The sequence below is a fragment of the Pseudomonas sp. WC2 genome, assembly GCF_050586545.1.
GTDB lineage: Bacteria > Pseudomonadota > Gammaproteobacteria > Pseudomonadales > Pseudomonadaceae > Aquipseudomonas.
Genome location: NZ_JBOBDR010000015.1, coordinates 54,744 through 111,832, shown reverse-complemented (window position 1 = coordinate 111,832; position 57,089 = coordinate 54,744). Strand labels below are relative to the sequence as shown.

Below are 57,089 nucleotides of genomic sequence, written 5' to 3'. Positions count from 1 at the left end.
CAGTTGATCGAGCAACTGCTGCACGTCAGAGTCGAGGTGCGCCGTTACGCCTCGCGCGGCGATCTGCTGGCGGCGCTGAAAAATGGCGAGATTGATATGGTCGGCACCGCCAACGGCTTCGAGGCGGCGGACAGCGAGCTGGCGATTTCCCAAGCGTACGCCGACGATAACCCGACCCTGGTGACCCGCATCGACGAAGGTCACACGATGCCGGAGGACCTGGCGGGCAAACGGGTGGCGATGCTCTATCACTATCTGCCGCCGGAGTTGGTCAAGGCGTTTTACCCTGACGCCAATGTGCAACTGTACCCCTCGACTCTGACGGCCATCGGCGCAGTGGCGTTCGGTCAGGCCGATGTCTATTTGGGCGACTTGCTCAGTTCCAATTACCTTATCAAGAAGAACTACCTCAACAACGTCCAGCTCAGCGATTTTTCGCGGATGGAAACCCAGCCTTTCAGCTTCGCCGTCCTGCGCACAAACGCTCAGCTGTTGCGCATCCTCGATGCCGCGCTGCAAGTCATTCCCGGCGAAGAACGCATGAGCATCCGTCGGCGCTGGAGCGTCGGCGGCGTGGCCATTCCGGGCCAGCACATGCTCCATTTCAGCATCAAGGAGCAGCGTTGGCTGGATAAGCATCCGCGGATCAAAGTCGCGATCAACGAAAACTTTTTGCCGCTGACCTTCGTCGACGATGCGGGCAATTTCCGTGGCATCAGTGCCGACGTGCTGGCCAAGATCAGCCTGCGCACCGGTTTGCAATTCGATATGCAACGCGTCGACTCGGTGGGCGATCTGGTCAGTGAGGTCACCAGCGGCCGGGCCGACATGCTCGCAGCGTTTACGCCGAGCAGCGAACGCGAAGGCGAGCTGCGGTTCACCCGGCCGTATCTGATCAACCCGTTCGTGCTGGTCACCCGCCGCGACAGTGAGCCGAAAACCCTCGACCAAATGTCCGGCAAGCGCCTGGCGTTGATCAGTGGCAACGTCTTGCGTGAGTACCTCATCGAGCAATATCCCTCCGTGCAATTGATTCCTGCGCGCAACGCCGCCGATGCCATGGACATGCTGGCGCTGGGCAAGGTGGATGGCGCGATCAATTCGCTGGTCAGCGCGCGCTACATGATCTCGCGCCAGTACCGCGACAAACTGCAGGTGACCAGCACCGTCGGCACCCAGCCAGCGCGGATAGCGCTGGCGACCAACCGCGGGGCGCTGGAGCTGTACTCGATTCTCGACAAGGCCTTGTTGAGCATCAGCCCGGAAGAAATGGATGAGCTGACCAACCGCTGGCGCAGCGCCGTGGTGGTCGATGACAGTTATTGGTTGCGCAATCGCGGCATGATCATTCAAGGCTTCGTGATCGCCGGCGTGTTGTTGTTGGTGGCGCTGAGCTGGATTGCTTACCTGCGCATGTTGATGCGCAAGCGGCGGCAGGCGGAGATCGCCCTCAACGATCAGATGGAATTCATGCGCGTGCTCATCGACGGCACGCCACATCCGATTTACGTGCGCGACCGTGAAGGCCGGCTGGTGATTTGCAACAGCGGTTACCTGCAAGTGTTCGGCGCCGAACGTGAAGCGGTGATTGGCAAAACCGTCACCCAAGGCGTGCTGAGCGACCCGTTGCAGGCGCAGGGTTTTCACGATGATTACCTGCAAGTGATGGAAAGAGGGCAGCCGAGTATTCAGGATCGCAGCCTGACGCTGGCGGACGGTCGCAACCTGACCATCTACCACTGGATGCTGCCTTACCGTGGCAGTGATGGTGCCGTCACGGGGATGATCGCCGGATGGATCGATGTCAGTGAACGCCAGCACTTGTTGCAGGAACTGCAAATTGCCAAGGACGTGGCCGATGATGCCAACCGCGCCAAGACCACATTCCTCGCGTCGATGAGCCACGAAATTCGCACGCCGATGAACGCCATCATCGGCATGCTGGAGCTGGCCCTGAAAAAAGCCGATCAAGGCATCACCGATCGTTTCGCGGTCGAGGTCGCTTCGGGCGCGGCGCGCGGTTTGCTGGATCTGATCGGTGACATCCTCGACATCGCCCGTATCGAGTCCGGGCGTTTGTCCCTGGCGCCGCAGCGCGCCAATCTGCGTGAACTGGTCGAGTCGGTGGCGCGGATCTTCGAAGGGCTGGCACGGCAGAAACAGCTGCGCCTGCAACTGGATCTGGATGCCTTGAGTCACGTCGATGTACTGATTGATCCGCTGCGATTCAAGCAAGTGCTGTCGAATCTGTTGAGCAATGCCATCAAGTTCACCGACGCGGGGCAGGTGGTGCTGAGCGTGCAGGTGGCGCCTGACGGTGATGAGCGATTGAACCTGTGCCTGCGGGTCAAGGACAGCGGTCGCGGGATTTCCCGTGAGGATCAGGCGCAGTTGTTCAGCCCGTTCTCGCAAGCGGCCAACCATGGTCAGTCGGCACGCAGTGGTTCCGGACTGGGTCTGGTGATCAGTCGCACGCTTTGCGAAATGATGGGCGGCAGTCTGACATTGTCCAGCGAGTTGGGGCAGGGCACGCAGATTGAAGTGCGCCTGAGTCTGCCGACGCTCGAGCCGCTGGTGGCTGCGCCGGTCGAGGACGTAGCGCTAGTGCGTAGCCAGCACAGCCTGAATATTCTGGTGATCGACGATTACCCGGCCAACCGCTTGTTGTTGTCGCAACAGCTGAGCTACCTGGGCCATCGCGTGACTGACGCCGAAGACGGTGCCCATGGACTGCGCGCCTGGCGCCAGCAAGCATTCGATGTAGTCATCACCGATTGCAACATGCCGATCATGAATGGCTACCAACTGGCTCGCGCGATCCGCGATGAAGAAGCGGCGCGAGGGCTGCCGCGCAGCCTGGTGCTGGGTTTCACCGCCAACGCCCTGGCCGAAGAGAAGGAGCGTTGCGCCGAGGCCGGAATGGACGATTGCCTGTTCAAGCCGATCAGCCTCAAGGATCTGAATCTGCGTCTGGCCAGCGTTGTTGCGCAGCCGCGTCCAGCGATCGAGGAACTGCCGCTGGCAGCGGGTGACATCGATCTGGGCAGTCTTGAACAACTGACCCGTGGCGACCGCGACTCGATCAAAAGTCTGCTGACCGATCTCGCCACCAGCAATGCCCAGGACATGGCCAAACTGATGCGTCTGTTTAGCCAGCATGACGTCCCGGGGCTCGCCGATCTCGCCCACCGGGTCAAGGGCGGTGCGCGGATCATCAAGGCGCAAACGTTGATCCAGGCCTGTGAAGCGCTGGAGCTCGCCAGTGAAGGGTTGGACACCCAAGTGCTGACCGAAGCGGTGGACCAGCTCCAGCAATCGATGGAGCAACTGGCCGCGCAACTGGATGAGCATCTGGCGTAACTTTTTATTTCCGATTTCCAGTCCTTTCTTGCGAATTTTCCTACATTCGCTACTCGACCTCTATCGCTAACGTGCAGTGGTCTCGGCGTGACGCCGAGCTCACTTCACTAGTTAACGTTTGGAGCTGTTGATGACCCTTCCACGTATGTCTTCCCGTGTGCGCCTGGCCGTCAGTGGACTGGCCGTCGCGGCGGCCTTGAGTGCCTGCGCCAGTGCACCGATCCCCGAGCAGCAGATCAGTCTGTCGCGCGATGCGGTCAACCGTGCGGTCTCGGCGGAAGCGACGCAATACGCACCGCTGGAAATGAAAGCGGCGCAGGACAAGATGTTCCAGATGGAACGCGCCCTCGGCGAGAAAAACTACCCGCAGGCCAAAGTGCTTGCCGAGCAGATCGAAGCCGATGCCAACCTCGCTGAACGCACGGCACGAGCAGTGAAATGGCAGAAACAATTGACCGATGCCCGCAGCGGCATCCAAGTGCTCAAGCAGGAAATGCTGCAAGACCCGGTCACCGGTTTCAACCCGCCAGCCAACGCTCAATAAGGAAACGTCGATGACCCACTTCAAATTGTTGCCTGTCGCTTCGCTGTGCGCGTTGATGCTCGCCGGTTGCGCGACCCCGCCGGAAAACCCGCAACTGCTGCAGGCGCGCGGACAGTTTGCTGCGTTGCAACAAAAGCCCGAATCGAACACCCTGGCTGCCCTCGAAACCAAGGATGCATTCACTGCGCTGAACAAGGCGGATCAGGCATCGCTCAAGGATCGCCAGGCTGCGGACATCGATCAATTAGCGTATCTGGCCCAGCAGAAAATCGCCCTCGCCGAGCAGACCATCCTCGGTCGCGAGGCCGAAGCCGGGCTGAAGAAAATCGATGCCGAGCGCACTCAGGTGCAACTCGACGTGCGCACCCAGCAACTGAAAGCGCTGCAAGCGCTGAAGGCGCAGAAAACCCAGCGCGGCGAAGTCGTGACCTTCGGTGACGTGCTGTTCGATACGGGTAAGGCCGATCTGAAGTACGGCAGCCAGCGCAACTTCGAGCAACTGGCGCAATACCTGACGGCCAACCCGGAACGCAAGGTGCGTATCGAGGGTTTCACCGATGATGTGGGCGGCGATGATTTCAATCAGCGTCTATCGGAGCGGCGTGCCGATGCGGTGGCGTTCGCGCTGAAGCAGATGGGCATCAGCGCTGATCGGCTGATCACCCAAGGCTACGGCAAGCAATTTCCGATTGCCGATAACGCGAATGCGCGCTCCCGTCAGCTCAACCGGCGGGTCGAGGTGATTATCTCCTACGGCTCGTCCGTAGTGGGTTCGCGTCACTGATGATGAAGACGGCGGGCCTGCAACGGGCCCGCTGTTCTGCTTTAAAGAGTCGGTCAAGACCGAACAGTGCTCTTCGGAAATTTCCTACGCAGGTAAAGGAAAAATCCTACTCAGAAAGTCTCGCTGCTTCTCTAAATTGCCGGTTCTTCGAGTGCGAACCGGTTGTGTCACGGGTTCGAACTCAGCCGATTTACGTCGTTGCCCGAAAGGGCTCCCGTGAGGATCCGTTGATGAAAACCTGTTCCCCCTTGTTCAAACTCAGCCCTGTTGCCGTGGCCGTGGCCCTGCTGATGCCATTGCAGGCGAACGCCTACACACCGTCGGTCAATGGGGGGGCCGTGGTCTATGACGAAAGTGTCACCACCGGCCTTCAATCGATTGGTACCGATGGCACGGCGCATCGCACGACGGTTAGCGGCAGCGGCGCACAGAGCGTGTTCCAGTACGGTGTGAGCTACGACACTCTGGTCGAGGGCGCAACGCAGAATGTCTCCAGCGGGGTCAGCTACGGCACCGTGCTCAATGACGGCGGCCTGCAAGCTGTCAACAGCACCGGCGTCGCCAATGACACCGTGCTCAATGCCAGTCAGCAGACCGTCAACAATTCCACGGTCAACCGCACCGTGATCAACGCCGGCAGTGTGCAGACGCTGGATGTCCTGGCTATCGCCAATGACACCCGGGTCGGCAGTGGTGGCGTGCAGAACCTCAGCAACAGGGCCACGGCTAACGGCAGTGTGATCGCCACCGGCGGTGAGCAGACGATTCGTCGCGGCATGATCGGCGGGGCAGTGGCCAACGACACTCGGGTCGAAGGCGGCATCCAAAGTATCTACGACAGCGGCACGGCCAACCGCAGCACAGTCAGCGCTGGCGGACAGGTCAATCTGTACAGCGGCGCTCAGGCCAACGGGCTGGTGGCGGAGGCGGATGGCACGGTGAATGTCATGGAGAGCGGCGTGAACACCGTGGATTCGCTGACCCTCAACGGCGGTCGTCTGGCCTTTGCGCCAAGCACCGACGGCAGCTTCAAGACCTTCACCGTGAACGCCCTGTCCGGTAACGGCAGTGTGTTGATGAATACCGATATTGCCAGCGAACAGCACGATTTGCTGGTAGTGCAAGGCGCCGGGTTGGCCAGCGGTGACCATACGCTGATTGTCGGCGATTCCGGTCATGAACCGACCACGTCAGAGGGTCGCTTGCTGCTGGTCGATACCAATGGCGGCAGCGCGAAATTCGGCCTGTACGGCGGCCATGTCGACGCCGGCGCGTTCCGCTACACCTTGCAGCAGCAAGGCGATGACTGGGTGTTGAGCAGCGCGGGGGCCACACCGGTTGATCCCGTCGATCCCGTGAAGCCGATCGATCCCGTTGACCCGGTAACGCCCGTTGACCCTGTAACGCCGCCGCGTCCGGTTGACCCAGCGCCAGAGCATCTGTCCAAAGGCGCCAACGCCGCGATTGCGGCGCACACGGCCGGCGCGACGCTTTGGGGCGCGCAGATGAACGCGCTGGTCAAGCGCCTTGGCGAGTTGCGCATGGGCAAGGATGACGGGGGCATCTGGACCCGCGCCATTGGCAAGCGTTTCGATGTCAGCGAACGCTCCAGCCGCGCCTACAGCCAGGACATCACTGGCCTGGAAGTCGGCGCCGATAAAGCCATTGCTCTCGACAGCGGCAAGGTATACGTCGGTGGCGTGCTCGGTTCGGCACGTTCCGACCTGGATTTCGGTGAAGGGGCGACCGGTGATATCGACAGCCGCATGTTCGGTATTTACGCCACCTACCTCAACGACAGTGGCGTGTACGTCGACAGCGTTTTGAAGTACAGCCGTTTCGACACGGACATCAAGACACCAACCAATCTGGGGCAAGCGGTAAAAGGTTCCTACAGCACCAACGGCATCGGCGCCGACATCGAGGTCGGCAAGCGTATCCAGCTTAAGGCCGGCTGGTTTGTCGAGCCACAACTGGAAATTACCGCCACCCGCACCCAAGGCGCGAGCTACACCGCCAGCAACGGCCTGCGGGTCAAGTCCGATGATCTGGACTCGCTGCAAAGTCGGGTCGGTTCGCTGTTCGGTCGCAGCCTGGAACTGAGCAACGGCATGAAGGCGCAGCCCTACGTCAAAGCCTCCTACATCACCGAGCATGCCGGTAATAGCAAGGTGCGGGTCAATGGCAATCGCTTCGACGCAGAGTTGCCGGGCAACCGCGTGGAGCTAGGTTTCGGTGGCGTCCTGCAGGTCAGCGAAAAAAGCAAAATCTCGCTGGATGCCGAGTACGCCAAGGGCAATGACATTGAACAACTGTTTGGCGTGAGCCTGGGTTATCGCTACCTCTGGTAAGGAAAGGCCGCGACGGAGCGATTCGTCGTGGGCTTCTTCTGAGATTTTGAGAGTTTTACTTTCGTCTTTTAAGAATAGTCCTACATAGGTGGGCGGCGGTTTTGGTTAGCGTGTTCTCCATCGCACGTTTGCTTTGACCTTTTCCTCTACTGTCGAGAACCAATGTCCTACAAATGCTGGCGAATTGTCGTCGCCGAAGTGCAACACAGCCGCTATCACCAAATCGAAAAATCCCTCAAGGAACTGGGCTATCGCGCATCGACGCGGGTGCATTCCTTACGTGAATTGCTGGGCGTGACCCATTACGCCCACGATCCGTTCGAGCACTTCGATCTGATGATCATCAACGGTGAGCTTCTGGCGACGGCCGGGCTCGACCCCGTGCGTTTCTTCCAGCGCAATCCGCAGATCCGCCACGGCGTGATCCATGATGTCCGGCGCGGCCAGCCGCAGGCCGAGACGATCTACGCCACCCAACGACGCCAGTTGTGCCTGATCCACTCAGCGGATCGGCTCAGCCTCGGCCCTTTGCTGGAGCAACTCGATGTTTAGGCGATTTCCTTCCGTTTTTCGGACATTTCCCAAGGACTCAAGCATGGGATCGGCTCAGACTGGCGGCGGATTGTCGATCAGCGAGCCATCTTCCATGCCCGATTTGCCGCTTCGTGTATTAGTGCTGGAAGACCATGCGTTCCAGCGTTCGGTGGCGGTGAATATGCTGCGTACCCTCGGCTGCCGCGAAGTCTTTGAGGCCAGTGACGGCGCTCAGGCGTTGGCGCTGCTGCAAACCGTTGGCACCGTCGACGTCGCGCTGTGCGATTTGCAGATGGACGGGATGGACGGCCTGGAGTTTCTGCAGCGGGTTGGAGCCACGGGGCAAGTGAAGTCAGTGATCATCAGCAGTTCGCTGTCGGCGGACCTGCGCCGGGCCGTGCATCAAATGGTCGCGTTGCTGGGCCTTGAATTGCTCGGTGATGTCGGCAAGCCGCTGCATGTTCAGGTGCTGGCCGATTTGCTCGATAAAGCCGTCAACCGCCCGGCCATGTCTCAACCACCTGCCGCCGCCATCACGCTGGCCGACGAAGCCGCTGTGCGTCAGGCGCTCGCTGAGCAGCAATTGCAGGCTTGGTATCAACCCAAGTTCAATCTGCACACCGGTGAAGCGTGTGGCGTCGAAGTGTTGTGCCGCTGGTTGCACCCGACGCAAGGGGTGATCTCGCCGGCGTTGTTCATGCCAGTGCTGGAACGCTGTGGTTTGCTCGATGAACTGCTGTTTGTCCAGCTTGAGCAGGCCTTGTCGGTGCAGCGTCGAGCCCGCGAGCAGGGCTTTGCCTTGAACGTCGCGTTCAACCTGCAAGCGGTGCAGTTGGCCAGCGGTGAACTGACCTCGACATTGCGCAACCTGCTGGCGCGCCATGCCACTTCAGGCGCGAGCCTGACCTTTGAACTGACCGAAAGCGGACTGCTCGAAGCCCCGGCCACCAGCCTTGAAACACTGGTTCGCCTGCGCATGATGGGCTGTCGTCTGTCGATTGATGACTTCGGTGCAGGCTTCTCCTCATTGCAGCGGCTCTGCCAATTACCGTTCAACGAAATCAAGCTCGATGCCGATTTCATTCGCAACCTGCAACACGAACCACGCTGCCGGGCCGCGATCAGCAGCACGCTGGCGCTGGGCGAAACCCTGGGTATGAGCGTGGTGATCGAAGGGATCGAGACCGACGCGCAACGCCGCGAACTGCTCGCGTTGGGCTGCACGCTGGGACAAGGCTATTGGTACGCGCGACCGATGCCCGGCGAGGATCTGCTGAGTTGGCTGCAGCAACGCAGCGATCAACACACCTCGGATGAATGACCGGTTTTTTCGGAATCGTCCTACAGAACCATCTGGTGGGCTTGCGTACTCTTGCGCCCTCCAAACACCTGACCACCGGGAGATTGAGCATGATCAATAAAGCCCTGCGCATTCTGATCGCCGACCCAGAGCATTTTCACCGGATGAAAATCGAGCGTCTGTTCAACAGTCTGGATTATTACCGTGTTGCCCCGGTGCAGGACCTCGCCGAGCTGTTGACCCTGGTTGACTATGGCTGCGAACCGTTCGACGCGGTGGTGATCAATGCCGCACTGGCGGGGGACTCGCTGGATCTGCTGGGGTTTTTCCTCGATAACCCGCAGGTTCGCCAGGTCTTGATCTACAACGAACCCTCGGCGCCCATGAATACGGCGCTCGGCTTCGCTCAGGACAACGTGCAGATCAGTCACGCCGCGTTGCCAAGTGCCCAGCTTGTCCGGCACCTGATGGCTGTGGTCGATGCTCCCCGGTGGAAGCAGGACTCGTCCTTGCCGCAACGTGCGTATGCATAGAATTTCGTACGGCGCAACTGTCAGGTCTGACAGGTGAATCAAAGCCCGTTCCGTGCAACAGTCTTTGCGCAGCCACTGCGTCAGAAACCATCGACAGCCGTGGCGTCATCGTCAGGTCTTGCACTGGGAGTGCTCATGAAGTCAGCGCTGATCGTCGACGATCATCCGGTGGTGCGCGCCGCCGTGAGGATCGTGCTGCAAACCGAAGGCTTCAAGGATATTCACGAAGTCTCCAATGGCAGCGAGGTGGTGTCGCTGATTCGCGAGTTCAAACCCCAACTGGTCGTTCTCGATCTGCGTTTGCCAGCGCTCGACGGGCTGGATGTACTGGCCCGAATCAAAGCCAATGACCTGGATTGCCGCGTTCTGATCTTCAGCTCGCACGACCCCTTGTACTATCAGGAGCGCTGTCTGCGAGCCGGAGCGATGGCGTATGTGACCAAGAGCAATCAACTGCAGCAATTGCACAAAGCTATTCAGGCGGTCATGTCGGGGTACACCTATTTCACCTCGCTGCCTGACAGCGTCAATACGCTGAACACCGTGCAGCTCACCGAAAAACAAATGATCGATCAGCTGTCAGATCGCGAGTTGAGCATTTTCCAGCAATTGGCCCAGGGCAAGCCCAACAAAACCATTGCCGAAGACATGCTCCTGAGCCACAAAACGATCAGCACCTATAAAACCCGGCTGATGAAAAAACTCGGGTTGAATTCGGTCGTGCACTTGCGCGGTTTCGCCAAACGCAACCAGTTGATCTGAGCCGTTCTGCATGAGCGCGGTGTACCGGATCTGCCTGCTCTATCTGAGCTATATCGCGATCTGCGGGGCGAGTGAAACGCCGCAGGTCCTCGACGTGCTGACGCGTTCGGTTCTGGAAAACGTGCAGCTACGACTGGATGAGCAGGACCGCCAATGGCTGCGCGAACATCCCGTACTGCGCATGGGTGTTTCCGGGCCGGACTATCCGCCGTTCGAAATCACCCGTAATCAGCATGAGCTGGAGGGTCTGACGGCCGATTACGCCGATCTGCTGGGGCAATTGCTCGGCGTCAGGATCGAAGTCCGACGCTTCAGCAACCGGCAAGTCTTGATCACGGCACTCAAGGATGGCGAGTTGGATCTCTTGGGGACGTCCAACCAATTTGAAACTGCCGACCCGGAGATCGTTCTGTCCAGGGCCTACGCGGAAGATCAGCCGATGCTGGTGACCCGGGTCGATGATCCGCAGCCGGCGGAACTCGTTGGCAAACGCATCGCCGTGGTCGAGGACTACTTGCCATTGTCGAGCGTGCAGCGGGTTTATCCCGGGGCAGACGTGCAACGCTATCCTTCAGCGATGGATGCGCTCGGTGCCGTGGCATTCGGTGCGGATGACGTTTATCTGGGCGATTTCATCAGCGCCAATTACCTGATCAACACCAATTATCGCAATGACCTGCAACTGGCCGGGCCAGCGGGGCTGGATGCCAACCCCTTCGGTTTTGCCTTGCTGCGCCGTGATGCGCGTCTCAAGCCTATCGTCGACAAGGCGCTGGCGGCGATTCCCATGGAGCGCCGTCAACGTATCGAGCAGCGCTGGAGCGCCGGTCACGCGGAAATGGCCGAGCAGTCGCAGGTGCAACTCAGTGCCAGCGAGCAGGCGTGGCTTGATGAACATCCGCGTGTGCGGGTCGGGGTTATCGAAGATTTTGCGCCGCTGACGTTTTTCGACGCTGATGGCCGTTTCAGCGGGCTGTCGGCGCAACTGCTCAGCCTGATCAGCCAGCGCAGCGGGCTGACTGTCGAGATCGTGCGCGGGACTTCACTGGATCGCCAGATCGAGCAACTCAAGGCCGGCGAGATTGATGTATTGCCGGTGGTGACCCCCAGCAGCGAGCGAGAAGCGGAGCTGCATTTCACCCGCGCCTACCTGAATAACCCGTTTGTGCTGGTCGGGGCGGCCACGGCGCAAAGACCGCTCACGCTCGGCGATCTGCAAGGCAAACGCCTGGCGATTTATCGCGGGCATCCATTGCGCGCCTATTTGTCGGCAAACGCACCGGGAATCCGTCTGGTTGAGGTCACCAGCCCGGCGGCCGGTATGGCGCTGATCGCCAAAGGGCAGGTCGATGCGACGGTGAGTTCATTGCTGGTGGCGCGTTATCTGATCGCTCGCCATTACCGCGATCGTTTACGTATCTACGGCACGGTGGGCGATCAACCGGCGCGTATTGCCTTGGCCACATCGCCACAGGCCACCGCTCTGCACTCGATACTGAACAAGGCACTGCTGAGCATTGCGCCACAGCAAATGGACGAGTTGGTCGAGCGCTGGAGCCATGATGTCGTCGTCGAAGACAGCTATTGGCTGCGTCATCGCCGCGAAATTCTGCTGGGTTTTGCCGGTGCCGCCAGTCTGTTGGTGTTGGCGCTGGTGTGGATTGGTTTTCAGCGCCGGCAGATTCGCCAGCGTCAGCAATGGTTGCACCAGTTGCAGCAAGCCAAGGATGTCGCCGATGACGCCAATCGGGCCAAGAGCACATTTTTGGCAACCATGAGCCATGAAATCCGCACACCCATGAATGCGCTGATCGGCATGCTGGAACTGGCCTTGAAACGCGCCGAAGAGGGCGTGACTGATCGTTTGGCCATTCAGGTGGCCTCCAATGCCGGGCAGCAATTGCTGGCGTTGATCGGCGACATTCTCGACATCTCGCGGATCGAGTCGGGGCATCTTTCGCTCGCTCCGGAGCGTGCCAATCTGCGCGAGTTGGTGCTATCGGTATGCCGGGTCTTCGAAGGTTTGGCGCGGCAGAAGCGCTTGATCTGGTCAATCGACCTGGACGCGCAGAGTGACGTCGACGTGCTGATCGATCCGACGCGCTTCAAGCAAGTGTTGTCGAATCTGCTGAGCAATGCGATCAAGTTCACCGAGGAAGGCGAGGTGAGATTGCAACTTGTTGTGGCCACCGGCGGCGCCGAGCGCTTGGCGATCAGCGTGATCATTGAGGACACCGGCATCGGCATCAGCGATGAGGATCAGCATCGGCTGTTCAGCCCCTTCGTCCAGGCCGGTCACCATCCTCAAGCCGCTCGCAGTGGTTCCGGACTGGGGCTGGTAATCAGCCGCAGCCTCTGTGAAATGATGGGTGGAACCGTACGGCTCGACAGCGAGCCAGCGGAGGGAACGCGGGTTGAAGTCAGGCTCGATGTGTCGTTGCTGGATGCCCGGGAGCCAAACCCGGTCGTGCCTGAAACCGCCGTCGTACCGGCGCGCTCACTGAGCATCCTGGTGGTCGACGACCATCCGGTGAATCGCTTGCTGCTGTGCTGGCAATTGAGTGAACTCGGGCACCGAACCGTCGACACCGAGGATGGCGCACAAGCGCTGGCACGCTGGAGAGCGCAACCGTTCGACGGGGTGATCACCGACTGCAACATGCCCCGCTGCAATGGTTACGAATTGACGCGGGCCATTCGTGATGAAGAGGCCGCGAGCGACCGCACGCCGTGTTTGATTCTCGGCTTCACCGCCAATGCGCAGGCTGAGGAGCGTTTACGCTGTTTCGAAGCCGGCATGGACGATTGCCTGTTCAAGCCGATTCGCTTGAGTGATTTACAGCAGGCGCTGGAAGGATTCGGTCATCGTGAAGGTGAAATCGAGGTGATCGCTGAGCCTGATTTGACGGAAATCGACCTCAGTACCCTGGAGCAGATGGCCGGGGATAATCACGCGCTGATGGATCGCTTGCGCAGCGAAGTGTTGAACAGCCTGCACCACGATCTGCAGCGTCTCGACGATCTGAGCCAGGAACCTGATTGCGGTGGCTTGCGTGACCTTGCCCATCACATCAAGGGCGGGGCGCAAATGGTCGGCGCGGCGCGGGTGGTGGCGGCGTGCGTCGACCTCGAGCGAGCGTGCCGCGCCATCGACACCGTGGCGGTTGACCCGGCCATCAACACATTGCGCGAAGCCCTGCAGGGACTCGCGCAACGTCTTCAGGCTTGAGCGATCAATCCCAGGCTGGCGCGATGCCTTTGGGGCTGGTCAGGCGATGGCCGCGATCCAGCGTGGCAATCAGATTCATATCCGCATCGCTCAACGTCAGGCGGCAAGCGCCGAGATTGCTTTGCAGGTTAGCGCGCTTGGTCGACGACGGAATCACCGCGTATCCCGATTGCATGGCCCAGGCCAATGTCACCTGCGCCGGGGTGGCTTGCAGGCGCTCGGCGATTTGCTGTATCAGCGGATCTTTCAACACCTCGCCGTAAGCCAGGGTCATGTACGACGTGATATGGATGCCCTGGCTCTGGGCGAACTCGACCACTTTACGGTTTTGCAGATACGGGTGCAGTTCGATCTGGTTGGTCGCGATGTTCTCTGCGCCGACCACGGCGATCGCCTGTTGCATCAGGTCGATGGTGAAGTTGGACACACCAATCTGCCGGGTCAGGCCCAAACGCTTGGCCTCCAGCAAAGCGCCCATGAATTCTTCGACCGGCACTTGATCTTCTGGCGACGGCCAGTGGATCAGCGTCAGGTCGAGGTAGTCGGTTTGCAGCTTTTCAAGGCTTTCCTTAAGGCTGGCGATCAGGTGATCCTGGGCGAAGTTGGCAACCCAGATCTTGCTGGTGATAAACAGTTCTTCTCGCGGGATGCCGCTGGCGGCGATGGCCTGGCCGACGTCGGCTTCGTTGTCGTAGATTTGCGCGGTATCGATTACCCGGTAGCCGAGTTCAAGGGCGGTGCTGACCGAATCGATGACCACTTGGCCTTGCAGGCGAAAGGTACCGAGGCCGAAAGCAGGAACAGACATGAAGACTCCAGGGTTGTAGTGGGAATGGGCCTGAGTATCCGCGTCTGGTTCCTCGGGAAAAACCGCTGGTGGGGCAAAGCAGTGTTGATCAGAAGTCATGAATCTATGTGGGTTCCGGGTTGTCTGGGCTGGCCTCTTCGCGAGCAGGCTCGCTCCCACAGGTTTTGAGGACACTGGGGATCCACTGTGGGAGCGAGCCTGCTCGCGAATGCGCGAAGCGCCATCGTTCTGCAGATAGAACGCTGAGACTGGTTTTTGCCGTCTAGTGCATTAATGCCTACAGATTTATGATGAATCCATTGCGTCACTCACCCCATTGGAGACCACCATGAAAAACATCATCGGTATCTACACCAGCCCGCGCGGCCATTGGGTCGGCGATGGGTTCCCGGTTCGCACGCTGTTTTCCTACGACAACCTGGGCAAACACATCAGCCCGTTCCTGCTGCTCGATCACGCCGGCCCTGCCGATTTCACCCCGACCACCGAACGGCGTGGCGTGGGTCAGCATCCGCACCGTGGTTTCGAAACCGTGACGATTGTGTATGACGGGGAAGTGCAGCACCGCGATTCGACCGGCAGTGGCGGCGTCATCGGCCCGGGCGACGTGCAGTGGATGACCGCCGCTTCCGGCATTCTCCATGAAGAGTTTCACTCGGAAAACTTCGCCAAAACCGGCGGCAAACTGGAGATGGTGCAGTTGTGGGTCAACCTGCCGGCCAAGGACAAAATGGCCGCGCCGGGCTATCAGACCATTGTCGACAGCGACATCCCGAGCATCGCGCTCAAGGACAATGCCGGCAGCCTGCGTTTGATCGCCGGTGAGTTCGGAGGCCAAACCGGTCCGTCGCGCACCTTCACGCCGATCGACGTGTGGGATCTGCGCCTGAACGCTGGCAAGCTGCTGACGCTGGATCTGCACGAAGGGCGCAACACCGCGCTGGTGGTGTTGAAAGGTTCGGTTCGGATCAACGGCGTGGAATCGGCGAGCGTAGGCCAGTTGGTGCTGTTCGAACGTGACGGCGATCAACTGACCCTCGAAGCCAGCCAGGACGCGGTGGTGCTACTGCTCAGCGGCGAGCCGATCGACGAACCGATCGTCGGCCACGGCCCGTTCGTGATGAACACCGAGCAGGAAATCCACCAGGCGTTCGCCGACTTCCAGTCCGGCCGCTTCGGCCAGATGCACGGCTAACCCGGCCACAGCACAAACCCCTGTGGGAGCAAGCTCGCTTCCGCAGGGGTTTTCGTGTTTTTGCGCGGGCGTTCTACCGCTGAAATCAATTGCTCCTACACTTGCCCAATCTGTGCGATCTTCTCGCGATTGGCCTTCGTCGGAGTTGTTTGATGCTGTCTCTGCTGACCGAACACCCGTTGTTTTGCGCGTTGATCCTGATCCTGCTCGATCTCGGTCTGTGGCGTTTGATCAGTTCCCATGGCAGCGAGTGGAAGCTGTTGGTGCGCGTGCTGATCTTCACCCTGTTCAGCGTGTTGTTGTTCAACGAAGGCCTCAACCCGATGGAGCCCGCACCGTGGGCCGATAACGTGCCGCTGCATTTGGCGGCGACCGGGTTGCAGATCGGCTGGTGGCTGTTCGGCGCGCGGACCCTGACGGTGCTGATCGGCGCGGTGATGATGCAACGGGTCGGCCACACCGGGCGGCTATTGCAGGACCTGCTCGGCGCGGTGATTTTTCTTATCGCGATCATTGCGGCGCTGGCTTATGTGCTGGATCTGCCGGTCAAAGGTGTATTGGCGACCTCCGGAGCGCTGGCGATCATCGTCGGCCTGGCCTTGCAGAGCACGCTCAGCGATGTGTTTTCCGGGATCGTCCTCAACACCACCAAGCCCTATCAACTCGATGACTGGATTTCCATCGACGGCACCGAAGGCCGGGTCACCGACATCGATTGGCGCGCCACGCGGCTGCAAACCAGTCAGGGCAGCATGGCGGTGATTCCCAACTCGCTGGCGGCCAAGGCCAAGATCATCAACTTCAGTCGGCCGAGCAATATGTTCGGCGTCGCGGTCAGTGTGCAGGTCAGCCCCCATGCGCGGCCCAGTTCAGTCGTCGAGGCATTGGAGCGGGCGATGCAGGGCTGTCGGCAATTGCTCGACTCGCCAGCGCCGAGCGTTGCGCTGAAAAGCTCCGGCAATAGCGGGGCGGAGTACGAGATCAGCGGTTTCGTCGCCTCGATGGGTGAGAAGCGCGTAGTGCGCAATCAGTTGTTCGACCTGGCGTTTCGGCATTTGCAGGCGTCCGGGGTCAATCTGCTGTCGAGCAATGAGACCAGCGTGCCAAGCAACCTGTCGCGGCCACGGGCGTTGCTCGACAGTTCGCCGATATTCTCGACATTGCGTCAGGAAGAGAAAGACACCTTCAGCCAGAACATGACCCTGAAAACCTTTCGTGCCGGGGACATCATTCTGGCGGGCGGCGAGGTCAGCGATCACCTGTTCATCATTGAATCCGGCGTGGTCTCGGTGACCCTCATGCGCCACGGCACGCCGTTCGAATCCGGGCGCATGGGGCCGGGCGAAGTGATCGGCGAGGCGGGGATTCTGTCCGACTCCTCATTGCCGGCGGACTTTTCGGCGAAGACCTTCTGTGTGCTTTATCGCATCGAAAAGTCCTACCTCAAGCCCTGCCTCGACGCCCGCCACGACATCAATGACGCGATGCAAGCGTTGCTCGATTATCGTCTGCACAAGGCGCAATCCCTGACCGAGGAAGCGCCGGTGGTGGTGCCGAAAAAAGGTTTCCTGCAGTGGCTGCGCAGCCGCGCCTGAGTGTTACCGGTAGCCGGCGAGTTTCTGTTCCAGATGCAGACGCACTTGCGGCCACTCGTCGTCGATGATGCTGAACCGCACCGAGTTGCGCTTGCGTCCGTCCGGCATGATCCGCTCATGCCGGACGATGCCTTCTTGCTGCGCACCCAGGCGCAGGATCGCGTGGCGTGATTTCTGATTGTTCTCGTGAGTCGTGAACTGCACCCGCACGCAATCGAGTACTTCGAAGGCGTGACGCAGCATCAGGTACTTGGCTTCGGTGTTGACGAAGGATTTCTGCCAGCTCGCTGAGATCCAGCTGCTGCCGATTTCCAGCTTGCGATTGAGCGGGTCGATCTTCCAGAAACGCGTTGAGCCGATCACCTCGCCGGTGTCTTTTAAAACGATGACAAACGGCATCACCGTGCCAGCGTCACGGCCATCCAGGGCTTTTTTTAAATAGCTGTCGACGGTGTCGACCGAAGGCACGACGGTGACCGTGAGGTTCCACAACTCGCCGTCGGCGGCAGCGTGGAGCAGGGCGGCAGCATCTGAATACTGAAGCGGGCGCAGGAGGATGCGCTGACCTTGCAGCGTGGTTTGCATGGCAATCAGGTCTCGGCAGTGCGGACAAAGGACGAGCGCCTATTACGCCGCAGCCGGGCGATCCGATGCAACCGGCGCAACGCTCATGAGGTCACAATTTTCACAGCCTCTGGGCAGGAGCCTCAGCCAATGAAAAACCTGCGGATCGCCACTTATAACGTCAACGGTTTACGCGCGCGGTTGCCGAACCTGCTGGATTGGCTCAAGCGCGAGCAACCGGATATCGCCTGCCTGCAGGAACTCAAATCGGTCGACAGTGCTTTTCCCGCTGCCGAACTGGAGGCCGCCGGGTACGGCGCGATCTGGCAAGGCCAGACGGCGTGGAACGGCGTGGCGATTCTCGCCCGCGATGCGCAACCGTTGGAGAGCCGCCGCGGTCTGCCGGGCGATCCTGACGACAAGCACAGTCGTTACCTGGAGGCTGCGGTGCATGGCGTGTTGGTCGGTTGTCTCTACCTGCCTAACGGCAACCCGCAACCGGGGCCGAAGTTCGATTACAAACTGGCCTGGTTCGAGCGGCTGATCAGCTATGCGAAAGACCTGCAAAGCAGCGATTACCCGGTAGTGCTGGCCGGCGATTACAACGTCGTGCCCACTGACATGGACATTTACAACACCCGCTCCTGGCTCAAGGACGCTCTGCTGCAACCCGAGAGCCGTGAGTGTTACCAGCGTTTGCTCGATCAAGGCTGGACCGATTCGCTGCGCCATCTGTATCCCGACGATCGTCTCTACACGTTTTGGGATTACTTCCGCCAACACTGGCAAACCAACTCCGGCCTGCGCATCGATCATCTGCTGCTCAATCCGGCGCTCAGCCCTTATTTACATGAAGCCGGGGTCGACGCCTGGGTACGCAATGAGCCACACGCCAGTGACCATGCGCCGACCTGGATTCGGATCGGCTCGCGCAAGAAACGCTAGCAGGCGATTGGCGAAATCAATTGTCGAAAGCAGTGCCTGATCCCGTATACATGGCGACCATCAACGCAGTGAACTGCGGCCCCATGCATAAGGATCGAGCAATGAGTGAGCCACGCCTGACGAATTTGAAGGTGTACCTGCAACGCCTGGGTTTTGATGCACCGCCAGCGCCGACGCTGGCGACTTTGCGCCAGTTGCAGCTGCGCCACACCGGCGCCTTTGCGTTCGAGAATCTGGCGACCGTGACCGGGGCGCCGGTGCTGATTGATCTGCCGTCCATTGAAGCCAAAGTCCTGCTCGGTGGGCGCGGTGGTTACTGCTATGAGTTGAATCATCTGTTCTTTGCCCTGTTGCGGGAGCTGGGCTTCGACGCTCGGGGCATCAGCGGTCGTGTGGTGATGAATCAACCTGAAGGCGCGTGGACCGCCCGCACGCACCGCTTGAGCCTGGTCACCCTCGACGGCGTGCGTTACATCACCGACGTCGGCTTCGGTGGCATGGTGCCGACCGCGCCGCTGCTGCTCGACAGCGAAGCCGAGCAAGCCACCCCGCACGAACCTTACCGCCTCGAACAGCAGGCGGATGGCTACATGCTGCGCGCCTGTGTCGCGGGGGAGTGGCGGCCAATGTACCTGTTCGACCTGCAGCGCCAGGAGGACATCGATTACACCATCGGCAACTGGTACGTCTCGACCCATCCGCGGTCACCGTTCACCCAGCGGCTAATGGCCGCGCGTACCGGCGATGGCTGGCGCAAGACGCTGAACAACGGCAGCTTCGCGATGCATCGCATGGGCGCGGACAGCGAACGGCGCGAAATCACCGACGTCTCGGCACTGATCGAGTTGTTGGCGCAGGAGTTCGAGATTCACCTGCCAGACGAGCCGCCTGTACGGCATTCCCTTGAGCGGGTGATTGCTCCGCGCTGAGCCTAAGGTTTGGCGTCGGGCTCCAGTACCCGACGGATTTCCCCAGCCGCCGCCGACAATCGCTTCTCAAGACTCTTGAGGTCGGCGGCGGTGATGCCTTTCTTCAACTGCGCCGAGTGCTCGATGTGTTCTTGCGGGTCTGAATCCAGCAGGGCATGGCGCAACGTGTTGTTGATCACCGTCTGGTAGCCGAAACCTTCGTTTTCCGCCACGGCGCGCGCGGCGTCGATCACTGCATCGTCAAGCATGATGGTGATTCGGGTCTTGCCCTTGTTTGACGCCACGGCGCCGCGTTTGCCTTGGGAAAAGTCATATTCGTCTTTCATTGGTCATGCCTCCAGAAAATACGCGCAACGTTCGCTCGGTGTGGCGACACGTGCAGAAATGATTCGAACGACATTCGCTTCGCGGTAACTGTACGCAACGACCAGGAAACGTCCCTTGCTATCGAGGCCGAGGGTGACCCAGCGCTGTTCATCGTGATCGTTGTCCTCAATCGTCAGGGCTCGTTCGTCGTGAAAAACCGCTTCGGTCTCGGCGAGGCTGACGCCTTTGTGCTTGAGTTTGTTGGCTGCGTTCTTGCTTTTGTCGTACTGAATTTCAATTGACTTCATTATGCATACTTTATATGTATAAAAAAGGGCGCGACTGCACCGTCGGTCGCCGTGAACACTTCAGCGTAGTGGGGGCAGGCGCCGGCACCGGAGGGGATGTGTTGCCGGATTTGTGGGGGATGGAACGCGCAGGCTAGAAGGTTGGATGGCTACCTAACCATTTTGTGACTGATAAGTTGTATACAACTCTATGGACATTTGTCACGACTATTGAATACAGTGTGCGCATAACAAAAACCAGGGAACCCCCCACCATGAAAACGCCCCATGTTTCACACCAACGGCCCGAGGACGAGAATCTCGGGGTCGGCGCGAATATGGCTTACGGCCTGCAACATGTTCTGACCATGTATGGCGGTATTGTCGCGGTGCCACTGATCATCGGTCAGGCTGCCGGGCTGTCGCCGGCGGACATTGGTTTGCTGATTGCTGCTTCATTGTTTGCGGGGGGGCTGGCGACACTGCTGCAAACCCTGGGTCTGCCGTTTTTTGGCTGTCAGTTGCCGCTGGTTCAGGGCGTGTCGTTCTCCGGCGTGGCGACGATGGTCGCGATCGTCAGCAGCGGCGGGGAGGGCGGCTTCCAGTCGGTGCTCGGCGCCGTCATTGCGGCATCGCTGATCGGCCTGCTGATCACGCCGGTGTTCTCGCGTATCACCAAGTTCTTCCCTCCATTGGTTACCGGTATTGTGATCACTACCATCGGCCTGACGCTGATGCCGGTGGCCGCTCGCTGGGCCATGGGCGGCAACAGCCACGCGCCGGACTTCGGCAGCATGCAGAACATCGGTCTGGCGGCGGTCACGCTGGTGTTGGTGTTGTTGCTGAGCAAGGTCGGCAGCTCCACCATCTCGCGTCTGTCGATCCTGTTGGCCATGGTGATCGGTACGGTGCTGGCAGTGTTCCTCGGCATGGCCGACTTCTCCAACGTGACCACTGGCCCGATGTTCGGCTTCCCGACGCCGTTCCACTTCGGCATGCCGACCTTCCACTTCGCCGCGATCCTGTCAATGTGCATCGTGGTCATGGTGACGCTGGTGGAAACCTCGGCGGACATCCTCGCCGTCGGTGAAATCATCGGCACCAAGGTCGACTCCAAGCGTCTGGGCAACGGCCTGCGCGCCGACATGCTGTCAAGTATGTTTGCGCCGATCTTCGGTTCGTTCACCCAGAGCGCTTTCGCCCAGAACGTCGGGCTGGTGGCGGTGACCGGGATCAAGAGCCGTTACGTGGTGGCCACTGGTGGCGTGTTCCTGGTGATTCTCGGCCTGCTGCCGTTCATGGGCCGGGTCATCGCGGCAGTGCCGACCTCGGTACTCGGCGGCGCTGGTATTGTGCTGTTCGGTACCGTAGCGGCCAGCGGTATCCGCACGCTGTCGAAGGTTGATTACCGCAACAACGTCAACCTGATCATCGTCGCGACCTCGATCGGTTTCGGCATGATCCCGATTGCTGCACCGAACTTCTACGATCACTTCCCGAGCTGGTTCGCGACGATTTTCCACTCGGGCATCAGCTCTTCGGCGATCATGGCGATCCTGCTGAACCTGGCGTTCAACCACTTCACGGCGGGCAACTCGGATCAGCAGTCGGTGTTTGCCGCGGCGGAAGAGCGCACCCTGCGTTATCGCGATCTGGCGGCGCTGCGTGAAGGCGATTACTTCAGCGACGGCAAGTTGCATGACTGTGATGGCAAGGAAGTGCCGGTGATTGAGCCGGATGACCACGATCACGGCCATGGCGCGCCGAAAGCGCATGCCAAGAGCAGCGAGCATGTCTGATCGTTGCAATGAATAGAAAAGGGCCGATCAGTCGCGAGACTGATCGGCCCTTTTCTATTGCGTCTAGCGTTGATCAGAAAGCGTGGTCGGTGGACGGTGAACCCACTGCGCTCCATACGCTGACGAGATCAGCATCGTCTGCCAGGTCCAGCGTTCGTGAGCCATAAACGCGCTTCAACCAGCGTCGCCCCGTCACTGCGTCTCGCCCATGGACGCAACGATAGTTATTGAAAATCAGCATTTCACCCGGATTCAAAACGAGGTTGAACGCAGTCTCTTCGGCTTTCTGTTTCCACGCGTGCACCGCCGCCTCAGCCTGGGAATTCAAGGCATTGGTAAAAATCGCGCAGCGCGACTCTTCAAACCCATCGATGGTTTTCAGAAACGGCGAGGGCGGGGAGACCAGCGTGTAGCCGTTGACGGCAAATGACTGGTCGTGCCGATAGGTGAACAGCGGTTGGCACAAGGTTTCGATCACCTCTGGCGCCAGCGCATGGTTGATTTGCTCGACAATGGCAATTCGGGTGGCCGATTGTGCGTCGTTGTTGATGGCAATCAGCGCGGCGGCTTCGGGCCTTGCCGCTCGGGGCAGAAACGGGCTCTCGACGTGCAGGTTGAAAAGGATTCTGCCGGCATTCGACAGCGTGTCTTCCCAGCCTTCAATCGGGTGCACATCCTGCAAAATGGCTCCGTCTTTTTCTTCTGGATAACCGAAATGATTGAGCCCAATGGCATGCGTGATGCCGACCAGAATGGCTGAGGTCAAATCGTGGGCAGTGGGTTTGCCATTGGTGCCGAAGGTGTCGACGGGAAGATTGCGCACGATGCAAAAAGGCAGGCGCGAATTGAACAGGCAGTCGTGGATGGTTTGAACAGGTAACGCGGACTTGAGGACGGCGTCAGCGTAAGTCTTGGAGGTGCGATCAAAGGGAGTTTCCAGCAGCAAACCGATGGAGTCGCTCAATGCGACTCGGTCTTCATCGGTGAGGGTGATATCAAGAATGTCGTTATAGAGCATTATCTGATCTCGATTTTATTATTGTCAGGTCATGTGATTCAGCGCGAGTTGTACGGCTATGTAAATCAATGAGCCGAGCAGAGTGGTGGTAATCAAACTTGCTCTTGTCGCGAATACCAGCAGCAGCGTAAATAAAATGGCCGCAGTCGCCGGAATCACGTTCTTGAGTATTTCGGTGGCGCAGATATAAACGGCAAATGTGATAAAAACAGCGCAGGGTAAGGCGCGTTCCAGAACGGCTTTGGAAGTGTCAGTTATATTGATTTTTATAAAGACCGGAATAATGCGTACCAAAACACTGGTTAACGCTAGCGCAGCAATTGCAAGAAGATGAAAGTTGTTATTCATAATCCAATCCTCACGAATCGCCAGGTCATTAATAATATACTCGGCAACCAAAACCATAGCGGGCCTAACAACCAAAAGAATGCCAGCGCGATGCTGACGCACAGCGTGACTTCGCGGAACAACTCTTTGCTGCGATCGCTTTTGAATAGCCGCTGGTTTATTTGTTGGGTGGACAGAATCAACAGTACCAGGCTGGCAGGAATGCCAATGTTGATGTTTTCAATCAGCGATAGATCAGGCAACAAGTTGGCCAAAAATACTCCGCCGACTGACGAAACAACCCATGTGCCAAAGATGGAGAAGCGTATGGCCGCCACTGTGGCAAGCCGGTCAGTTGATTGCTCCAGTGCAAACGCCTCGTCACCCAACAAGTGCGCCATTAATGCACGAGGCGCCGCACTTTTCGGCAGTCTTGATGCGGTCGAAAACGCGATCGGTATATAACGGCTGTTAATCGCAATCGCCAAGAACAACATGGTCGAGAAGCCAATGGCGCTGTCGGCCAGTGGCAGTAACGCGAACTGGCCGCTTCCGGAGAAACCCAGCGCACTGAAGATCAGGACTTCGGATGCGGTCCACTTTGCCTGCACGGCGAGCACGCCAAACAAAAGGCCTATGGGTAATATCGCCAGACACGTCGGGATGACGCGTTTTGAGGTGTGAAGACGCAGTGGCTGCACATCCGAAGCTGATGTCATGTCGGGATTTCCTGAAAAGCAATTATTGACTGGCGCGCGCTTCGTGGGCCGGGCCATACGCCCGGTTTTGCCATTTGTTGATTTCTACGACCCAGATATCGCGGTAACCGGTTTCTCCAGATGCCGGTGCGATATCGGTGGCGTAATGGATATAGCGTTCATCATCAATCAGGACCGCCATGTTCTCGCCGAGGGTTTCCCGGTGCACGATTTCCTGGGTTTGAGGGTCGATGATCTGGGTCTCGCCACCCGTCACGTTGCTGCGTCTGGCAACCACGATAACGCTGTACTGGTGGCCGTCGCGATGGGGGCCTTCCGGTACGGTGACACCACGGAACTCGTGGTTGGCGATGACGCGAATCTGGTTCACGTTGACGTGAAAGAACTCGGAGCGACTGACCGGCAGTTGATCCAGGATGGACGCGATGAGCGGGCCCGGGTCGCATTCCAGCTGCTCGCGGTGACGAAAAACGCCGCCAGCCTCGGGCAGATTGATGTGGGCTGCCGACTGAATGTACTTGCGCCGCGGGAGCAATGCGCAAAACCACTGGCCTTCTTCGTTGTAGGTCAGGTACTGCGAGAGTCGGATTTCCCGCAGCCTTTTCAGGCTGTGCCCGTCTCGGGGCATGTTGTCGAACGACGCCATGACGGCGTCGGACATTGGCGGTGTGTGGATGGTCTCGAAACCTGCGGTCGCGAACTGTGGCATTTCGTTTTCGACGACCCGGGAAAGTGCATCTTGCATGTTCTTGTCCTTGTTAAGCGGGAGTCAGGTTGAAGGTTGGAACTTCGAACGGCTTGAGCGCCTTGATGTGCTTCTGGGTAATCCCGCGATAAAAATCACACGCCGAAATTTCTACAACATCGATCGCGGCATATTTCTTTTCCAACGGGCCGAGACACAGTCCACCGCAGAAGCCTTCGATCGAGCAGCCACGGCAGTATTCGGGGTTTTCTCGGCGCAATTGAGCGTGCGCCAGATAGGCGGGCTCGTTGAGGATCTCGGCTTTTTGTTCGATGGAGCCAATGAGCGTAGAGCCGGCCTTGCAGGAAAATACCGAGCCATTGGGTTCGATACTGAATTGCGCGCCTTTGGCTGAGCAGTTCTTGAAGCCTCGCTCGGAGACGGCGTCGTAGCCGAGCAAGACCTGAAAGATCTGATGCCAGTAGCCGGTCAGGACGACGCCTCTTTGTCTGCCGTATTCCACGACACGCCACAGTCGATCAACGATGTTGGCAGCGCCGTAGCGGGAATAGAAACTCGGGTCGAAATCCACGACCACGCCGATCTCACCCGCGCCGACTTCCACAGCAAGGTCGACGATGGACTCATCAAACTCCTCCCAGGTGGAAGAGGTCAGGGCCGAATTGATCGCGACACGGTTGTTCTCTGCCTGCAGCATCCGCAGCCCTTGCATGACCACCGGGGTGCTGTCGTCGCCGTTTTTCAACGGACGGCTTGGACTGGTGGGCGAGTCAAAGCTGACGCAAACCGCGACCTGGTATTTGGCAAAGGTTTTGGCAACTTCTTCAGTGATCAGCGAGCCATTGGTGACGGTGGAGTAGGCGATATGCATGCCGTCGGCCTGGCCGTTGCCAAATCGCTCCAGCACAGCTGCAATCGCCTTCCAATTGAGCAGGGGCTCGCCGCCGAAGAACTGAATCATCACGCTGTTCACGCCGGTGGAACGGCAGGCTTCCAGCGCATTTTCAACATAGCGAATGGCATCCGCGGGTTTCATCCGGCGATTTTTTGAGTCGTACTGATGTTCAAAGCGTTCTTTCGATGCGTACATCGAATCATTGAGGTCGACTTTGACTTCGTCCAGCGACACCAATCTTATCTGGTCGAGCTTGGCGATTTCGGCTTCGGCGGACATTTCTTTGCCCTGAATGCCCTCAAAACAATAAGTGCAGCCGAAGTTGCAGGCGTTGGCCAGAATGAGTTGGATAATGTTGACTTTGCGGCTGATCTCACTGGTCGCTGGAATGATGGGAGTCTTTTCTGTGATCAGAAAGTCCCGTGCAACCAGTTGCTGGATCAGTTCGATTTCTCTGGAAGTTGCTTCTTCGTCGAGCCACTTCTGAGGAATGGGGCGGCCAGTCGAGAAGCTATTGAGCACGTCATGAGCAGCCTCATCCAATAAGCACAAGGCACCTAATTCACGGTGGTATACAGCAGTATGCTTTTCGACTTCAACTTTCATCAAGTCGGCCGAAATATTATAGTTGTGGTGCATAAACTCTCCTGTCCGTAGGAGCGCGCTGCATTAAATGCAGCGCGCAAAAAATCACTTGGTCAAATGATTTTTGAGTTTGTTGTGCTTGTTGAATGCACCGCTGAAAGTACCACCAACAGTACCGCCGACAGTTCCACCTACTGTGCCACCAACGGTACCGCCAACTGTTCCACCGACGGTGCCGCCCACCGTGCCACCGACAGTACCGCCAACAGTTCCAGCAAATGGGGAAATAATCTGTTCCATAGTAACTTCCTCTTGCGTCAAAGGGTCGAAGATGACCCACATATTGCATCCGATATTGAATGCATATTCTTGATCACGCAGACGGGTAGCGAGGGAAGCTACGGATAGTGGCATTCGCTAATGCTAGGCTTATGATCTAGCATCCGAAGTAAGAGCTACCGACGACATGCAACTTTATGGGTTGTAGGGGTCGCGTCGGTGAAAATCCATTTATCGCGTTACAGTATGTTTGCGGAAACTGAATGTCAATCTCCGACCGGGAGATTTTCATAAAGTGGGCACGAGGTTTCACCACCCGTGTTTGATTCCTTGTGAATGTTTTTAAGAATCATTCTTGTGTGAGGTCGAGTTGGTGATAGTGCGATGGGGAAAAGTCCAGACGAAAAAAAACCGCCCGTAGGCGGTTTTTTACGATTCAAAGAAGCTTGAAGCATTTTCTGAATCTTTATTTGGCTCCACAACCTGGACTCGAACCAGGGACCCAATGATTAACAGTCATTTGCTCTACCAACTGAGCTATTGCGGAATTGGTGCGTATGTTACTGATTCAAAAAGAGAAGTCAAGCGTGGGGTGTAAAAAACCGCAATTCATCTGGACGGACGGTGATTTGTCAGCGATTGGCGATTACCAGAACTGCCAGAGAGGTCTACCATGGCCGCCCGGAAGTGGTCACACGCGCTGCCGGCCATTCGCCGATAAGGTACGCGCCATGAAAGATTCCGCCCGTCACTCTGCCCGTAACAACGAGGTATTCGCATGAGCACCACGCAAATCAGCCTGCCTAAAGGGGTAGGGCCGCATGCCGAAAAACTCTTTGAGGCAATCACCCAGGCCAGCACTGCCGAAGAATTGAACCGCGCAGGCGGCAAGGCCGAAGGTTTCGTCCTGGGCCTGGAGAGCGCCAAGGCGATCAAAAGCCAGGTCGCCGAATCGCTGTACGTCGTTTATGACGATGCGGCCGCTCAGCGTGCGACCGAACTGGCTTAACTGCCGAAGGTAATCGTGCCGAGCATCAGCTTGGCGTAGGCCGCGGTGGCCGCCAATTGCACCAGCCATAGGGCCAGGCCGCCGAGAAACACCCCGGCCGCTACTTGCAGCACCAGGCTTTTTTCGCGTTTGGCCGATGCGCGGGGGATGAAATCATCCAGATCGTCACGGTCGGCGCGCAGGTTGTCGTTCTTCATATCTGTTCTCACAAGATTCGCTGATGTATACAAAACCCTGTAGGTTTTGATTTGTGTGCAGTCTAGAGGGTGTGGAGAGTCTTTCGGGACAAATAAAAAACGGGAAGCCCCAAGGCTTCCCGTTTTTTCATTACGCGGCGAAATCAGATGACCTGAACGATCGCATCCGTCACAGCCTTGATGTTGCTCTGGTTCAGCGCTGCGACGCAGATGCGGCCGGTATCCAGTGCGTAGATGCCGAACTCGTTACGCAAGCGATGCACTTGTTCAGTGGTCAGGCCCGAGTAAGAGAACATGCCGCGCTGACGACCGACGAAGCTGAAGTCGCGGCCCGGTGCTTTCTCGGCCAGCAGGGCAACCATCTGCTCACGCATGCCGCGAATGCGCAGACGCATTTCGGCCAGCTCGGCTTCCCACTGCGCACGCAGTTCCGGGCTGTTCAACACAGCGGCGACGATGCTCGCACCGTGGGTCGGCGGGTTGGAGTAGTTGGTGCGGATCACGCGTTTGACTTGCGACAGTACGCGCGCGCTTTCTTCTTTCGATTCGCTGATGATCGACAGCGCACCAACGCGTTCGCCATACAGCGAGAACGACTTGGAGAAAGAACTCGATACGAAGAAGGTCAGACCAGATTCAGCGAACAGACGCACGGCTGCGGCGTCTTCGTCGATACCGTCGCCGAAACCCTGGTAAGCCATGTCGAGGAACGGCACGTGACCTTTGGCTTTAACCACTTCCAGCACGTTGTTCCAGTCCGCCGGGGTCAGGTCGACGCCGGTCGGGTTGTGGCAGCAAGCGTGGAGGATAACGATCGAGCCGTTCGGCAAGGCGTTGAGGTCTTCGAGCATGCCGGCACGATTCACATCGTGGGTGGCGGCGTCGTAGTAGCGGTAGTTCTGTACCGGGAAACCGGCGGTTTCGAACAGCGCGCGATGGTTTTCCCAGCTCGGGTCGCTGATCGCCACGACGGCGTTCGGCAGCAGTTGCTTGAGGAAGTCGGCACCGATTTTCAGTGCGCCGGTCCCGCCGACGGCCTGAGTGGTGATGACGCGACCGGCGCTGATCAGCGGCGAGTCGTTGCCGAACAGCAGCTTTTGCACGGCCTGGTCGTAGGCAGCGATGCCATCGATCGGCAGATAACCGCGAGAAGCGTGTTGAGCGACGCGAATCGTCTCGGCTTCAATAACGGCGCGCAGAAGTGGAATTCGCCCCTCTTCGTTGCAGTACACGCCAACGCCCAAGTTGACCTTGGTGGTCCGGGTATCGGCGTTGAATGCTTCGTTGAGGCCCAGGATTGGATCGCGGGGTGCCATTTCGACAGCGGAGAACAGGCTCATTATTACGGCGGCTCTGAATGGAGTGTGGAGGGACGTGTCGCGCTCCAGCCGAATGCACTAGAGCGGTGCACAAACGGGGAGCTAGTATAGAGGCCATCTGCGAGCAATGGCGACAGGCGATTCGGCTTTTCAGGTAAGTTTTTGCGTTTATTTCTTGACCGTTAGTCGATTGGTCGTGTCAGAGACTTTACCGGATGTAGGACGTTTGCCTTGAAAGCAGAGGCAATCGCCACCACATTGAGCACAATCCAGGTTTTTTCTTGCGCGACACCGGTCGTTTGCGGTCGTCCCCGTGGTGTTCCGCTTTGCTCGGAACGCCGCGATCCCAGAGGTGTATATGTCCGAATTCCAGCTCGTCACCCGCTTCGAGCCCGCCGGCGACCAGCCGGAAGCCATTCGCCAATTGGTGGAGGGCATCGAAGCCGGGCTGGCGCACCAGACGCTGCTCGGTGTGACCGGCTCGGGCAAGACGTTCAGCATCGCCAATGTCATCTCGCAGATTCAGCGTCCGACGCTGGTGCTGGCGCCGAACAAAACTCTCGCCGCGCAGTTGTACGGTGAGTTCAAGGCGTTTTTCCCGAACAACGCCGTCGAATATTTCGTTTCCTACTACGACTACTATCAGCCGGAAGCGTATGTGCCGTCGTCTGACACCTTCATCGAGAAGGATGCGTCGATCAACGACCACATCGAGCAAATGCGCCTGTCCGCGACCAAAGCGTTGCTGGAGCGAAAAGACGCGATCATCGTCACCACGGTGTCTTGCATCTACGGTCTCGGCAGTCCGGAAACCTATTTGAAGATGGTCTTGCACGTCGATCGCGGCGATAAGCTCGACCAGCGTGCATTGCTGCGGCGCCTGGCCGATCTGCAATACACCCGCAACGACATGGATTTTGCCCGTGCGACTTTCCGCGTCCGTGGCGATGTGATCGACATTTACCCGGCGGAATCCGATCTGGAAGCGATCCGCATCGAGCTGTTCGATGACGAAGTCGAGAGCATTTCCGCGTTCGACCCGCTGACCGGCGAAGTCATTCGCAAGATGCCGCGCTTTACGTTTTACCCGAAGAGCCACTATGTGACGCCACGGGAAACCCTGCTCGACGCTATCGAACACATCAAAGTCGAATTGCAGGAACGCCTTGAATACCTGCGCAGCAACAACAAACTGGTCGAGGCCCAGCGCCTCGAACAGCGCACGCGTTTCGACCTGGAAATGATCCTCGAACTAGGTTATTGCAACGGCATCGAAAACTACTCGCGCTACCTGTCCGGGCGTCCGGCCGGTGCGGCGCCGCCAACGCTCTACGATTACCTGCCGGCGGATGCCTTGCTGGTGATCGACGAATCCCACGTCAGCGTGCCGCAGGTCGGCGCAATGTATAAGGGCGACCGTTCGCGGAAGGAAACCCTCGTCGAGTATGGCTTCCGTCTGCCGTCAGCGCTGGATAACCGGCCAATGCGTTTTGATGAGTGGGAAGGGGTGAGCCCGCAGACCATTTTCGTTTCGGCGACGCCGGGCAACTACGAAGCCGAGCACGCTGGGCGTGTGGTCGAGCAACTGGTGCGTCCGACCGGGCTGGTCGATCCGCAGATTGAAGTGCGACCAGCGCTGACCCAGGTCGACGATCTGCTGTCGGAAATCTCCAAGCGCGTGGCCATCGAGGAGCGCGTGCTGGTCACCACGCTGACCAAGCGTATGGCTGAAGATTTGACCGATTACCTCGCTGACCACGGCGTGCGCGTACGTTACCTGCACTCGGACATCGACACGGTCGAGCGCGTCGAAATCATCCGCGATCTGCGTCTCGGCACTTTTGATGTGCTGGTCGGCATCAACCTTCTGCGCGAAGGCCTGGACATGCCGGAAGTGTCGCTGGTGGCGATTCTTGATGCGGATAAAGAGGGCTTCCTGCGCTCCGAACGGTCGTTGATCCAGACCATCGGCCGTGCGGCGCGTAACCTTAATGGCCGGGCGATTCTGTATGCGGACCGTATGACCGGTTCGATGGAGCGGGCGATTGGCGAGACCGAGCGTCGTCGCGACAAGCAAATCGCCTTCAACCTGGAAAACGGCATTACCCCGAAAGGCGTGTTCAAGGACGTCGCCGACATCATGGAAGGCGCCACCGTGCCGGGCTCGCGCAGCAAGAAGCGCAAAGGCATGGCCAAGGCTGCCGAAGAGAGCGCCAAGTACGAAGCCGAATTGCGCTCGCCGAGCGAGATCACCAAACGCATTCGCGCGCTGGAAGAGAAGATGTATCAGCTGGCGCGGGATCTGGAGTTTGAAGCGGCGGCGCAGATGCGCGATGAGATTGCCAAGTTGCGTGAGCGGCTATTGGCTGTGTAAGGATGATCGTTCCCACGCTCTGCGTGGGAATGCAGCCTCGGACGCTCCGCGTCCGCTGTGACGCAGAGCGTCACCGGAGTCGTTCCCACGCGGAGCATGGGAACGATCAGTCGCAGCTAGTGAGACTCCCCAGCCTTCAGCCCTTGCGGCAATTTCTTGGTCAGCAATATCGCCAGCATGCTCACCCCCAACGCAATCCCGACAAAGTGAAACGCATCGTTGTAAGCCATGATCGCCGCTTGCTGATGGACGATCTCACTCAACTTGCCCAGCGCCGCCGTGTCACTGCCAAACCGGTCCGTCATCGATGCCAGGCGCTCGGCCACCTGTGGATTGGTCGGCACCACCGACTCACGCAAATAATCGAAGTAAGTTTTGGTGCGCGCATCCAACAGCGTCGCCAGCAGTGCAATCCCGATCGCACCGCCAAGGTTGCGCAGAATGTTGAACAGGCTCGACGCCGACCCCGCGTCCTGCGGCAGGATGTACGCCGTGGCAATCAGCGAAATGGTGACCATGATCAGCGGCTGGCCGAGTGCGCGGATGATCTGAATCTGATTGAACTGCGGCCCGGCAAAATCCGGGTTGAGCACCCCCGATGAAAAACTCGCCAAACCGAACAAGCCAAACCCAAGCGTACAGAGCCATTTCGGCGAAATGATCTTCATCAGCTTCGGCACCAGCGGAATCAGAAACAGCTGCGGCACGCCCATCCACATGATGACTTCGCCAATCTGCAGGGCGTTGTAGTTCTGAATCTGCGCCAGATACAAAGGCAATAGATAGATCGAGCCGTACAGCCCGACGCCCATGCCCAGACTGGAAATACTCGACAGACCGAAGTTGCGATTGCGCAGGATGCCAAGGTTGATCAGCGGATTCGGTTTGGATATCTGCACGATCACAAAGGTGATCAAACTCACCAGCGCAATGCTGCCCAGCGTCACGATCAGGCTCGATTCCAGCCAGTCCTTGCGATGCCCTTCTTCCAGAAAAACCTGCAAGCACCCGAGGCCGATCCCCAGCGTGAGGATGCCGGTGTAGTCGGTGCTTTTCAGCAATTCCCAGTGCGCTTCTTTCTTTTCCAGCCCATACATCAACCCGGCGATCATGATCAGCCCCGGCGGAATGTTGATGTAGAAAATGTATTCCCAACCCCAGTTCTCCGTGAGCCAGCCGCCCAGCGTCGGGCCAATTGACGGCGCGAATGTAGCGGTCATGGCGAACATCGCCATGCCTTTGGCGCGGTGGTGTTCGGGGAGTTTGATCAGGGTCAGGGTGAACGCCAGCGGGATCAGCGCGCCGCCCGTGAAACCCTGCATGGCGCGAAAGACGATCATGCTCTCCAGGCTCCAGGCCATCGAGCACAGCAACGACGAAACCAGAAAGCCCAGCGACACCCACACCGCCAAACGCCGCGCGGAAAGAAGTTGCACCAGCCACGCGGTCAGCGGAATCATGATGATTTCCGCGACCAGATACGACGTGGAAATCCACGAGCCTTCTTCCAGCGTTGCCGACAACGCACCCTGAATATCTTTCAGCGACGAGTTGGTGATCTGGATATCCAGCACCGCCATAAAGGCCCCGAGCATCACGCTCATTACCGCAATCCAGTCCCTCCGGGTCGGTTCGCCGACTGGGCGGATCAGCGAATCACCGGCCATCTGCTGGGGCGTCTTTGATGTTCACAGTCGCGGTGACCGACATGCCCGGACGGATTTTGCCGTGCAGCGGGTTGTCGGCCTTGAAGGTGAGTTTCACCGGAATTCGTTGCACGACTTTGGTGAAGTTGCCGGTAGCGTTATCTGGCGGCAGCAGGCTGAACTGGGCGCCGGACGCGGCAAACAGGCTATCGACCCGCGCTTCAATCGGCGTGTCGCCATAAGCATCGAAGGTCAGCTCGGCTTTCTGGCCGGGTTGCATGTGGCCGATCTGGGTTTCCTTGAAGTTGGCCTGCACCCAGATGTCTTCGTCCGGAACGATCGACAGCAGATAGGCGCCAGCCTGCACCACCTGGCCGTTGCGGGCGGCGCGCTGGCCGACGAGGCCGCTGATCGGCGCGTGGATTTCGCTGCGGGTCAGGTTGAGTTCGGCTTGCGCGAGATCGGCGCGAGCGTTGGCAATCTGCGCGTCGAGGCGTTTGATTTCGGCGTTCAGGGCGTTGACTTGCTGACGCTGGCCTTGCGCGTCGGCTTGCGCTTTGGCCACTTGCGAACGGGCAATGTGGGTGTCGGCGGAGAGGGTGGTCACGCGTTCTTCGGACACGTAACCGGGTTTGCGCAGGGTTTCTGCGCGGGACAAATCCATCTGTGAACGACCGAGTGTCGCTTGGGTGGTCGCCACTTGCGCATCGCTGGCGGCGATCAGGCTCGATTGCTGGGTCAGTTTGCTCTGTGCTTGCAGGCGTTCGGCTTCGCGGGTGGCGAGGGCGGCATTGGCGCGGTCAATGGCCAGGCGGAAATCATTCGGCTCGAGGCGCACCAGCAATTGGCCTTTTTCCACGTGCTGATTGTCTTGCACCAGCACTTCATCGATGCGCGCGCTCAATTGGCTCGACACACGGGTGATTTCGCCCTGGACATAGGCGTTGTCGGTGCTTTCATAAAAGCGTCCCTTGAAAAACCAGTGAGCAAAAAAGCCCCCGGCAATCAGCAGGACGAGCAGCAGAAATATAAACAGGCGACGCTTGAGTTGGGCAGGCATGGGCAAACTGTAGTCGAGGAATTGTAAGGAAAGTTATCAGCCGGTGAATCTCGCATACAGCCGATAAACGGTAAATGCCAAGCGTTGATATTTGCCCATTCACCACGGCGTACGGGCGTTACAGACGCAAACTTGGCTTAAATGCCCTGCCTGCTGGAGCGGGGCGGGTGTCGCCTGTTACCATTCGCCGCTTGATTGTTTTGCTTTTCATTCTTTTCGAGACATGCCATGACCACCGTCCGCACTCGCATCGCGCCATCGCCTACCGGGGATCCCCACGTAGGTACCGCTTACATCGCATTGTTCAACTACTGCTTTGCCAAGCAGCATGGCGGTGAGTTCATCCTGCGGATTGAAGACACCGACCAGTTGCGTTCGACCCGCGAGTCCGAACAGCAGATCTTCGACGCGCTGCGCTGGTTGGGCATCGACTGGAGCGAAGGCCCGGACGTGGGCGGCCCGCACGGCCCGTATCGCCAGAGCGAGCGCGGCGACATCTACCAGAAGTATTGTCAGCAACTGGTCGACATGGGCCACGCGTTCCCGTGCTTCTGCACCGCTGAAGAGCTGGATCAGATGCGCGCCGAGCAAATGGCTCGCGGCGAAACGCCACGCTACGACGGCCGCGCGCTGCTGCTGTCGAAAGAAGAAGTCGCGGCCCGTCTGGCGGCTGGCGAACCCCACGTAATCCGCATGAAAGTGCCAAGCGAAGGCGTTTGCGTAGTGCCGGACATGCTCCGTGGCGACGTCGAGATCCCGTGGGATCGCATGGACATGCAAGTGCTGATGAAGACCGACGGCCTGCCGACGTACTTCCTCGCCAACGTGGTCGACGACCACTTGATGGGCATCACCCACGTGCTGCGTGGCGAAGAGTGGCTGCCATCGGCGCCGAAACTGATTCTGCTGTACGAATACTTCGGTTGGGAGCAGCCGGAGCTGTGCTACATGCCGCTGCTGCGTAACCCGGACAAGAGCAAGCTGTCCAAGCGCAAGAATCCGACCTCGGTGACGTTCTACGAGCGCATGGGCTTCATGCCGGAAGCGATGCTCAACTACCTCGGCCGCATGGGCTGGTCGATGCCGGACGAGCGCGAGAAGTTCTCGCTGCAGGAAATGGTCGACAACTTCGACCTCAAGCGTGTGTCGCTCGGCGGGCCGATCTTCGACATCGAGAAGCTGTCGTGGCTCAACGGCCAGTGGCTGCGTGATCTGCCGGTGGAAGAGTTCGCCAGCCGTCTGCAGACCTGGGCGCTGAACCCGGAATACATGATGAAGATCGCGCCGCTGGTTCAGGGCCGCGTTGAAACCTTCAGCCAGGTTGCCCCGCTGGGTGGGTTTTTCTTTGCTGGCGGGGTTAACCCGGATGCCAAGCTGTTCGAATCGAAAAAGCTCTCCGGTGATCAGGTGCGTCAGTTGATGCAGTTGATCCTGTGGAAGCTGGAGAGCCTGCGTCAGTGGGAAAAGGACAACATCACCGCGACGATTCAGGCGGTGGTTGAATCGCTGGAGCTGAAACTGCGTGACGCGATGCCGCTGATGTTTGCTGCGATCACTGGTCAGGCGAGTTCGGTGTCGGTGCTCGATGCGATGGAAATCATTGGCCCGGACCTGACCCGTTTCCGTCTGCGCCAGGCGATTGACCTGCTGGGCGGCGTGTCGAAGAAAGAAAACAAAGAGTGGGAAAAGCTGCTGGGCGCTATCGCTTAAGCACCCCTGACTCTGCAGGAACCACCGAAGGCCGGGATCTTTTGATTCCGGCCTTCGGCGCTTTCCCCCCGAATTTACGGGGGAGGGCGGTAAGTGATTGTTATGCCGACGAAAAACTTTGAAATTTTTCAAAAATAAGTTTGACAGGCTTTCGATACGCCCTTAAGATTCGCCCCGTCCTCAGCGATGACATCAACGATGAGGGGCTATAGCTCAGCTGGGAGAGCGCCTGCATGGCATGCAGGAGGTCAACGGTTCGATCCCGTTTAGCTCCACCAATTTTACACTTCGAGGTCTGGCCACACCGGCCTTGAAGCGATCAACACTCAGCGTTGATCAGTTGTATAGAAGGGTTTGCGTCCCCTTCGTCTAGTGGCCTAGGACACCGCCCTTTCACGGCGGTAACAGGGGTTCGAGTCCCCTAGGGGACGCCAGTTTTACAGAAGTGATGTTGCGAAATGTCACTCCGCCGCGAGGCGAAAAATCCGGGGCTTTAGCTCAGCTGGGAGAGCGCCTGCATGGCATGCAGGAGGTCAGCGGTTCGATCCCGCTAAGCTCCACCAATTTTACAAGTTCAAGGTCTGGCCACACCGGCCTTGAATCGATCAGATCTCAGCACTGATCAGTTGTATAGAAGGTTTGTGTCCCCTTCGTCTAGTGGCCTAGGACACCGCCCTTTCACGGCGGTAACAGGGGTTCGAGTCCCCTAGGGGACGCCACGATTACCCGCTCTGCGGGATTTTATAAGGGTCATTCAATTATTGAATGGCCCTTTTGTTTGTCTGCCGTTTGGCCAACTCTCCTTTTTCCTTACACTGTGCTTCAGACCAGCGGTCATATTCTTGACTTGCAGATTATTATTATGCGAATAATATTCTAATCGTAATATTCGGAGGCAACGATGAACGATAAAAAAGCTCAAACCCGCGAACGCATCCTCAAGGCTGCCAGCGCCGCGCTGATCCAGCGTGGCCCGGCCGATCCGAGCGTGGGCGAAGTGATGGGCGCAGCCGGCCTCACCGTCGGTGGCTTCTATGCGCACTTCGAAAGCAAGGACGCGATGATGCTCGAGGCGTTCAAGCAATTGCTCGGTCGCCGTCGCGATCTGATTGCCGACATGGATGCCGAACTGACCGGCGAAGAGCGCCGCGCCTTGGTGGCTGCGTTCTATCTGTCGCGCAAGCATCGGGATTCCAGTGATGCGGCCTGCCCGATTCCGGCGTCGATCGGTGAACTGGGGCGTTTGCCGGAATCGTTCCGCATCGCGCTGAACGAACACCTGGAATTGATGATTGCGCAGTTGGCGTCCAGCCCTGAGGACACCGACAAAGCCCTGGCCGATGTGGCCTTGATGGTCGGTGGTCTGGCCCTCGCAAGAGCACTGGGTCCGGGAGACTTATCTGATCGATTGCTGCGCGCTGCCAAGTCGGCGGTGCGTTGACCTGAAGGCAACAGGCCTGAGGAGAGAGCGATGAACACGTTGAAGTGGGTTCGTGGCGTTAATGGCACCTTGGGCTGGATTGCACCGAAGCGAGTGGCGAGCAAGATGCGTCTGGCATTCATGACGCCACGCTCGCTGCCGCTGCGGGATTGGGAGCTGCCGATGCTGGCCAGCGCCGAGCGCATCACTTTGCGTTTCGGCCTCTCGGCATTGCGTTGGGGTCAAGGCCCTGCGGTGCTGATGATGCACGGTTGGGAAGGGCGGCCCACCCAGTTCGCCGCGCTGATTACCGCACTGGTTGACGCCGGCTACACCGTTATCGCCCTCGACGGCCCGGCCCACGGTCGTTCGCCGGGACGCGAAGCCAACGTCGTTCTATTCGCCCGGGCCATGCTTGAGGCCGCTGCCGAGTTGCCACCCCTGGAAGCCGTCATCGGTCACTCCATGGGCGGCGCCAGCGCGATGCTCGCCGTGCAACTGGGCTTGCGCACCGAAACCCTCGTCAGCATCGCAGCTCCTGCACGCATTCTCGGCGTACTGCGCGGCTTCGCCCGTTACGTCGGCATGCCGCCCAGAGCGCGTTCAGCGTTTATCCGCCAAGTCGAGCAAGACGTTGGCATGCGCGCCGCCACCCTCGATGTCGCCCACTATCAACTGGATATGCCCGGCCTGATCGTGCACGCCGAGGACGACAACTTTGTCTCGGTCAAAGAATCGCAATTGATCCACGAATCCTGGTTCGACAGCCGCTTGCTGCGGCTTGAGGGTGGCGGTCATCAGCGCGTGCTCGCTGACCCGCGCGTGATTGATGGCGTGTTATCACTGTTGGCCGGTCGCAGCCTGCAGGCGCGCCAATCGGCGTAAGCATCCGTTACACTGCCCCGGTTGAATAATTGATCGGGAGTGGGGCATGGGCTGGGATCGGGCAACGCCGTTTACCATTGATCTGCAAGTAGGCGCCGAGGACATCGACGGGCTGGGCCACGCGAACAACGCTGTCTACGTGACTTGGCTCGAACGCTGCGCCTGGCGCCACTCGCAGCGTCTGGGTCTGGATCTGGTCGAATATCGCCGACTGGATCGGGCGATGGCCGTGGTCCGTCACGAAATCGATTATCTGGCCGCCGGGTATGAAGGCGACGAGTTGCAATTGGCGACGTGGATCGTCGATTGGGATCAGCGCCTGAAAATGACCCGGCATTTCCAGCTCAAACGCCCGAGCGACAACACCACGCTGTTGCGCGCGCAGACCACGTTTGTGTGCATTGAACTGACCACGGGCAAGCCCAAGCGCATGCCGGCGGAGTTCATCGAAGGCTACGGCCCGGCGATCCAAATCCCCGACACCGCTCAAATCTAAAATGTGGGAGCGAGCCTGCTCGCGAAAGCCGTCTGTCAGTTGATATATGCATACCTGACACACCGCTTTCGCGAGCAGGCTCGCTCCCACAAGGTTTCTGCGAACTCCTGCGATATCCAGTAAACTGCCGCACGTTTTTCCTTCAAGTAGTGTTTTCCCATGCAAATTGCTCTGGCGCCCATGGAGGGGTTGGTCGACGACATCCTCCGCGACGTGCTGACCCGCGTTGGCGGCATCGACTGGTGCGTGACCGAATTCATTCGGGTCAACGATCAGTTGCTCACGCCGGCCTATTTCCACAAGTTCGGCCCGGAGCTGCTCAACGGCGCCCGCACCGCGTCCGGCGTGCCATTGCGCGTGCAATTGCTCGGTTCCGATCCGGTCTGCCTGGCGGAAAACGCTGCACTGGCCTGCGAACTGGGCTCCGAGGTGATCGACCTCAACTTCGGTTGCCCGGCCAAGACTGTGAACAAATCCCGTGGCGGCGCGGTGTTGCTGAAAGAGCCTGAGCTGCTCAACCAGATCGTCGAGCACGTGCGCCGTGCCGTCCCTGCGCACATTCCCGTCACCGCAAAAATGCGGCTGGGCTTCGACAGTCCGGACGGTTCGCTGGTCTGCGCCACGGCGTTGGCCGAGGGCGGCGCCGAACACATCGTGGTTCACGCGCGGACCAAAATGGACGGTTACAAGCCGCCCGCGCATTGGGAGTGGATTCCACGCGTGCAAGACGTGGTCAAGGTGCCGGTGTTCGCCAATGGCGATATCTGGAGCGTCGAAGACTGGCGCCGTTGCCGCGAAATCAGTGGTGTCGAAGACATCATGCTCGGTCGCGGTCTGGTGTCGCGTCCGGATCTGGCCAAGCAGATCGCTGCTGCACGCGCCGGCGAGGAAGTGGTCGAGATGACCTGGGCCGAATTGATGCCGCTGATCCAGGACTTCTGGCTGCAAGCCAAAGCACAGATGACCGCACGCCAATCACCGGGCCGTTTGAAGCAATGGCTGGCCATGCTCACGCGCAATTATCCCGAGGCCAGCGAGTTGTTCACCGTGCTGCGCCGTGAGACTGAACCGGATCACGTCTCGCGTTTGCTCGGCCTGCCGGTCGCCGAAGCGGCCTGAAAAAAATCTGCAAATAATCTCTTGAAATCAAATCAGTGGTCCCTATCTAAGGGTTACGCGATGCCGAATTCGGGTCGCGGAGATAAAAAACCTTGCTGATTGTTTTCAGGAGATTTGAACCATGAGTACCGCATTTTCCCTCGCGCCACTGTTCCGTTCTTCGGTAGGTTTCGACCGCTTCAACGACCTGTTCGAAACCGCTTTGCGCAACGAGCCAGGCAGCAGCTACCCACCTTACAACGTGGAAAAACACGGTGATGACCAATACCGCATCGTCGTAGCGGCCGCCGGTTTCCAGGAAGAAGATCTGGAGCTGCAAGTCGAGAAAGGCGTGCTGACCATCAGTGGCGGCAAACGTGATGCCAACGAAGGCGTGACCTTCCTGCATCAGGGCATCGCCCAGCGTGCTTTCAAGCTGTCCTTCCGTCTCGCCGATCACATCGAGATCAAGTCTGCTGATCTGAAAAACGGTCTGCTGAGCATTGATCTGTTACGAGTGATCCCGGAAGAAGCGAAAGCCAAGCGCATCCCGATCAATGGGATGGAGAAGCCGGTTCTGCAATAAGGCCGAGCAATGAGAAGGGCGCCAACGGCGCCCTTTTTTGTGCCCGCTATTCCAGCAGCACCTTCAGATCTTCCAGCGCCACCGGGCGACTGTGGAGATAACCTTGATACAAATGGCAGCCCAGCCCTTGTAGAAATGCCAACTGCTCAGGCGTTTCCACGCCCTCGGCAATCACCTCCAGCTCCAGGCTGCGCGCCATGGCGACGATCGCGCGGATGATCTCGGCATCGTTGGGATCGGTCGTCGCATCGCGCACAAACGACTGATCGATTTTCAGCGTGTCCACCGGCAGCCGCTTGAGGTAAGTCAGCGATGAATAACCGGTACCGAAATCGTCCATGGCGAAGCTCACGCCGAGCTTCTTCAGGCGGCGCATTTTGCTGATGGTGTCTTCCAGATTCTGGATGACGATGCCTTCGGTGATTTCCAGTTTCAGCAGCGAGCAGGGCAGGCCGTGGCTGATCATGCTGTGTTCGATGCGTTCGACGAAGTCGTTCTGGCGGAATTGCCGGGGGCTGATGTTCACGCACAAGCTGAAATTGAGCGGGTCGACCAGTTTCAGCGTGATCAGTTGTTTGAAGGCATCGCAGGCCTCGTCGAGGATCCAGGTCCCGACTTCGAGAATCAGGCCACTGTCCTCCAGCACTTTGATGAACTCGGTGGGCGATTGTGCGCCAAGTTCCGGGTGATTCCAGCGCACCAGCGCTTCGGCGCCAATGATCTGATTGTTGCGGGCATCGATCTGCGGCTGGAAGTGCACGTTGAATTCGCCGCGTGATAACGCCAGGCGCAAATCGGTCTCCATGCGCAGCCGTTCGCTGGCCGCTTTCTGCATGGTGTTGTGGTACATCTGCGTGGTGTTACGCCCGGAATCCTTGGCCCGGTATAGCGCGATGTCGGCGCGTTTAAGCAGATCGGTCGGCGTCGAGCCGTGATCGGGAATCAGCGCCACGCCGATACTTGGCGTCACTTGCAAACGCTGGCCGTCGAGGAACATCGGCTCCGAGAGCAATTCGCGCAGGGTGTCGGCCAGATTGCGCACCTGAGCGCTGACTTCGTTGCGCGAGCCTTCGAGGCCGCTGAGCAACACCACGAACTCATCGCCACCGAGGCGCGCGACTGTATCTTCCATGCGCACGCTGGCTTCCAGTCGCGCGGTGATGATCTTCAGCACCGTGTCGCCGACCGGGTGACCGAGCGAATCATTGATGTGTTTGAAGTGGTCGAGATCGAGGAACAGCAACGCGCCGCGCAGATTGTGGCGCTTGAGCAGGGCGATCTGCTGGCTCAGGCGATCCATCAGCAGCGCGCGGTTGGGCAGGTTGGTCAGCGGGTCGTGGTAAGCCAGGTGGCGAATCTGCGCTTCGGCGTTTTTCAGAAGACTGACGTCGCGGGCGGTCAGCAGCAGGCACGCGGTTTCATTGAGGGTGATCGGTTCGACCGAGACCTCCACTGTCAGCATTTCCCCGCGTTTATTGCGCCCGAGCATTTCCTGATGGTGCACGCGGCCTTTGATCTGCAACTCGGCCAGCAGCGCCGAGCGTTGCTTCTCTTCGGCCCAGATGCCGACCTGATACACGGTTTTGCCCACCACTTCGTCGGCGCGATAGCCGGTGAGGCGGCAGAAACCGTCGTTGACCTCCAGATAGCGTCCGGTATCGCGCTCGGTGATGGTGATTGCGTCGGGGCTGGAGTGAAACGCCTTGGCGAACTTCTCTTCGCTGGCCTTGAGCGCTGCTTCCGAGCGCTGTTGCTGAGTAATGTCGCGCAGGGTGGTGACGATGCACGGCTGGTCGCCGACGCTGATCTGCCGACTCGAAATCACGCAGGTCAGCGACTGACCGTCCTTGTGCTGGACGATGATCGCGACGTTGCTCAGGCCCTGCTCGCGGATCACCCGCTCGATGCGTTGCAGGCTTTTCGCCGAGGCGTCCCACAGACCGATCTCTTCGGCGGTGTGACCGATGACGTCGACGGCGCTCCAGCCGAAGGTCTGGGTGAAGCTGTTGTTGATTTCGATGAACTCGCCACTGTCCTGGCGCGTGACGCAGATCGGGTCGGGGCTGACCTGGAACAGCGTGGCGAATTTTTCTTCCGAGGCCACCAGCCGCTGCTCGCGTTCGACCTGATCGGTAATGTCCAGCAGCGTGCCAGCCATGCGCAGCGGCGCGCCGTTGTCGTCGCGATAGAGGCGGGCGCGGCTTTCCAGATAGCGCGAACTGCCGTCCGGCAATTGCACACGGTAGGTCAGTTGATAATTGCCCGCCGGGCCTTCGCGCAGGCTGCGGTAGGCGTCGCGCATAGTGTCGCGCTCTTCGCCGGGCACGCCTTCGAAAAACTCTTCGAACGACTCATGAAACGGCTTCGGTTCAAGCCCGTGCAATTGCGCGGCCCGCGCCGAGCCGTAAAGCATGCCGCTGGGAATGTGCCAGTCCCAGGTGCCGAGCTGCGCCGAATCCAGCGCCAGATCGAGGCGCTCCTGGCTGTCCTTCAAGGCATGTTCGGCGGCTTTGCGCTCAGTGGTGTCGAGGAAGGTGCTGAGCAGATAGGGCTGGCCTTCAAGCTCGACTTTCTGTGCGCTGAGAATGCCGTCATGAACCTGGCCGTTGCTGGCGCGGAACTGCACTTCCATGGCGATCAACTCGCCTTTGGTGTTGGTTTTTTTGACCAGTTCTGCGCGTTGTTCGGGATGCACCCACAGCCCGAGTTCCAGCGTGGTGCGGCCAATGGCGCTCTGCACCGGCCAGCCGAACAGGCTTTCGAAATACTGGTTGGCTTCGCTGATCAGGCCGTCTTCCTGGCGGGTCAGCAAGACCATGTTCGGGCATAAATGAAACAGTGTGGCGAAACGTTTCTCCGAGCTGCTCAGCGCCTGTTCGCGTTGGCGCTGGTGGGTGATTTCGCGGATCACCCCGATCATTCGGGGGCGACCGTTTTTATCCGGGAGCAGACTGCCGCTGATTTCCAGCCAGTGCAGGCTGCCGTCGGGCCAGCGGATGCGGTGGTGCATCGCCTGTTCCAGCGGCGCTCCAGCGATCACGGCGTGAAAGGCGCGAACGGTTTTCGCACGGTCTTCCGGGGGCAGCAGGTCGAGATATTCCAGATCTTCGGGCAACGGTTGCCGAGGATCAAAGCCGAACAAAGCCTGGGTGCCCCGTGACCAACTGATCTGCCCGCGCTCGATGTCCCAATACCAGGCGCCGAGCCGGGCGCCGTTCAGCGCGGCAAGCAATTGCGGCGCGCTTTCCCAGCTCTGCTCGGAATGACGCGGGTCAACCGCCTGAATACGCGGCATCGGCGGAATTCGGTCAACAGATTTCGGCATTATGGACAGGCCTTGAGCTGATGGTGGCATTAGGCACAGGGGCAGCGGCTCTATAGGAGTAGCACAAGTTGGCCTTAAGTCCCTGGCAGATCGATTTGTGCATCCAGCAATGCCATGAAGGCTCTTGCCGCATTCGATAGCGTCCGTTCGGTGTGCAAGATATAGCCTAGCTGGCGACTGAGCTGTATGCCCGGCAATGCGATGCTTGCCACCTGTTCGTCGAGCATGGTGCGCGGCAAAACGCTCCAAGCCAGACCGATCGAGACCATCATCTTGATGGTTTCCAGATAGTTGGTGCTCATGGCGATGTTCGGCGTCAGGCCTTGGGCCTCGAATAAACGCTGCACGATATGGTGTGTAAAAGTGTTGCCGCCGGGGAAAACCGCCGGATGACCGGCAATGTCCGCCAGGCTGATGGGGCCGTTATTGATCAGCGAATGCTCCGGGGCGACCACGAAATCCAGCGGGTCGTCCCACACTGGCGTGGCTTTCACCAGCGAATGAGGCTCCGGCGCGAGGGTGATCACCGCCAATTCTGCGCGGCCATGGAGAATTTCTTCGTAGGCCACTTCCGAATCAAGGAACTGAATATCCAGCGCAACCTGTGGGTAGCGGCGAGTGAACTCCCTCAATAAAGGTGGCAAACGGTGCAAGCCGATGTGGTGACTGGTCGCCAGCGTCAGGCGCCCGCTGACTTCACCGGTCAGGTTGGTCAGGGCGCGGCGGGTGTCGTCGAGCACGTTGAGAATCTGATAAGCCCGCGGCAGCAGGGCGCGTCCGGCCTCGGTCAGGCCGACTTCGCGACCCAGCCGATCAAACAGGCGCACCTTCAATTGTTGCTCCAGCCCGGCGATGCGTTTGCTGATCGCCGGCTGTGTCAGGTGCAACCGTTCGCCGGCGCCGGAGAAGCTGCCGGTCTCGGCAATCGCGATAAAAGCGTTGAGGTTGGCCAGATCCATGTTCGTATTCCAGTTGGTTATCCAAAGCATAAAAAATATGAATTTGAGTTATTTAATCTAACCCCATAGGATCGGCCTCACAAGCCAAAGGGTTATTGATAAGCCCAGGGCATAGAAACAAGCTGATGAGGAACCGTCTGATGGCCGGCAAAACGCTCTACGACAAGCTCTGGGATTCGCACTTGGTCAAGCAGCGCGACGATGGCTCTGCGCTGATCTACATCGATCGTCACATCATCCACGAAGTGACCTCGCCGCAAGCCTTCGAAGGCCTGCGTCTGGCCGGGCGCAAGCCTTGGCGCATCGATGCCAACATCGCGACCCCGGACCACAACGTACCGACCACCCCGGAACGCAAGGGCGGCATTGAAGCGATTGCCGATCAGGTCTCGCGTTTGCAGGTTCAGACCCTCGACGACAACTGTGATGAATACGGCATCGTCGAGTTCAAGATGAACGACGTCCGCCAAGGCATCGTCCACGTCATCAGTCCGGAGCAGGGCGCGACCTTGCCGGGCATGACCGTGGTCTGCGGCGACTCGCACACCTCGACCCACGGCGCGTTCGGCGCGTTGGCGCACGGTATCGGCACCTCTGAGGTTGAGCACGTGCTCGCGACTCAGTGCCTGGTCGCCAAAAAAATGAAAAACATGCTGGTGCGCGTTGAAGGGCAATTGCCGTTCGGCGTGACCGCCAAGGACATCGTCCTCGCGGTGATCGGCAAGATCGGCACCGCCGGCGGTAACGGCCACGCCATCGAATTCGCTGGCAGCGCGATCCGCGACTTGTCCGTCGAAGGCCGCATGACCATCTGCAACATGTCCATCGAAGCCGGCGCCCGCGTTGGCTTGGTGGCAGCGGATCAAAAGACTGTCGATTACGTGAAGGGCCGTCCATTCGCCCCGAAAGGCGCGGAATGGGACATGGCCGTCGAAGCCTGGAAAGACCTAGTCTCCGACGCCGACGCCAAGTTTGACACCGTGGTCGAACTCGACGCCGCGCAGATCAAGCCGCAAGTCAGCTGGGGCACTTCGCCGGAAATGGTGTTGGCCGTTGATCAGAACGTGCCGGATCCGGCCAAGGAAATGGACCTGGTCAAGCGCGACTCGATCGTCCGCGCCTTGAAATACATGGGTTTGACCGCCAATCAGGCGATCACCGACATTCAGCTGGATCGCGTGTTCATCGGTTCCTGCACCAACTCGCGCATCGAAGACTTGCGCGCTGCGGCGGTCATCGCCAAGGGCCGTAAAGTCGCGTCGACGATCAAACAAGCGATCGTGGTGCCGGGCTCGGGTCTGGTCAAGGCGCAGGCGGAAGCTGAAGGCCTGGACAAGATTTTCCTCGAAGCCGGTTTCGAATGGCGTGAGCCGGGTTGCTCGATGTGCCTGGCGATGAACCCGGACCGTTTGGAGTCCGGTGAACATTGCGCCTCGACCTCCAACCGTAACTTCGAAGGCCGTCAGGGCGCCGGTGGCCGTACCCACCTCGTCAGCCCGGCCATGGCGGCGGCGGCAGCGGTGAACGGTCGTTTCATCGACGTTCGCGAATTGATTTAAGGAGCGCAGCATGAAAGCTTTTACCCAGCACACTGGTCTTGTCGCGCCTTTGGATCGTGCCAACGTCGACACCGACCAAATCATTCCGAAGCAATTTTTGAAGTCGATCAAGCGCACCGGTTTCGGGCCGAACCTGTTCGACGAGTGGCGTTACCTCGATGTCGGTCAACCGTATCAGGACAACTCCAAGCGTCCGCTGAACAAGGACTTCGTCCTCAACGCCGAGCGTTATCAAGGTGCCAGCGTCTTGTTGGCCCGTGAGAACTTCGGTTGCGGTTCCAGCCGTGAACACGCGCCGTGGGCGCTGGAAGAATACGGTTTCCGCAGCATCATCGCGCCGAGCTACGCCGACATCTTCTTCAACAACAGCTTCAAGAACGGCTTGCTGCCGATCATCCTCAGCGACGCTGAAGTCGATGAGTTGTTCAAGCAGGTCGAGGCTGAGCCGGGTTATCAATTGCAGGTCGATCTGCAAGCACAGACCGTGACCCGTCCGGATGGCAAGGTGTACAGCTTTGAGATCGATGCGTTTCGCAAGCACTGCCTGTTGAACGGTCTGGACGATATCGGTTTGACCTTGCAGGACGGCGATGCGATTGCGACGTTTGAGGCCAAACACCGGGTGAGCCAGCCGTGGTTGTTTCGCGACGCGTGATTGATTCGAGATTGATGTAGTCAGGGCCGGCCCCTTCGCTGGCAAGCCAGCTCCCACATTTGGAACGCATTACCCTGTGGGAGCGAGCCTGCTCGCGAAGACGGTAGTCCAGGCGATACAAAGCTAAAGCCAGAAGGATGTGACCATGACCAGCACCGCCCAACACACCCAGGTCGTACAAAAGCAATTCGGTGAACAGGCCGCCGCCTACCTGAGCAGCGCCGTTCACGCGCAAGGCACCGAATTCGCGCTGCTACAAGCTGAGCTGGCGGGGCAGGGCGAGGCGCGGGTTTTGGATTTGGGCTGCGGCGCCGGTCACGTCAGTTTCCACGTTGCACCGCTGGTCAAGGAAGTGGTTGCCTACGACCTGTCGCAGCAAATGCTCGACGTGGTCGCCGCCGCTGCGGTTGAACGCAACATCAGCAACATTGCCACGATCAACGGCGCCGCCGAGCGTCTGCCGTTTGCCGATGGCGAGTTCGACTTCGTGTTCAGCCGTTATTCGGCGCATCACTGGAGCGATCTCGGTATGGCCCTGCGCGAAGTGCGGCGGGTGCTGAAGCCGGGCGGTGTGGCGGCGTTCGTGGATGTGTTGTCACCGGGCAGTCCGTTGTTCGACACTTACCTGCAAAGCGTCGAAGTGCTGCGCGACACCAGTCACGTGCGCGATTATTCCGCCGCCGAGTGGTTGCGGCAGGTCAGCGAGGCTGGTTTGCATGTGCGCAGCACCACGCGTCAGCGCCTGCGGCTGGAGTACACCAGTTGGGTTGAACGCATGCGCACACCCGATGTGATGCGCGCGGCGATCCGCCAGTTGCAGCAGTCGATGGGCAACGAAGTGCGCGAATATTTTGAGATTGATGCCGACGGCTCGTTCAGTACAGATGTGATCGTATTGATGGCTGAGCGATAAGAATTTTTCCGGGCGTGCCGGTAAAGGCGCACCGATTGAAGACACGAGGAAAGCATGAGCAAGCAGATTCTGATTCTCCCAGGTGATGGTATTGGTCCGGAAATCATGGCCGAAGCGGTCAAGGTGCTGGAACTTGCCAACGACAAGTACAGCCTGGGCTTCGAGCTGAGCCATGACCTGATCGGTGGCGCGGCCATCGACAAGCACGGCGTGCCGCTGGCCGACGAAACCCTCGAGCGTGCCCGCGCTGCCGATGCCGTACTGCTGGGCGCCGTCGGTGGCCCGAAATGGGACACCATCGAGCGTGATATCCGCCCTGAGCGCGGACTGCTGAAAATCCGTGCGCAACTGGGTCTGTTCGGCAACCTGCGTCCGGCGATTCTGTACCCGCAACTGGCCGAGGCTTCGAGCCTGAAGCCGGAAATCGTTGCTGGCCTGGACATCCTCATCGTCCGTGAGCTGACCGGTGGCATCTACTTCGGCGCGCCGCGCGGCACCCGTACCCTGGAAAACGGCGAGCGTCAGTCCTACGACACGCTGCCGTACAGCGAAAGCGAAATTCGCCGCATCGCCCGTGTCGGCTTCGACATGGCCATGGTTCGCAGCAAGAAGCTCTGCTCGGTGGACAAGGCCAACGTACTGGCGTCGAGCCAACTGTGGCGTGAAATCGTTGAAGAAGTGGCCAAGGATTATCCAGAAGTCGAACTGAGCCACATGTACGTCGACAACGCCGCGATGCAACTGGTGCGCGCACCGAAGCAGTTCGACGTGATCGTCACTGACAACATGTTCGGCGACATCTTGTCCGACCAGGCGTCGATGCTCACCGGTTCCATCGGCATGCTGCCGTCGGCCTCGCTGGACACCAACAACAAGGGCATGTACGAGCCTTGCCACGGTTCGGCGCCAGACATCGCCGGCAAAGGCATTGCCAACCCGTTGGCAACCATTTTGTCGGTGTCGATGATGCTGCGTTACAGCTTCAATCTGCAGGATGCGGCCGATGCCATCGAGAAAGCCGTCAGCGTCGTGCTCGATCAAGGGCTGCGCACCGGCGACATCTATTCGGCCGGTTGTAGCAAAGTCGGTACGCAGGAAATGGGCGACGCAGTAGTCGCCGCGCTGCGGAATCTGTAATCTCTCGGGCCCGCTGCGAAATTCAATACAAAGCAGCGGCCCACTTTTCAAGAAGGTGTAGTTGCGATGAAACGTGTAGGTCTGATCGGTTGGCGCGGGATGGTCGGTTCCGTGCTCATGCAGCGGATGCTGGAAGAGCAGGATTTCGATCTAATCGAGCCGGTGTTTTTCACCACTTCCAACGTCGGTGGCCAAGGCCCGTCCGTGGGCAAGGACATTGCTCCGCTCAAGGATGCTTACAGCATTGATGAGCTGAAGACCCTCGACGTGATTCTGACCTGCCAGGGCGGCGACTACACCAGCGAAGTGTTCCCGAAACTGCGCGAAGCCGGCTGGCAGGGTTACTGGATCGACGCAGCCTCGAGCCTGCGCATGAACGATGATGCGGTCATCATTCTTGATCCGGTCAATCGCAAGGTCATCGACCAGCAGCTCGATGCGGGAACCAAGAACTACATCGGCGGCAACTGCACCGTCAGCCTGATGCTGATGGGCCTGGGCGGCTTGTTCGAAGCCGGTCTGGTCGAGTGGATGAGCGCCATGACTTATCAAGCGGCCTCCGGTGCAGGCGCGCAGAACATGCGTGAACTGATCAAGCAAATGGGCGCGACCCACGCCGCTGTTGCCGATCAACTGGCCGATCCGGCCAGCGCGATCCTCGACATCGACCGTCGCGTGGCCGACGCCATGCGTAGCGAAGCGTACCCGACCGAAAACTTCGGCGTACCTTTGGCCGGCAGCCTGATCCCGTGGATCGACAAGGAACTGCCGAACGGCCAGAGCCGTGAAGAATGGAAAGCTCAGGCCGAGACCAACAAGATCCTCGGTCGCTTCAAGAGCCCGATCCCGGTCGACGGCATCTGCGTGCGCATCGGTGCGATGCGTTGCCACAGCCAGGCGCTGACCATCAAGCTGAACAAAGACGTACCGATCGCCGACATCGAAGGGCTGATCAGCCAGCACAACCCTTGGGTAAAACTGGTGCCGAACAATCGCGATATCAGCATGCAGGAACTGAGCCCGACCAAGGTCACCGGCACCCTGAACGTACCGGTTGGCCGTCTGCGCAAGCTCAACATGGGCTCGCAGTTCCTTGGCGCGTTCACCGTTGGCGACCAACTGCTGTGGGGCGCGGCCGAACCGCTGCGTCGCATGCTGCGGATTTTGCTCGAGCGTTGATTGCTTGAAGCAATGAAAGAGCCCGTGCCTTGAAAGAGGTGCGGGTTTTTTTATGCCGATCGTTCCCACGCTATGCGTGGGAATGCATCCCGGGACGCTCCGCGTCCCTTTACAAGCCGAACGCGGAGCGTCCGATGCGGCATTCCCACGCGGAGCGTGGGAACGATCCGGGTGGGCAGAAATTGCCTGTGCGCCAGTCACCCGGTAAAGTGCCGCTCCCCCCGTTTCGCCAGAGGCTCGCACCATGACCCAGACCCTAGATATTGCCGTAATCGGCGCCACCGGTACTGTCGGCGAAACCCTCGTACAGATTCTCGAAGAACGCGACTTCCCGGTCGGTAACCTGCACTTGCTGGCGAGCAGCGAATCCGCCGGCAGCTCGGTACTGTTCCGCAACAAGAACGTGCGCGTTCGCGAAGTCGACGAGTTCGATTTCAGCAAGGTCAAACTGGTGTTTTTCGCCGCAGGCCCGGCTATCACTCTGAGCTACGCCGCGCGTGCCCACGCCGCCGGTTGCTCGTTGATCGACCTGTCCGGCGCCTTGCCGGCCGATCAGGCGCCACAAATCGTCCCGGAGGCCAACGCCGAAGTGCTCGCCGGTTTAAAGGCGCCGTTTCAAGTCAGCAGCCCAAGTCCATCGGCCACTTCGTTGGCCGTGGTGCTGGCGCCGCTGCTCGATCTGATCGATCTGCAATATGTCAATGTCACCGCCAATCTGGCCGTTTCCGCCCAAGGCCGTGAAGCTGTGACCGAGTTGGCGCGGCAGACTGCCGAGCTGCTCAACATGCGTCCGCTGGAGCCGACTTTCTTTGATCGGCAGATGGCTTTCAATTTGCTGGCGCAGGTTGGCACGCCTGATGCGCAAGGCCATACGTTGCTGGAAAAACGCCTGGTGCGCGAGTTGCGTCAGGTGCTGGCGCTGCCTTCTTTAAAGATTTCCGCAACTTGCGTTCAAGCCCCGGTGTTTTTTGGCGATAGCTTTAGCGTGACCTTGCAGTCGACGAAGGCTGTCGACATGGTGAGGGCCAGCGCTGCACTCGAAGAGGCACCGGGTATCGAGCTGGTCGACGCCGGCGATTATCCGACTGCGGTCGGTGACGCGGTAGGGCAGGACGTGGTCTATGTCGGGCGCGTGCGCAGCGGTGTCGACGACCCGGCGGAACTAAATCTGTGGCTGACGTCAGATAACGTACGCAAGGGCGCGGCCCTTAACGCTGTGCAGGTGGCTGAATTGTTGATAAAAGACCTGCTGTAAAAGATACTTGGCAACAATTTGTCGACTGATTCTAGGTGAGCGCTATGCTTGCCCGGAGCGCTTGATAACGTGTCACCCTCCGGGACTTTCCGGGGCATCAAAGAAATGATCGCGCGCGACATCTGTCGTCGTCGCGCGCAATGCCTTACGGCAGCGACTATCAATATCTTCTCGCTGGCCGAGGAACGTTCAAACAAAGGATGAGGCTATGGTTCAAGTTCGCAAACTGGTGTTAGCAATAGCGGCCGCCTCGGCGCTGTCCTCCGGTATGGCGCATGCCCTCGGGCTCGGGGAGCTGACCCTGAAGTCGACCCTGAACCAGCCGCTGGTGGCCGAGATCGAGCTGCTCGACGTCAAGGATCTCACCGCCGCCGAAGTGGTGCCGAGCCTGGCTTCACCTGAAGATTTCGCCAAGGCCGGTGTTGATCGCCAGGCCTTTCTCAATGACCTGACCTTCACTCCGGTGCTCAACGCCAGCGGCAAAAGCGTGCTGCGCGTGACCTCGAGCAAGCCGCTGTCGGAACCGATGGTGAAATTCCTCGTGCAGGTGATGTGGCCGAACGGCCGTCTGTTGCGCGATTACAGTGTGCTGCTGGATCCATCGAAGTTTTCTCCAGAGACCGCTGACGCCGCCGCGCAACCGGCGCCGTCGCAGACCATTGCCGCGCCGACCACTGGCGCCACCCACTCGACGCAATACACCACCACGCCGCGCGATACCCTGTGGGAAATCGCCGCGAAGGCGCGCACGGGCGGTTCGGTGCAGCAAACCATGCTGGCCATTCAGGCGTTGAACCCGGATGCGTTCATCGGCGGCAACATCAACCGCCTGAAAACCGGCCAAGTGCTGCGCCTGCCGGATTCGGTGCAAAGCACCGCGTTGCCGCAGTCCAAAGCGATTGCCGAGGTTGCGGCGCAGAACGAAGCCTGGCGCTCGGGTCGTCGCTACGTGGCCAAACCGGGCACCGGTCAGCAACAACTCGATGCCACCAACCGTGGTCGCGGCAATACCGGCACAGCGCAGAACGCCCAGGACAATCTGAGCCTGGTCTCTGCCGAGAACGCCAAAGGGCGCGGCAAAGGCCCGGCGGGTGATGCCAAAGCGCTGAGCAACAAACTCGCGGTCACTCAGGAAAGCCTCGACACGACCCGTCGTGACAACGAGGAACTGAAAAGCCGCATGTCCGATCTGCAGAGCCAGTTGGACAAACTGCAAAAGTTGATCGAGCTGAAGAACAATCAACTGGCGAAGCTGCAGGCCGAAGGGGCGGGCCCTGCGCCGGCCACCAATGCTGCCGCGCCAGCGGTGCCTGCGATCACGGCTGAACTGGCCGCGACGCCGCCGGCCACTCCGGCAGACGCGGCCGCGACTTCGCCGACACCGGAATCAGCGATTGCGCCACCTGCCGAAACACCGGTTGAGCCTGTGGTCGAGCCGGTTGTCGAGACCAAGCCTGCCGCCGATGATGAAAAGACCTTCAATGAACTGCTGACCAATCCGATCCTGCTGGGTCTGATCGGTGGCGGTGCGGTGGTTCTGCTGCTCCTGCTGTTGTTGCTGGCGCGTCGCCGCAAAGCTCAGCAGGAAGCCGAAAAGCACGTACGCATGGCGCGCGCACTGGCCGAAGAACAAGAGTTCTCCGCCGAGCAGGATCTGCCGGAAAGCAGCTTCGCAGGTCTGGAAACGCCGGCAGCGAGCGTCACGCTGAACACCCCGGCGCCTGCGCCTACACCCGCTCCGGTCATCGTGGCGCCAGTGGTCATGGCCGAACCGATTGCTGCGCCGCTGGTGGCGCCGGCCGCCGAGCGTTCCGATGACGTGCTGGACAAAGCGCAGTCGCACATCAATGCCGGTCGCCTCAATCAGGCCGCCGCACTGCTGGAAGAGGGCGTCAGCCTGGAGCCGCAGCGCAGTGATCTGCGTCTGAAGCTGATGGAAGTTTACGGTCAGCAGGGCGACCGCGATGCGTTCGTCGGCCAGGAGCGTCAACTGGTGGCCAATGGCGACAACTTCGCCAAGGTCGAAGAGCTGAAAAGCCGCTTCCCTGCCATGGCGCTGGTCGCCGCTGGTGGCCTGGCGGCAGCTGCCGTCGCTGCCGAGCTGGACGCGCAATACGTCAAGGATCTGCTGCTGGATGAGCCGCAAGCACCCGAGCCGGCGCCTGTCGACGACGATCTGGACAGCGCGTTTGACCTGAGCCTCGACGATCTCGACAACATCACGCCGGTAGAGCCTGCGCCCGTCGTGGAGCCTGAGGCGCCAATCGAGCTGGACGAATTCCCGTCTGATGATGACCTGAGCTTCGAATCGGTGCTGCAACAGCAGACCGAGATCAAAGAGAATCTCGACGATCTGTCGGACTTCGACCTGGATCTGGATCTCGGCGCTGAGCCCGCTCCGGCTACTTTGGCTGACGATGACTTCACGCTGGATCTGGACGATGGCGTGAAGGATCTGTCGCCGGTCGAACCGCCGGTCGTGGCTGACGTGCCGCAGGATGATCTGGAGTTGCCAGCCGATTTCGACCTGTCGCTGGCCGACGAAATGGACAGCAATCCGGCCGCCGAGCCTGACGTATTCGCAGCAGAACTGGATGACGTTAACGCTGAGCTGGATCGTCTGTCGCAAAGCATTGCCGAGCCGACCTTCACCGAAGCCGATGCGGCAATCGGTGGCGATCTGGGCGAAGACGATTTCGATTTCCTCGCCGGCACCGACGAAGCGGCGACCAAGCTCGATCTGGCTCAGGCCTACATCGACATGGGCGACAGCGATGGCGCCCGCGACATCCTCAACGAAGTGTTGACCGAGGGTGACGAGAAGCAGCGTGGCGAGGCCAAGGACATGCTGTCGAGCTTGTAGTAAGTCCAGCGGTAAATGAAAACGGCAGCCCATTGAGGCTGCCGTTTTTGTTTGGGCCGGATCCAGCGGTGTCTGATCCACCGCTTTCGCGAGTAAGCTCGCTCCCACATTTGAAATGCATTCCCCTGTGGGAGCGAGCCTGCTCGCGAAGGGGGCGGCGCTGCTGATAGAGAACTCTGGTATCCCCGGTCTACAGCCTTATAATGCCCGCCTTTGCAACAACAGCAGGCTGTCCCACCTTGGCAAACATAGATAACCCGGTCGCCGAAATGGCCCCCGAGGGCTTTTACCGCGTAGCCTTGGGCGTTGAGTACAAAGGCTCGCGCTACAGCGGCTGGCAGCGTCAGCTGACCGGTGTGAAAACGGTGCAGGAAGAGCTCGAAAAAGCCTTGTCTAAAGTCGCCAACTCGCCGGTGTCCTTGCAGTGCGCCGGGCGCACCGACGCCGGTGTGCATGCCTGCGGACAAGTGGTGCACTTTGACACCACGGTCGATCGGTCGCTGAAAGCCTGGGTCATGGGCGCCAACATCAACCTGCCCCACGACATCAGCGTCAGCTGGGCGCGGGTGATGCCGGCGCATTTCCATGCACGATTCAAAGCCATCGCCCGGCGCTATCGCTACGTGATCTACAACGATCAGATTCGCCCGGCGCATCTGAACGAAGAAATCACCTGGAACCACCGTCCACTGGACGTCGAACGCATGGCCGAGGCCGCGCAGTACCTGATTGGCACCCACGATTTCAGCGCCTTCCGCGCCGGCCAGTGCCAAGCCAAGTCGCCGATCAAGAAGATGCACCACCTGCGCGTCACCCGCCACGGCAAGATGATCGTGCTCGACATCCGCGCCAATGCCTTCCTGCATCACATGGTGCGCAACATTGCCGGGGTCTTGATGACCATTGGCGCCGGCGAGCGCCCGGTGGAGTGGATGAAGGAAGTGCTGGAAAGCCGCGAGCGCCGCTCTGGCGGGGTGACGGCGCATCCGTACGGCTTGTATCTGGTACAGGTCGAGTATCACGACGAGTTCCCATTGCCCGAGCGTTTTATCGGGCCACATTTCCTTACGGGTTTCTCCGAACTCGACGGCTGACGCGTTCGAGCGCTTTTGTTACCATCCGGGACTTTCCCGGATTTTGCCTTGGAGTTTTTCTCGACATGTCAGCCGTTCGCAGCAAGATTTGCGGGATTACCCGCATAGAAGATGCGTTGGCCGCCGTCGAAGCCGGGGCCGATGCGATCGGTTTCGTGTTCTACGCCAAGAGCCCGCGCGCGGTCACCGCGCAGCAGGCGCGCGCGATCATCAAGGCGTTGCCGCCCTTCGTCACCACCGTGGGCCTGTTCGTCAACGCCAGCCGCTGCGAGTTGGGGGAAATCCTCGATGCCGTGCCGCTGGATCTGTTGCAGTTCCATGGCGATGAAGACGCTGAAACGTGCGAAGGCTGGCACCGTCCGTATATCAAGGCGCTGCGGGTCAAGGCGGGCGATGACATCGCCGCCGCCGTTGATGCCTATCCGAGCGCCAGTGGCGTGCTGCTCGACACTTACGTCGAAGGCGTGCCCGGCGGAACCGGTGAGGCGTTCGACTGGTCATTGATTCCGCAACATTTGAGCAAGCCATTGATTCTGGCGGGTGGTTTGACCCCGGAGAACGTCGCTGACGCCGTGGCGCGGGTAAAACCCTACGCGGTAGACGTCAGCGGCGGGGTAGAGGCAAGCAAGGGCATCAAGGATCACGCAAAGATTCGGGCGTTCATCGACGCCGTACGCAAAGCGCCATATTGATGTGACGGCTGGCAGTCTGCCGCCGTCCATCAATGCACTTGCACAAAGCAGGCGCGGCTGAGGGTTTCCGGATGGCACGCAGGTCATGTTTCGCGCTGACCGTGGCTGTCCACCAACCATCGCCACACACATGAATTTAGCTGAAGGGCATACGCGGGGCTGCGAACCAGAGCGTTCGGGCCGCCGGTACTGGAGAAAGAAAGCATGAGCAACTGGTTAGTAGACAAACTGATCCCTTCGATCATGCGTTCCGAGGTCAAGAAGAGCTCGGTCCCTGAAGGTCTGTGGCACAAGTGCCCGTCTTGCGAGGCGGTGCTGTATCGTCCGGAGCTGGAAAAGACCCTGGACGTTTGCCCCAAGTGCAACCACCACATGCGCATCGGCGCACGTGCGCGCATCGACATCTTCCTCGATGCCGAAGGTCGCAACGAACTGGGCGCCGATCTGGAGCCGGTTGACCGTCTGAAATTCCGCGACGGCAAAAAGTACAAGGATCGCCTGACCGCTGCCCAGAAGCAGACCGGCGAAAAAGACGCGTTGATCTCCGTCAGCGGCACCTTGCTGGGCATGCCCGTAGTGGTTTCGGCTTTTGAATTCGCCTTCATGGGCGGTTCGATGGGCGCGATCGTCGGCGAGCGCTTCGTGCGCGCTGCCAACTACGCGCTGGAAAACCGTTGCCCGATGATCTGCTTCGCCGCTTCCGGCGGTGCGCGCATGCAGGAAGCGTTGATCTCGCTGATGCAGATGGCCAAGACTTCGGCTGTACTGGCGCGTCTGCGTGAAGAGGGCATTCCATTCATCTCCGTGCTGACCGATCCGGTGTACGGCGGTGTTTCCGCGAGTCTGGCGATGCTTGGCGACGTGATCGTCGGTGAGCCGAAAGCCCTGATCGGTTTCGCCGGTCCGCGCGTTATCGAACAAACCGTGCGCGAAAAACTGCCGGAAGGCTTCCAGCGCAGCGAATTCCTCCTGGAGCATGGTGCGATCGACATGATCATCCATCGTCAGGAACTGCGCCCACGTCTGGGTAACCTGTTGGCACAAATGACTGGCAAGCCGACGCCGAAATTCGTCGCCGCGCCAATCGAGCCGATCGTGGTTCCGCCGGTACCTGCTGGCCTATGACCGAGCGCACCCTTGGCGAATGGCTCGCCTACCTTGAGCAGTTGCATCCGTCGGCCATCGACATGGGCCTGGAGCGTTCGCAACAGGTAGCGTCCCGCATGGGGCTGGGCCAGCCAGCGCCTAGGGTGATTACGGTCACCGGCACCAACGGCAAGGGTTCGACCTGCGCGTTCGTGGCT

The 57,089-nt window shown here is 59.3% G+C and carries 49 protein-coding genes and 5 tRNA genes (2 of these 54 cut by a window edge); 37 read left to right on the top strand and 17 right to left on the bottom strand.

The window, feature by feature from the left end; all coding sequences use genetic code 11:
* The 9 genes from ACQ4OE_RS19250 to ACQ4OE_RS19210 form a co-directional block, all read left to right on the top strand.
* Window positions 1-3,360 carry the 3' portion of a transporter substrate-binding domain-containing protein gene (locus tag ACQ4OE_RS19250; protein WP_430947566.1) on the top strand. 267 nt of this gene lie to the left of the window's left edge, so only the last 3,360 of its 3,627 coding nucleotides appear in the window; the start codon falls outside the window, past its left edge; the stop codon is at window positions 3,358-3,360.
* Between the two features lie 130 nt (window positions 3,361-3,490).
* Entirely contained in the window at window positions 3,491-3,904 is a 414-nt protein-coding gene (locus ACQ4OE_RS19245; protein ID WP_430947565.1) for a DUF4398 domain-containing protein, read from the top strand.
* Window positions 3,905-3,914: 10 nt separating this feature from the next.
* Entirely contained in the window at window positions 3,915-4,688 is a 774-nt protein-coding gene (locus ACQ4OE_RS19240) for an OmpA family protein (protein WP_430947564.1), read from the top strand.
* Window positions 4,689-4,918: 230 nt separating this feature from the next.
* Window positions 4,919-7,039, top strand: a complete 2,121-nt coding sequence (locus ACQ4OE_RS19235; RefSeq protein ID WP_430947563.1) for an autotransporter outer membrane beta-barrel domain-containing protein — start codon at window positions 4,919-4,921, stop codon at window positions 7,037-7,039.
* Between the two features lie 162 nt (window positions 7,040-7,201).
* On the top strand, window positions 7,202-7,591 hold the full coding sequence (locus ACQ4OE_RS19230) for a hypothetical protein (RefSeq protein ID WP_122592502.1): 390 nt from the start codon (window positions 7,202-7,204) through the stop codon (window positions 7,589-7,591).
* Between the two features lie 94 nt (window positions 7,592-7,685).
* The gene (locus ACQ4OE_RS19225) at window positions 7,686-8,894 is read left to right on the top strand and encodes an EAL domain-containing response regulator (protein WP_122592605.1); all 1,209 of its coding nucleotides are present in this window, start codon (window positions 7,686-7,688) and stop codon (window positions 8,892-8,894) included.
* An 89-nt stretch (window positions 8,895-8,983) separates the two neighbouring features.
* A complete protein-coding gene (locus ACQ4OE_RS19220) occupies window positions 8,984-9,406 on the top strand; it encodes a chemotaxis protein CheY (RefSeq protein ID WP_122592501.1) in 423 nt (140 codons plus the stop codon).
* A gap of 135 nt (window positions 9,407-9,541) precedes the next feature.
* Window positions 9,542-10,168, top strand: coding sequence for a response regulator (locus ACQ4OE_RS19215; protein ID WP_430947562.1), 627 nt, complete (start codon window positions 9,542-9,544; stop codon window positions 10,166-10,168).
* Window positions 10,169-10,178: 10 nt separating this feature from the next.
* A complete protein-coding gene (locus ACQ4OE_RS19210) occupies window positions 10,179-13,397 on the top strand; it encodes a transporter substrate-binding domain-containing protein (RefSeq protein ID WP_430947561.1) in 3,219 nt (1,072 codons plus the stop codon).
* A 4-nt stretch (window positions 13,398-13,401) separates the two neighbouring features.
* On the opposite strand, the gene dkgB is transcribed toward ACQ4OE_RS19210, so the two are convergent.
* Window positions 13,402-14,205, bottom strand: a complete 804-nt coding sequence (gene dkgB, locus ACQ4OE_RS19205; RefSeq protein ID WP_430947560.1) for a 2,5-didehydrogluconate reductase DkgB — start codon at window positions 14,203-14,205, stop codon at window positions 13,402-13,404.
* A 328-nt stretch (window positions 14,206-14,533) separates the two neighbouring features.
* Between dkgB and ACQ4OE_RS19200 the strand changes: the two genes are divergently transcribed.
* Window positions 14,534-15,400 (top strand): pirin family protein, encoded by an 867-nt coding sequence (locus tag ACQ4OE_RS19200; RefSeq protein ID WP_430947559.1) that lies wholly within the window; start codon window positions 14,534-14,536, stop codon window positions 15,398-15,400.
* A gap of 152 nt (window positions 15,401-15,552) precedes the next feature.
* Complete coding sequence (locus ACQ4OE_RS19195) at window positions 15,553-16,995, top strand: mechanosensitive ion channel domain-containing protein (protein WP_430947558.1); 1,443 nt, start codon at window positions 15,553-15,555, stop codon at window positions 16,993-16,995.
* A gap of 3 nt (window positions 16,996-16,998) precedes the next feature.
* Here ACQ4OE_RS19195 and ACQ4OE_RS19190 read toward each other — a convergent pair whose 3' ends face one another.
* Window positions 16,999-17,580 (bottom strand): GNAT family N-acetyltransferase, encoded by a 582-nt coding sequence (locus tag ACQ4OE_RS19190; protein ID WP_430947557.1) that lies wholly within the window; start codon window positions 17,578-17,580, stop codon window positions 16,999-17,001.
* 129 nt (window positions 17,581-17,709) lie between these two features.
* Between ACQ4OE_RS19190 and xth the strand changes: the two genes are divergently transcribed.
* Together xth and ACQ4OE_RS19180 are read left to right on the top strand one after the other, a co-directional pair.
* Window positions 17,710-18,504: an exodeoxyribonuclease III gene (xth, locus tag ACQ4OE_RS19185; protein WP_430947556.1), complete on the top strand. Its 795-nt coding sequence runs from the start codon at window positions 17,710-17,712 to the stop codon at window positions 18,502-18,504.
* A 101-nt stretch (window positions 18,505-18,605) separates the two neighbouring features.
* Window positions 18,606-19,433: an arylamine N-acetyltransferase family protein gene (locus ACQ4OE_RS19180; RefSeq protein WP_430947555.1), complete on the top strand. Its 828-nt coding sequence runs from the start codon at window positions 18,606-18,608 to the stop codon at window positions 19,431-19,433.
* 2 nt (window positions 19,434-19,435) lie between these two features.
* On the opposite strand, the gene ACQ4OE_RS19175 is transcribed toward ACQ4OE_RS19180, so the two are convergent.
* On the bottom strand, window positions 19,436-19,759 hold the full coding sequence (locus tag ACQ4OE_RS19175) for a BrnA antitoxin family protein (protein ID WP_122592492.1): 324 nt from the start codon (window positions 19,757-19,759) through the stop codon (window positions 19,436-19,438).
* A gap of 3 nt (window positions 19,760-19,762) precedes the next feature.
* Complete coding sequence (locus ACQ4OE_RS19170; RefSeq protein WP_122592491.1) at window positions 19,763-20,047, bottom strand: BrnT family toxin; 285 nt, start codon at window positions 20,045-20,047, stop codon at window positions 19,763-19,765.
* Between the two features lie 254 nt (window positions 20,048-20,301).
* Between ACQ4OE_RS19170 and ACQ4OE_RS19165 the strand changes: the two genes are divergently transcribed.
* Window positions 20,302-21,825: a nucleobase:cation symporter-2 family protein gene (locus tag ACQ4OE_RS19165; RefSeq protein WP_122592490.1), complete on the top strand. Its 1,524-nt coding sequence runs from the start codon at window positions 20,302-20,304 to the stop codon at window positions 21,823-21,825.
* A gap of 73 nt (window positions 21,826-21,898) precedes the next feature.
* On the opposite strand, the gene ACQ4OE_RS19160 is transcribed toward ACQ4OE_RS19165, so the two are convergent.
* The 7 genes from ACQ4OE_RS19160 to ACQ4OE_RS19130 all read right to left on the bottom strand — a co-directional run bounded on the left by ACQ4OE_RS19160 (window position 21,899) and on the right by ACQ4OE_RS19130 (window position 26,901).
* A complete protein-coding gene (locus ACQ4OE_RS19160; protein WP_430947554.1) occupies window positions 21,899-22,843 on the bottom strand; it encodes a TauD/TfdA family dioxygenase in 945 nt (314 codons plus the stop codon).
* 24 nt (window positions 22,844-22,867) lie between these two features.
* Window positions 22,868-23,191 carry a hypothetical protein gene (locus ACQ4OE_RS19155; RefSeq protein ID WP_430947553.1) on the bottom strand — a complete coding sequence of 108 codons (324 nt, stop codon included), beginning with the start codon at window positions 23,189-23,191 and terminating at the stop codon, window positions 22,868-22,870.
* Complete coding sequence (locus tag ACQ4OE_RS19150) at window positions 23,188-23,889, bottom strand: AzlC family ABC transporter permease (protein ID WP_430947552.1); 702 nt, start codon at window positions 23,887-23,889, stop codon at window positions 23,188-23,190. Before ACQ4OE_RS19150 ends, ACQ4OE_RS19155 begins: the two co-directional genes overlap by 4 nt.
* 22 nt (window positions 23,890-23,911) lie before the next feature.
* The gene (locus ACQ4OE_RS19145; protein ID WP_430947551.1) at window positions 23,912-24,634 is read right to left on the bottom strand and encodes a 2OG-Fe dioxygenase family protein; all 723 of its coding nucleotides are present in this window, start codon (window positions 24,632-24,634) and stop codon (window positions 23,912-23,914) included.
* Window positions 24,635-24,647: 13 nt separating this feature from the next.
* Complete coding sequence (locus ACQ4OE_RS19140; RefSeq protein ID WP_430947550.1) at window positions 24,648-26,129, bottom strand: radical SAM protein; 1,482 nt, start codon at window positions 26,127-26,129, stop codon at window positions 24,648-24,650.
* Between the two features lie 51 nt (window positions 26,130-26,180).
* On the bottom strand, window positions 26,181-26,375 hold the full coding sequence (locus ACQ4OE_RS19135) for a hypothetical protein (RefSeq protein ID WP_122592484.1): 195 nt from the start codon (window positions 26,373-26,375) through the stop codon (window positions 26,181-26,183).
* A 450-nt stretch (window positions 26,376-26,825) separates the two neighbouring features.
* Window positions 26,826-26,901: transfer RNA gene (locus ACQ4OE_RS19130), tRNA-Asn, on the bottom strand.
* 231 nt (window positions 26,902-27,132) lie between these two features.
* Between ACQ4OE_RS19130 and ACQ4OE_RS19125 the strand changes: the two genes are divergently transcribed.
* Entirely contained in the window at window positions 27,133-27,363 is a 231-nt protein-coding gene (locus ACQ4OE_RS19125; RefSeq protein ID WP_122592483.1) for a hypothetical protein, read from the top strand.
* On the opposite strand, the gene ACQ4OE_RS19120 is transcribed toward ACQ4OE_RS19125, so the two are convergent.
* On the bottom strand, window positions 27,360-27,560 hold the full coding sequence (locus ACQ4OE_RS19120) for a hypothetical protein (protein WP_016983541.1): 201 nt from the start codon (window positions 27,558-27,560) through the stop codon (window positions 27,360-27,362). The genes ACQ4OE_RS19125 and ACQ4OE_RS19120 overlap by 4 nt on opposite strands.
* A 143-nt stretch (window positions 27,561-27,703) precedes the next feature.
* Entirely contained in the window at window positions 27,704-28,900 is a 1,197-nt protein-coding gene (locus ACQ4OE_RS19115; RefSeq protein WP_038363598.1) for an amino acid aminotransferase, read from the bottom strand.
* A 337-nt stretch (window positions 28,901-29,237) separates the two neighbouring features.
* On the opposite strand from ACQ4OE_RS19115, the gene uvrB reads away from it, so the two are divergent.
* Window positions 29,238-31,253, top strand: coding sequence for an excinuclease ABC subunit UvrB (gene uvrB / locus ACQ4OE_RS19110; RefSeq protein ID WP_159812935.1), 2,016 nt, complete (start codon window positions 29,238-29,240; stop codon window positions 31,251-31,253).
* A gap of 116 nt (window positions 31,254-31,369) precedes the next feature.
* Here uvrB and ACQ4OE_RS19105 read toward each other — a convergent pair whose 3' ends face one another.
* Together ACQ4OE_RS19105 and ACQ4OE_RS19100 are read right to left on the bottom strand one after the other, a co-directional pair.
* Window positions 31,370-32,920, bottom strand: a complete 1,551-nt coding sequence (locus ACQ4OE_RS19105) for an MDR family MFS transporter (protein WP_122592479.1) — start codon at window positions 32,918-32,920, stop codon at window positions 31,370-31,372.
* On the bottom strand, window positions 32,910-33,959 hold the full coding sequence (locus ACQ4OE_RS19100; RefSeq protein ID WP_430947549.1) for an HlyD family secretion protein: 1,050 nt from the start codon (window positions 33,957-33,959) through the stop codon (window positions 32,910-32,912). The genes ACQ4OE_RS19105 and ACQ4OE_RS19100 overlap by 11 nt, the downstream gene beginning before the upstream one ends.
* Window positions 33,960-34,187: 228 nt before the next feature.
* Here ACQ4OE_RS19100 and gltX point away from each other — a divergent pair, with 228 nt between their 5' ends.
* From gltX to ACQ4OE_RS19050, 10 genes are all read left to right on the top strand, one after another.
* Window positions 34,188-35,669: a glutamate--tRNA ligase gene (gene gltX, locus ACQ4OE_RS19095; RefSeq protein WP_105705073.1), complete on the top strand. Its 1,482-nt coding sequence runs from the start codon at window positions 34,188-34,190 to the stop codon at window positions 35,667-35,669.
* Window positions 35,670-35,871: 202 nt separating this feature from the next.
* Window positions 35,872-35,947, top strand: a tRNA-Ala gene (locus ACQ4OE_RS19090).
* A gap of 80 nt (window positions 35,948-36,027) precedes the next feature.
* Window positions 36,028-36,103, top strand: a tRNA-Glu gene (locus ACQ4OE_RS19085).
* A 53-nt stretch (window positions 36,104-36,156) separates the two neighbouring features.
* A tRNA-Ala gene (locus ACQ4OE_RS19080) sits at window positions 36,157-36,232 on the top strand.
* Between the two features lie 80 nt (window positions 36,233-36,312).
* Window positions 36,313-36,388, top strand: a tRNA-Glu gene (locus tag ACQ4OE_RS19075).
* Window positions 36,389-36,570: 182 nt separating this feature from the next.
* Window positions 36,571-37,110 (top strand): TetR/AcrR family transcriptional regulator, encoded by a 540-nt coding sequence (locus ACQ4OE_RS19070; RefSeq protein ID WP_007913421.1) that lies wholly within the window; start codon window positions 36,571-36,573, stop codon window positions 37,108-37,110.
* A 30-nt stretch (window positions 37,111-37,140) separates the two neighbouring features.
* A complete protein-coding gene (locus tag ACQ4OE_RS19065) occupies window positions 37,141-37,974 on the top strand; it encodes an alpha/beta fold hydrolase (protein WP_430947548.1) in 834 nt (277 codons plus the stop codon).
* Window positions 37,975-38,020: 46 nt separating this feature from the next.
* Window positions 38,021-38,470, top strand: coding sequence for an acyl-CoA thioesterase (locus tag ACQ4OE_RS19060; protein WP_430947547.1), 450 nt, complete (start codon window positions 38,021-38,023; stop codon window positions 38,468-38,470).
* A gap of 159 nt (window positions 38,471-38,629) precedes the next feature.
* On the top strand, window positions 38,630-39,589 hold the full coding sequence (locus ACQ4OE_RS19055) for a tRNA dihydrouridine synthase (RefSeq protein ID WP_430947546.1): 960 nt from the start codon (window positions 38,630-38,632) through the stop codon (window positions 39,587-39,589).
* A gap of 121 nt (window positions 39,590-39,710) precedes the next feature.
* Complete coding sequence (locus ACQ4OE_RS19050) at window positions 39,711-40,154, top strand: Hsp20 family protein (RefSeq protein WP_430947545.1); 444 nt, start codon at window positions 39,711-39,713, stop codon at window positions 40,152-40,154.
* Between the two features lie 46 nt (window positions 40,155-40,200).
* Here ACQ4OE_RS19050 and ACQ4OE_RS19045 read toward each other — a convergent pair whose 3' ends face one another.
* Together ACQ4OE_RS19045 and ACQ4OE_RS19040 are read right to left on the bottom strand one after the other, a co-directional pair.
* The gene (locus tag ACQ4OE_RS19045; RefSeq protein WP_430947544.1) at window positions 40,201-43,479 is read right to left on the bottom strand and encodes a sensor domain-containing protein; all 3,279 of its coding nucleotides are present in this window, start codon (window positions 43,477-43,479) and stop codon (window positions 40,201-40,203) included.
* 74 nt (window positions 43,480-43,553) lie between these two features.
* Window positions 43,554-44,438 carry a LysR family transcriptional regulator gene (locus tag ACQ4OE_RS19040; protein ID WP_122592472.1) on the bottom strand — a complete coding sequence of 295 codons (885 nt, stop codon included), beginning with the start codon at window positions 44,436-44,438 and terminating at the stop codon, window positions 43,554-43,556.
* Window positions 44,439-44,578: 140 nt separating this feature from the next.
* Here ACQ4OE_RS19040 and leuC point away from each other — a divergent pair, with 140 nt between their 5' ends.
* The 11 genes from leuC to folC form a co-directional block, all read left to right on the top strand.
* On the top strand, window positions 44,579-45,997 hold the full coding sequence (gene leuC / locus ACQ4OE_RS19035; protein ID WP_016984527.1) for a 3-isopropylmalate dehydratase large subunit: 1,419 nt from the start codon (window positions 44,579-44,581) through the stop codon (window positions 45,995-45,997).
* Window positions 45,998-46,007: 10 nt separating this feature from the next.
* Window positions 46,008-46,652, top strand: coding sequence for a 3-isopropylmalate dehydratase small subunit (gene leuD / locus ACQ4OE_RS19030; protein WP_007913445.1), 645 nt, complete (start codon window positions 46,008-46,010; stop codon window positions 46,650-46,652).
* A gap of 145 nt (window positions 46,653-46,797) precedes the next feature.
* Complete coding sequence (locus tag ACQ4OE_RS19025; RefSeq protein ID WP_430947543.1) at window positions 46,798-47,565, top strand: class I SAM-dependent methyltransferase; 768 nt, start codon at window positions 46,798-46,800, stop codon at window positions 47,563-47,565.
* Window positions 47,566-47,619: 54 nt separating this feature from the next.
* A complete protein-coding gene (gene leuB / locus ACQ4OE_RS19020; protein ID WP_430947542.1) occupies window positions 47,620-48,702 on the top strand; it encodes a 3-isopropylmalate dehydrogenase in 1,083 nt (360 codons plus the stop codon).
* A 66-nt stretch (window positions 48,703-48,768) separates the two neighbouring features.
* Complete coding sequence (gene asd / locus ACQ4OE_RS19015) at window positions 48,769-49,881, top strand: aspartate-semialdehyde dehydrogenase (RefSeq protein ID WP_008083209.1); 1,113 nt, start codon at window positions 48,769-48,771, stop codon at window positions 49,879-49,881.
* A 244-nt stretch (window positions 49,882-50,125) separates the two neighbouring features.
* Complete coding sequence (locus ACQ4OE_RS19010) at window positions 50,126-51,136, top strand: aspartate-semialdehyde dehydrogenase (RefSeq protein WP_430947541.1); 1,011 nt, start codon at window positions 50,126-50,128, stop codon at window positions 51,134-51,136.
* Window positions 51,137-51,344: 208 nt separating this feature from the next.
* Window positions 51,345-53,999 carry a FimV/HubP family polar landmark protein gene (locus tag ACQ4OE_RS19005; RefSeq protein ID WP_430947540.1) on the top strand — a complete coding sequence of 885 codons (2,655 nt, stop codon included), beginning with the start codon at window positions 51,345-51,347 and terminating at the stop codon, window positions 53,997-53,999.
* A gap of 269 nt (window positions 54,000-54,268) precedes the next feature.
* Window positions 54,269-55,093, top strand: coding sequence for a tRNA pseudouridine(38-40) synthase TruA (gene truA, locus ACQ4OE_RS19000; protein ID WP_045123178.1), 825 nt, complete (start codon window positions 54,269-54,271; stop codon window positions 55,091-55,093).
* Window positions 55,094-55,158: 65 nt separating this feature from the next.
* The gene (locus ACQ4OE_RS18995; RefSeq protein ID WP_430947539.1) at window positions 55,159-55,785 is read left to right on the top strand and encodes a phosphoribosylanthranilate isomerase; all 627 of its coding nucleotides are present in this window, start codon (window positions 55,159-55,161) and stop codon (window positions 55,783-55,785) included.
* A 204-nt stretch (window positions 55,786-55,989) separates the two neighbouring features.
* Window positions 55,990-56,910: an acetyl-CoA carboxylase, carboxyltransferase subunit beta gene (gene accD, locus ACQ4OE_RS18990; protein WP_007913458.1), complete on the top strand. Its 921-nt coding sequence runs from the start codon at window positions 55,990-55,992 to the stop codon at window positions 56,908-56,910.
* Window positions 56,907-57,089, top strand: partial view of a bifunctional tetrahydrofolate synthase/dihydrofolate synthase gene (folC, locus tag ACQ4OE_RS18985; RefSeq protein WP_430947538.1) — the 5' end (the start) only. 1,125 nt of this gene lie beyond the right edge of the window; only the first 183 of its 1,308 coding nucleotides appear in the window; the start codon lies at window positions 56,907-56,909; the stop codon falls past the right edge of the window. The genes accD and folC overlap by 4 nt, the downstream gene beginning before the upstream one ends.

Bases quoted from the DNA above. Each gene is read 5' to 3' on its own strand.
- leuB (WP_430947542.1), top strand. From the start codon at position 47,620: ATGAGCAAGCAGATTCTGATTCTCCCAGGTGATGGTATTGGTCCGGAA.
- accD (WP_007913458.1), top strand. From the start codon at position 55,990: ATGAGCAACTGGTTAGTAGACAAACTGATCCCTTCGATCATGCGTTCC.
- ACQ4OE_RS19005 (WP_430947540.1), top strand. From the start codon at position 51,345: ATGGTTCAAGTTCGCAAACTGGTGTTAGCAATAGCGGCCGCCTCGGCG.
- truA (WP_045123178.1), top strand. From the start codon at position 54,269: ATGGCCCCCGAGGGCTTTTACCGCGTAGCCTTGGGCGTTGAGTACAAA.
- ACQ4OE_RS19145 (WP_430947551.1), bottom strand. From the start codon at position 24,634: ATGCAAGATGCACTTTCCCGGGTCGTCGAAAACGAAATGCCACAGTTC.
- ACQ4OE_RS19065 (WP_430947548.1), top strand. From the start codon at position 37,141: ATGAACACGTTGAAGTGGGTTCGTGGCGTTAATGGCACCTTGGGCTGG.
- ACQ4OE_RS19220 (WP_122592501.1), top strand. From the start codon at position 8,984: ATGATCAATAAAGCCCTGCGCATTCTGATCGCCGACCCAGAGCATTTT.
- uvrB (WP_159812935.1), top strand. From the start codon at position 29,238: ATGTCCGAATTCCAGCTCGTCACCCGCTTCGAGCCCGCCGGCGACCAG.
- ACQ4OE_RS19170 (WP_122592491.1), bottom strand. From the start codon at position 20,047: ATGAAGTCAATTGAAATTCAGTACGACAAAAGCAAGAACGCAGCCAAC.
- ACQ4OE_RS19200 (WP_430947559.1), top strand. From the start codon at position 14,534: ATGAAAAACATCATCGGTATCTACACCAGCCCGCGCGGCCATTGGGTC.
- ACQ4OE_RS19195 (WP_430947558.1), top strand. From the start codon at position 15,553: ATGCTGTCTCTGCTGACCGAACACCCGTTGTTTTGCGCGTTGATCCTG.
- ACQ4OE_RS19210 (WP_430947561.1), top strand. From the start codon at position 10,179: ATGAGCGCGGTGTACCGGATCTGCCTGCTCTATCTGAGCTATATCGCG.
- dkgB (WP_430947560.1), bottom strand. From the start codon at position 14,205: ATGTCTGTTCCTGCTTTCGGCCTCGGTACCTTTCGCCTGCAAGGCCAA.
- leuC (WP_016984527.1), top strand. From the start codon at position 44,579: ATGGCCGGCAAAACGCTCTACGACAAGCTCTGGGATTCGCACTTGGTC.
- ACQ4OE_RS19235 (WP_430947563.1), top strand. From the start codon at position 4,919: ATGAAAACCTGTTCCCCCTTGTTCAAACTCAGCCCTGTTGCCGTGGCC.
- ACQ4OE_RS19190 (WP_430947557.1), bottom strand. From the start codon at position 17,580: ATGCAAACCACGCTGCAAGGTCAGCGCATCCTCCTGCGCCCGCTTCAG.
- ACQ4OE_RS19050 (WP_430947545.1), top strand. From the start codon at position 39,711: ATGAGTACCGCATTTTCCCTCGCGCCACTGTTCCGTTCTTCGGTAGGT.
- ACQ4OE_RS19100 (WP_430947549.1), bottom strand. From the start codon at position 33,959: ATGCCTGCCCAACTCAAGCGTCGCCTGTTTATATTTCTGCTGCTCGTC.
- asd (WP_008083209.1), top strand. From the start codon at position 48,769: ATGAAACGTGTAGGTCTGATCGGTTGGCGCGGGATGGTCGGTTCCGTG.
- ACQ4OE_RS19175 (WP_122592492.1), bottom strand. From the start codon at position 19,759: ATGAAAGACGAATATGACTTTTCCCAAGGCAAACGCGGCGCCGTGGCG.
- ACQ4OE_RS19115 (WP_038363598.1), bottom strand. From the start codon at position 28,900: ATGAGCCTGTTCTCCGCTGTCGAAATGGCACCCCGCGATCCAATCCTG.
- ACQ4OE_RS18995 (WP_430947539.1), top strand. From the start codon at position 55,159: ATGTCAGCCGTTCGCAGCAAGATTTGCGGGATTACCCGCATAGAAGAT.
- ACQ4OE_RS19040 (WP_122592472.1), bottom strand. From the start codon at position 44,438: ATGGATCTGGCCAACCTCAACGCTTTTATCGCGATTGCCGAGACCGGC.
- gltX (WP_105705073.1), top strand. From the start codon at position 34,188: ATGACCACCGTCCGCACTCGCATCGCGCCATCGCCTACCGGGGATCCC.
- ACQ4OE_RS19225 (WP_122592605.1), top strand. From the start codon at position 7,686: ATGCCCGATTTGCCGCTTCGTGTATTAGTGCTGGAAGACCATGCGTTC.
- ACQ4OE_RS19155 (WP_430947553.1), bottom strand. From the start codon at position 23,191: ATGAATAACAACTTTCATCTTCTTGCAATTGCTGCGCTAGCGTTAACC.
- ACQ4OE_RS19140 (WP_430947550.1), bottom strand. From the start codon at position 26,129: ATGCACCACAACTATAATATTTCGGCCGACTTGATGAAAGTTGAAGTC.
- ACQ4OE_RS19160 (WP_430947554.1), bottom strand. From the start codon at position 22,843: ATGCTCTATAACGACATTCTTGATATCACCCTCACCGATGAAGACCGA.
- ACQ4OE_RS19125 (WP_122592483.1), top strand. From the start codon at position 27,133: ATGAGCACCACGCAAATCAGCCTGCCTAAAGGGGTAGGGCCGCATGCC.
- ACQ4OE_RS19240 (WP_430947564.1), top strand. From the start codon at position 3,915: ATGACCCACTTCAAATTGTTGCCTGTCGCTTCGCTGTGCGCGTTGATG.
- ACQ4OE_RS19105 (WP_122592479.1), bottom strand. From the start codon at position 32,920: ATGGCCGGTGATTCGCTGATCCGCCCAGTCGGCGAACCGACCCGGAGG.
- ACQ4OE_RS19120 (WP_016983541.1), bottom strand. From the start codon at position 27,560: ATGAAGAACGACAACCTGCGCGCCGACCGTGACGATCTGGATGATTTC.
- ACQ4OE_RS19045 (WP_430947544.1), bottom strand. From the start codon at position 43,479: ATGCCGAAATCTGTTGACCGAATTCCGCCGATGCCGCGTATTCAGGCG.
- ACQ4OE_RS19070 (WP_007913421.1), top strand. From the start codon at position 36,571: ATGAACGATAAAAAAGCTCAAACCCGCGAACGCATCCTCAAGGCTGCC.
- ACQ4OE_RS19055 (WP_430947546.1), top strand. From the start codon at position 38,630: ATGCAAATTGCTCTGGCGCCCATGGAGGGGTTGGTCGACGACATCCTC.
- ACQ4OE_RS19135 (WP_122592484.1), bottom strand. From the start codon at position 26,375: ATGGAACAGATTATTTCCCCATTTGCTGGAACTGTTGGCGGTACTGTC.
- ACQ4OE_RS19180 (WP_430947555.1), top strand. From the start codon at position 18,606: ATGAGTGAGCCACGCCTGACGAATTTGAAGGTGTACCTGCAACGCCTG.
- ACQ4OE_RS19025 (WP_430947543.1), top strand. From the start codon at position 46,798: ATGACCAGCACCGCCCAACACACCCAGGTCGTACAAAAGCAATTCGGT.
- ACQ4OE_RS19165 (WP_122592490.1), top strand. From the start codon at position 20,302: ATGAAAACGCCCCATGTTTCACACCAACGGCCCGAGGACGAGAATCTC.
- ACQ4OE_RS19060 (WP_430947547.1), top strand. From the start codon at position 38,021: ATGGGCTGGGATCGGGCAACGCCGTTTACCATTGATCTGCAAGTAGGC.
- leuD (WP_007913445.1), top strand. From the start codon at position 46,008: ATGAAAGCTTTTACCCAGCACACTGGTCTTGTCGCGCCTTTGGATCGT.
- ACQ4OE_RS19010 (WP_430947541.1), top strand. From the start codon at position 50,126: ATGACCCAGACCCTAGATATTGCCGTAATCGGCGCCACCGGTACTGTC.
- xth (WP_430947556.1), top strand. From the start codon at position 17,710: ATGAAAAACCTGCGGATCGCCACTTATAACGTCAACGGTTTACGCGCG.
- ACQ4OE_RS19150 (WP_430947552.1), bottom strand. From the start codon at position 23,889: ATGACATCAGCTTCGGATGTGCAGCCACTGCGTCTTCACACCTCAAAA.
- ACQ4OE_RS19215 (WP_430947562.1), top strand. From the start codon at position 9,542: ATGAAGTCAGCGCTGATCGTCGACGATCATCCGGTGGTGCGCGCCGCC.
- ACQ4OE_RS19245 (WP_430947565.1), top strand. From the start codon at position 3,491: ATGACCCTTCCACGTATGTCTTCCCGTGTGCGCCTGGCCGTCAGTGGA.
- ACQ4OE_RS19230 (WP_122592502.1), top strand. From the start codon at position 7,202: ATGTCCTACAAATGCTGGCGAATTGTCGTCGCCGAAGTGCAACACAGC.